Genomic DNA, 57,671 nt, shown 5'->3' with positions numbered 1-57,671 from the left:
ACTGCCTTGGTTTGCTGTTGGCTTTTTAATTCTCGCTTGCATTAACAGTACGGGATGGGTGCCTATAATCATTCAAAATGGAATCAATGATTTATCACGCTGGTTTTTAGTGATTTCAATTAGTGCTTTAGGAATGAAAACTCAGTTAAAAGAGCTGGCTTCTGTTGGTATTAAACCTATTCTGTTGATGGTAGGTGAAAGTGCCTTTTTAGTGGTATTGGTGTTGGCCCTAATGCATTGGTGGTTCTAATTTTAATAAGTTAAATAATTTAAGGAAGTTTTGGGACAAATTCACCAACGCTTCCTTTTATAACTCATACAATTTCAACTTTATTAAACTGTAGTAAGTTTGAGATCAAAACACATTAATTCAGAAGGGCTTTGTTTTGATTGCGCCACATGGTAGGTGACATGCCAAATTGACTAATAAACCAACGGGTAAAAGAACTCGGCATTGAGTAACCTAAAATATCAGACACTTGAGCGAGTGAATAATTTAGATTTTTTAAATAACGAAATACGAGGTCTTTACGTACTTCATTCATTAAGTCACTAAAACTTGTATGCGATTCTTCTAAACGACGTTGTAATGTACGCACATGAATGCCGTGTGCTTGGGCAATTTGGTCAATGCTAGCGCGACCCATTGGTAAAAGAAGATAGATACTTTTTCGAATATCAAAAAGTATGGTTGATTCATTGTCATTTTGCAAAATATCTAAATAACGTTGAGCATGGTTGGCCATGGCTAGATTGGCTTGCGGGTTTGTCGTATCGAGTTCTGCTGTGGTGCAGACAATGCCATTAAAGTCACTACCAAACTCTAATGAACAACCAAAAATACGCCGATGTAATGATAAGTCACTTGGTTCACTATGGGTGAAATGCACACTTAATGGTCGCCATTTTTGCATCAGTAGAGCTGCACAGAAACGATGTGTAATGCCCACGGCAAGTTCTGTTGCCTGACGACTATATCCCCAAGTTGTCGTTACAACTTCTTCGCGAATAATGACCGTATGACTCACTTCTTCAATATAAATTTCCAGTGAGTTATTAAATAAGTTGCGATATCGAACAATGGTTTGTAAAGCATCACGTAAAGTATGCTGATAATTGAGTAATAGACTAATTTCTCCAAAATCTGCGATTTCACGCTGTTCTGCCATATGCAGGCCAAACACATCGCAACCACTCATTTGAGCTGATTCTTCAAGCAACGAGATTGCTTTATCTACTGGAATACGTTGCTTATCATTATTTATTTGAGTTTGACTAAGACCCACACGTGATAATAAAGGGTAAGGATTAACATCTAATTGTTGGGCAACTGCCAAATAGTTTTTTAAAGAGGCCGTATGCGCAAGAGGGACCATTTTATTATCTCCTTGTTCTTAATAAGCCATATTCCTTACAGCTCCTATTTAGTTATAACCAAAATATCCACATTACAAAAGCTTTTATTTAAGTGCTGGAGCATAAAGTAATGTGGTTTTGTGAGGCTCTCTTTTCATTTATTTGTAATGACTAAAATATTTAAAAAATTTTGACAGTTCTGTCATCAAATGAAAAGTCTCTGACGCCTTATGTACATCATTCAAAGAAATGAGTCTTTATTGTGAACTTAAATTTTATACAAATTCTTATGCATTGTAGATGACTAGGTTCACAGGTGTCGAAATGGAAAAAATACAAACTAAAGCAACTATTTTAATTATTCCGGGGTTACGTGATCATGTCGAAATGCATTGGCAAACCCTCTTGGAAAAGCGCCTGGCTAAGGTATGTTCTGTAGCTCCTGTACAAACGAATAAACTCAATTGCGAAAAGCGAGTTACTGCAATCCAAAAACAACTTGAACAAATACAAGGCCCCGTCATTTTGGTTGCGCACAGTGCTGGTGTGCTAATGACCATACATTGGGCCGCGAAATATCAACGACCTATTCAAGGTGCTTTACTGGTTGCACCTCCTGATTTAAATGAGAGTTGGCCTGAAAATTATCCGAATCCAGCCACACTTAAACAAGAAGGGTGGAGCCCTTTGCCAAATCAAAGCTTACCTTTCCCAAGCATTTTGGCGGCAAGCACAAATGACCATTTAGCTCGTTACGAAGTTGTAAGTGATATGGCAGCAAAATGGGGAAGCCAACTTGTAAATTTAGGTGATGTGGGACATTTGAATCCTGCATCTGGTTTTGGGTACTGGCCAAGAGCCGAGCAATTTATTCAACAGTTAGATCAGGTTGAACAACCTGCCTAGTAGAAAAAAATACCTGCTTATGTAAATCCTTTAAAGGCCAAGGGATGGCTTTTAGTCATAAGCATAAATAATAAAAATCATATTTATAGGGAGATAATATGATGAGTCATTACATCTATTTAAATCAAATCAATAATCATCTTTTATACATTCACAAAATAGGCGTTTCATTAAGTCTGATTTTATTCATGTCTAAAGTGCATGCGGGTAGTTTTGATTTTGATAAAGACTGGCAACTAGAATCAAAAACGATATTAAGTTTAGGCACCAGTTGGAGTACACAAGATCCATCTGCTTCATTACTTTATCGACCCGATGCAAACAAAATAGGTAAACAAGGTGCTAGCATTGATGTGAATGGTGATGATGGGCGTATGAATTTTAGTAAATATGATGCCATTTCACAGATCATCAGAGGCATAACTGAAGTTAAGCTAAATGGAAAACAGCAGGGTGCGGTCATTAGTACTAAATATTGGTATGACCATGCCTATGAAACTGGACACGGAGATTTAAAAGCTTTTAATGACTCATCTTGGCCAAGGTTAGCAAAGTTCAAAGGTATCGATTTATGGAATGCCTATATATGGAAAGATTTTGAACTGGCTGGTGGAAAAAGCATAAATTTAAAATTAGGCAAACAGACATTAAATTGGGGGAAATCTCAGTTTTTCCAAAACGGTTTAAATTCGGTGAGTGCATTCGATTTTGCTGCAATTAACCGACCAGGTGGTGATACAAAAGAAAGAATCATTCCAACCGAAATGTTTTCATTCGATACAAGCATTAATAAAAATTTGAAAATAGAAGGCTTCTATCAATTTAAATTTAGACCTTCAGTTGTTGATGGCAGCGGAACTTTCTTTGAGATTTCAGACTTTGTGCCCGAAAATGCAGGTCCAGTTCTGATTGCTGGAGGTGGAGACAAATTATCAGATACCGCAATTCGTTTACGTACCTATATTCCACGTGCAGAAAGTAGAAAAGCAAAGGATAACGGTCAATATGGTATTGCTTTAAAACAGACATTACCAAGTTTAAATAATGCTGAGTTAGGTATTTACTATGCGAACTACCATAGCCGTAATGCAAACTTTGATGGAACCGCTGTAACGGCATCGGGACCAGAGCATTTTAATACCGCGAGTTATTTTTCTATCTATCCTGAAAATATCAAAATGTTTGGATTAAGTTTGACTGGGAAAGTTGGAACAACAACCGTTTTTAGTGAATTAACCCACAAACCAAATCAGCCTTTGCAATTAAATGGAACCGATATTGTCTATGCCCAAGTGCTATCGGAAGGCACACCATTTGCGCCGCCGGGAAAAACTGTTGAATTAGGTCAATATATTCAAGGATATGTACGCTTACCCGTCACACAATTTTCGGTTGGGGCAACTGACAGCATATTTAATATTTTAGGTGCAGATTCACTGAATTGGTCTACAGAGTTTGCCTTAAATCATATTGCAAATATTGGTAATCATCGTATAGGGCGTACTGGCGCTTTTGGGCGTAGTGAGCTTTCAACAGGTGCTTATAATCCTGAAACAGGAGCATTTAAATGTACGCCTTATGGTACGGCTAATCTTTCAAATGAAGAAATTGATCAGTTAAATGCGAGCTTTTGTAATAAAAAAGGATTTTTTGACGAATGGTCCTTTGGCTATCGCTTACGTGGGGCATTAAATTATCAAAATATTTTACCGTTAACTGTATTTACTCCTAGTCTTAGCTTTAGACATGATGTTTATGGCTTTAGTCAAAATTTTCAAGAAGGGCAAATGAGTGTAAGCGCGGCGTTATCTATGACCTATAAGCAAAAATATACTACAGAGATTGCTTATAATAACTTTTTTGGTTCCAATGAATTTAGCACGATAGATGATCGAGATTTTGTATCCTTAACATTTAAAGCCAATTTTTAATTTCTTAGCTCATGATAAGTTAGAATAAATGACAATTAAGTAAATTTTTGATTCATAGGGATAAAGAAGTTTTTTTTAAAGCCATAAACAAAAGACCCAATTAAAGCTTCTTGTTTAATTGCAAACATAAACTACGCTATTTCTATTACGACAAAAAATAAATGGAGATCACCCATGTCCACACGTTTTTTACTGCCAATTTTAGGCACGACGGTTTTAGTGATATTAACGGGATGTGCTTCATCTGCTCAATATTCTATTGCAGAAAGTTATGGTCCTGAACCAAAACTCCCCGATCCTAAATCAAGTTTAATACCTACGGTGAATATTGCCCCTGCGAAAGGTTGGTCTCAAGGAGAAATGCCAAAACCCGCTGAAGGTTTAAAAGTGAAGGCATTTGCACAAGGTCTAGAGCACCCAAGGTGGCTACATGTTTTACCTAATGGGGATGTATTAGTTGCTGAAACCGATGCACCACCTAAGCCAGATGACGGTAAAGGAATCAAAGGTAAAATTATGACAATGGTGATGAAGCGTGCCGGATCATCCCACCCAAGTGCAAATCGGATTAGCTTACTTCGTGACACCAATGGAGACGGAATTGCCGATCAAAAGACGGTATTCCTCAAAAACTTGAATTCACCATTTGGTATGGCATTGGTGGGTAATAACCTCTATGTCGCCAATACAGATTCACTCATGCGTTTCCCTTATCAAGACGGTGAAACTCAAATTACAGCAGCTGGAACCAAAGTGTTGGATTTACCGGGTGGGCCTTTAAATCACCACTGGACCAAAAACGTTATTGCGAATCCTGAGGGTACAAAACTATATATTACGGTGGGATCAAACAGTAATGTGGCAGAAAATGGGCTAGATAAAGAAAAAGGCCGTGCACAGATTATTGAGTTTGATATTGCAAGTGGACAAGCAAGACCATTTGCAACTGGATTGCGTAATCCTAATGGAATGGCATGGCAACCTCAAAGTGGCCAGTTATGGACAGTAGTTAATGAGCGTGATGAGATTGGCAGTGATTTAGTACCCGATTATATGACATCGGTTAAAGATGGCGCTTTTTATGGTTGGCCGTATAGTTATTATGGTCAACATGTAGATGTACGAGTAAAACCACAAAATCCAGGAATGGTTGCCCGAGCGATTAAACCCGATTATGCACTAGGTAACCACACAGCATCTTTAGGCCTTGCATTTTATGCAGCCGAACTCATGCCGCAATACCGAGGTGGGGCGTTCATTGGTCAACATGGGTCATGGAACCGTAAACCCTGTAGTGGTTATAAAGTAGTGTATGTACCATTCAGAAGTGGTCAACCTTCAGGCCCGCCACAAGATGTATTAACTGGTTTTTTAAATGAAAAAGGTGAAGCTCGTGGGCGACCTGTGGGTGTCGCAATAGATTTCTCTGGAGCAGTGTTAGTCGCCGATGATGTCGGGAATACAATCTGGCGAATATCTCCAGTTGCAGAAACAACTTATGAGGCTCCAGTGAGACGTGCTATAGGAACTCCACCGACTACAACCCCATAAAAACGTATCGAAAATATTTGATTAGCATGGGCAGCCTTTAATTTGTATAGAGGCTTGCTCATGTACCCATTATTTAATTTTTAAATAACTGAACAAAAAAAATACTAATTGGACTTTATAATCCAGCTTCTGAAGAATGAATATGTGAAAACGATTTGGTGTGGTTGGTGGAGGTATTGCTGGATTGGCTTTAGCAAATAATTTAAGTAAACATCGCTATTTAAATGTTTGAATTACCTTTTATTATGCATTCATTTAAGATGAGCTTGAGCAGGTTTAACCGGAGCGATGATATTGTCGCTAGAAAATGGTTAATTAAATCTGTTGGGGAGATATTTGAAGTTTTATAAAATAAATAATTCAATTGTTTTCTATTTTTAGAGTAGCTTTGGTTAATTAAACTTGTTTCACAATTCATTATTAAATTTTGATACGATTCGCACTATACAAAATAAGAACTGTTGATATAAATCATGACCGATCAATTAAGAGCAAAATTTGAGAATTTAGAACTGAACGCTGGTTTGGGGAAAATTAGTGCTTTCATTTCAATGTCACTAAGCTTGCTGTGTTTATTTGGGGCATTGTGTTTTTTATTTCCCAGTGTATTAACGACACCAGAACTTCGTCCTCTTTATGCAAAGCACCACCATATTTTTTATTTTAGCCTTATTGCAGGCATTATTATTAGTGCTGGTTTTGGTGCCTTCAGTGCAATTGTTCGCCAAAATCGTTACGGATTTTATGGGCTGTGTTTTTCACTTGTGGCAGCAGTTTTGGGCTGTGGGGTAATTGAAGCACCCGTTTTACCAAGTGTACCTTTTTATGCAGGTATTGATTATTTTGTACTGACCTTGTTCATCTTAGCTTTTATTTTTATTCCGCTAGAAGGTTTTTTTGCTAAAAATCCTGAACAAAAAATATTACGTGTGGGGTGGGTAACTGATATGAAGTATTTTATGGTTAGCCATGTAGGCATTCAATTATTCAGCTTTTTAACTGTCATGCCTATTCAATATTGGATTACACATTTGCCTGATAATCCGATTGTGCCTTATATCCAAGCTCAACCGATTTGGCTGCAATTTATTGAGTTACTGATTGTGGTCGATTTTACGGTGTATTGGTTACATCGTGCTATGCATGAAGTTAATTTCTTATGGCGCTTTCATGCGATTCATCATTCGACTGAATATATGGATTGGTTGGCATCTTCACGCTTACATGTCATTGAAGTGCTGATGACTCGCTTTATTGCAACATTGCCGATTTTCCTTTTAGGTTTTCATACTTCTGCCGTTTTTGCCTATTTAATCTTTATTTCATTTCACGCTATTTTTATTCATTCTAACGTCCGTTTTCGGTTTCCGTATTTACGCTGGATTATTGCGACACCAGAATTCCACCATTGGCATCACTCTTCTGAAAAACCAGCTATTGATAAAAATTACGCTGCTTTTATTCCTCTATACGATGTCATTTTTAAGAGTGTGTATATGCCCAGTCATTTGGCGAGTGTATATGGGACAGTCGGCTATAAAATTCCAAATAGTTTTGTAAAACAATTTACGTGGCCATTTAAAAAGTATGTAAAACGTTTTTTAAAACCTTGGCGTGATCAGTAAATCTTAAGTTTTAGTCCAATAAATGTAGGATGCTTAAATGACATGTTTAAGCATTTTTTTTGGCATCTGCCGCTGCAAAATGAGCCATTTGGTCAGCATAAGCTTTTTGAAAAGAAGGACGTGTAGTCGCTCTCTGAACATATGCGAGACAATGGGGAAATTCTGTTAACCCATCAAATTTATTCACCAAACGTAATACGTCAGCCATGATAATATCAGCAATAGAAAATGACTGCGTTAGCCATTCGCGTTCAGCAAGAAATGACTCCATATGCTGGAGTCGAGAGAGAAGAAAGGCATCAAATTGTTTGTGGGCGGGTGTATCTGTCTGAGCATTAGAAAATCTTAATAAAGCCCAAGGAAGGCTCGCCATTTCTACTGAATTAAGTGCGGCAAATAACCATTCTATAACTTCATTACGCTGTTTTTGATTTGTAGGTAAAAGTACATCACTACGTTCACCTAAATAAAATAGGATAGCGCCACTTTCAAAAATTGAAATATCGCCATCTGTTAGCCAAGGAACTTGTCCAAAAGGCTGGTGAGAAAAATGATCGTCTCGTCGTTCATAAAAAGATACGCTATTTATTTTATAGGGCATTTTTGCCTCTTCTAAGGCCCATCTTATCCTTATATCTCTTACAAAACCTCGTGGTAGTTCTGGAACCCAATCAAAAGTTGTTAAAATGAAATTATTCATAATAAATTTCCTTATATTTTATAATGATAACTAAAGAATACTCTCGAACCTTTCTCTTGTTTTATATTTAAACTCATCTTGCGAATGAATCTTTATATTAAAAATAGTCTAACGAATTTCAATAGATATCAATGTAGTAATCAGAAGCTAAATTATTTATTTAAGTATCATTTGTTTTAAGTTATTTAAGTCAGCTTCATTTGAGGCTGACTTTTTAACGCATCATTATTTACTTTTAATATTTTTAAAAATCATAACAAGTGCAACAAGAGCTAGGCCAATAATTAAACTCATATAAATATTAGCACTGTTCATAAGTCCGATTTTACTCACAAAATAGCCTGCAAGAATTGCCGGAATACTAAATGCTAGATAACTTTCAACAAAGAATGCAGCCATTAAGCCTGCACGTTCTTCGGGCAAAGCAAGAGGCATGACTGTACGAATAGCTCCCATAAAAGCTGTACCGAAACCGACCCCAGTAATAATAGAGCCCACGAACAAGGTAACAGCACTGGTAAAGTTGACTGCTAAAAATAAAATTGCTGCACCAATAATGATTGATAAGGTACCGGTCAGCAAAATACGAAAATTTGTAGATTTTCTAAGGGTTAAAATACCGGCAGCTCCTGAGAGAGCGAGAGCCATAAACATAATCCCGTTTAACCATGCAGAAGATGTTTGGAAAATCTTTGCGAGTAAAGAAGGCATAAGCGACAAGAAAAACCCGCTCACCATCCAAAGTGCAATGTTAATAGGACTAATACTTAATAGCGCGCTCCTTGCTTGATGGGGAATAGCCATATTGGGTTTTAAAGAGGCTAGTGCACCAGATCTTTTTTGTGCAGTTTCAGGGCTAAGAAAGCTTAAAAGGAGTTCACATAAGAAAAAGACGCATAAAAACTCGAAAACAAGCTGTAGGGGCTGAGATGAAAATTGCAAAATAACGCAAGTAATAAAAATACCTACAGCCATCCCTACCATGGGAGCAATACTATTAATTAAGGAACCCTGATGTTTACTGAAATCTAAAATTGCAGCTCCTATTGAGGAAACTGCAAGTCCTGTCGCGATACCTTGTAGACCGCGTGCAATAAATAACATAGAAACATCTGAGGCAAAAAGAAAAAAACTCATCGCAACAATTTGGAGAAAAATTGCTGAAATGATGACAGGGCGACGCCCGATGTAGTCTGAAAGAGAGCCAATAATGAGTAACGATGCAAGTAAAGTAAAAGCATAAGTGGCAAAAATTAAAGTCAACGTAACAGGCGAGAATTGCCATGCTTGCTGATATAGACGATATAGAGGTGTAGGGGCGCTAGAAGCCGCCATAAATGTCATCAATGTAATGGTATTTAAAGTTAAAGCAGCTGCTGAACCTAATTTAAAAACGGGTTTGGAATGTTTTAAACTTGAATTGTTCATAAGAGATGCATAACATAAAAGCGAATATTTAGCTTTTATACATTATTTTCACACTAAAGCAAAGAATTAGCTTTAGTGTATTTTGTATATATAAATAATGTTTTTGAATTGGTTTTAAATTTAAGTAGAGCAAATTAATGGTAAAAGTTGTTACTGGATTACGTCCGGGTGGTCGCAGTGAAAGAATTCAGACCGCTGTACACCAAGCTGTAAAAGAGCTGCAAAAAACATTTGATCAAAGCCAAATTACAATACCGTTAATTGCTAATCAAGCTGGGGTAACACCTTCAACAATTTATCGTCGTTGGGGAGATATTAGTCAATTATTTTCAGATGTTGCACTTAATGAACTTAAACCAGATATGGAACCTAAAGATTTAGGTTCATTCCAACTTGATGTGACCGCATGGATTGAACAGTACTTTGAAGAATATTCTTCTGAGGTAGGGCAGCTATTGTTACGTGATGTGCTATATGCAGCAGATTCTTCAAATGCTAGAAAATGTGAAACTTTAATTATTCAGCAACTTGATATTATCCAAGAAAGAGCTAAATCGCGTAATGAATCCACGATTGAAAATCAAGAAATTATTGAAGCAGTTATTGCGCCAATGTTATTTCGAATTTTATTTACCGATCGCGATTTATCTGTAAGCTATGTGCATAGTTTGCTAAAACAGCTGTTTAAAAAGCACACCTAAAATTGAGTTAAATGACAGAGACAGAAGGTCAAATTTAAAAACAAAGCGTGAAAAATTTAATTCTTATAGCATCAGAATTCACTTATATCAATTTTACTTATTATTTTTAAACTAAATTCTCATAATTTATAATTAATATGTTTATATTAAAATCATTTATTTTGTGAATGATGGTGTCAGGTCTGTAAAATAAGTTCTTAAGGTGAGTTTTAATACTCTTTGTGATATAAAATTTTAATATAAATAATAGGTTATTAGTAAAATTAACTATTTTTCTGATTTTTTAAATATAAAAATAAAATGGATTCTATACAAATTAATGCATGATTTTTGAATTTTACATTTTTTAAATTTATAACACAGGGTGTTTTTTATTCTTTACAATGGCTTTCCCTTGTTAAAGCAGCTTGTGGTGCTCGCTTTATATTTTATTTTTTTATCCCCACCGAAAAGGTATTTAGATAATGGATTTCAATACCCTTGACCAAGAAACGGTACAGAAAAAACAGAAGTTTCACCAAATTTTGTATGTACAGGTCATTTTTGCAATTATTTTAGGCGTTTTAATTGGTCATTTTTACCCTGAACTTGGGCAGAGCTTGAAACCGCTTGGTGATGCATTCATCAAGATCGTCAAAATGATTATTGCTCCCGTAATCTTTTTGACTGTGGTCACCGGTATTGCCAGCATGACGAACATGAGTCGGGTTGGGCGTGTGACTGGTAAAGCAATGCTGTATTTCATTACTTTCTCAAGTCTTGCACTTGTGGTTGGTATGATTGTGGCAAATATTATCCAACCGGGTAAAGGTCTAAACATTGACCCAGCGACCTTAGTCAGCGATAAGGTAAATACTTACGTTGAGAAAGCTCATGCCACTAATATTACTGACTTTTTCATGAATATTATCCCGCAAACCTTGGTCAGTCCTCTGGCAGGTGGCGAGATTTTGCAGGTATTATTTGTCGCTGTACTATTTGGTATTTCTTTGGCTGCTTTGGGTGACCGAGCACGTCCAATTACTGATTTCTTAAACAACTTAACTGCTCCAGTTTTCTACCTGGTTGGTATGTTAATGAAGCTTGCCCCAATCGGTGCTTTTGGTGCGATGGCTTTCACGATCGGTGCGTATGGTATTCAATCAATTGGTAATTTATTGCTGTTGATCATGACGTTCTATATCACGGCTATATTATTCGTTTTAATCGTTTTGGGTGCTGTGGCTCGTTACAATGGCTTTTCAATTATTGATTTAGTTCGCTATATCAAAGATGAGCTTTGGTTGGTTTTAGGTACAAGTTCTTCTGAAGCAGCTTTGCCATCTTTAATGGACAAAATGCAAAAAGCGGGTTGTGAAAAATCAGTTGTAGGCTTGGTTATTCCAACGGGTTATTCATTTAACCTTGATGGTACAAATATCTATATGACTATGGCAGCTCTGTTTATTGCGCAAGCCTGTAATGTAGATTTATCAATTAGTGAACAATTTGCTTTACTTTTAGTTGCGATGGTAAGTTCTAAAGGTGCAGCAGGGGTGACTGGTGCAGGTTTTATTACTCTAGCTGCAACTTTATCAGTTGTACCAGCTGTTCCTGTCGCAGGTATGGCTTTAATTCTTGGTATTGACCGTTTTATGTCAGAGTGCCGTGCTTTAACAAATCTAGTAGGTAATGCATGTGCAACAATTGTTGTGGCACGTTGGGATAAGGCTTTAGATAAAGATCTTCTTGATAAAGCATTAAAGAACCACAAAGCAGATTAACCTTGCAAAAAAAATCTGTAGCTAAGGGCAATTTGGGAGAGTAGCCCTGCTACAGATTTTTTTGTTTAATATCTAAAAAATATATACTAATTAAGCCATTCTAAAGTTCTGCAACACTACTTATCTTTCAAGAAAGACAATACCGTAATTCAAATCAAGTCGCGAAAAAATTATGCTTTTAAGTGATCTTCAAACTCTTCACCTAATTGCATAGCTAATGAATTGCCTGCTAAATCACAGGTCACCAAACCATATTCTTTTTTAAAACTAAAAGTAAAACCTTTCCCGTCGGCAAGGTTTTTAACCGAATATCCTAACTTTTCTAACCAAATACGAAACGCAATTAAATTTTTAGCTTTAACAACCTTTTTCACGTGAGAACTCCTTCTATCCGTGGCATTACATCTTATTTATTAATAGGGTTTTAATTAGATTTTTTAAAGGGGGAAAACTTTGTTTTATTTTGCAACTTGTAAAATAAGTAAGATAAAGAAAAGAAAGATTTCATTTTTATAAAATTGTGAATGTGTTATGTAACTAAAAAATAATAATTTTTTATTTATAGTGCTGTTTATGTGAGTATTTAAAAAAATTAAAAATTCGATAATATTATTTAAAATAATGGATAAATAAGAATCGAGTAAATGTAAAAAATAATTACAGGCAACAGGTAATAGGCAAAAAGATACAGTTCTTAAAATAAAACTGTATCTTCTTTTGAAAGCTTAATTTTAGAAATTATCTTTAAGAGCACGTAAGTGGGCGAATTCTTCAACACTTTCTGCGCGAAGAAAGGGGTTGGTTGCTAATTCAAGTTCAATAGTGCTGGGTAATGTAATTAATCTTTGTTTACGTAACTCGCGGACTTCTTCAGCTCGCTCTGACAAAGCATGGTTATGTGGTTCTACTGTTAAGGCGAATTCAGCATTTGAAAGCGTGTATTCATGTGTGCAATAAACTTTTGTGTGGGTTGGTAATGCTGCTAGACGGCTCAGGGAGTGATACATTTGTTCGGCTGTGCCTTCAAATAATCGACCACATCCCATTGCAAATAAAGTATCGCCACAAAATACAGCTTCTAATTCTTCAATAAAATATACGATGTGTCCTAAGGTATGACCTGGGGTTGCAATAATCTCTATTTTCAAATCATTAAATTTTAGATGATCGTCATGTTGTAAGGGGTTAGTAATTCCCGGAATTTTTGTGAGTTCATCACGTGGACCATACACAGTAAGATTTTGGGCAGCCGTTAAATCAGCAACACCACCTATGTGATCTTTATGCCAATGTGTAAGCCAGATTTGTTTTAAATTTAACTGATGATTCTGACAAAATTGAGTTACCAGTTCTGCTTCTGTTGGGTCGACTGCAACAGCTTCTTGAGTTTCAGTATCTTCTAAAATCCAGATATAGTTTTGGAGGGCATTCTGTACATCAATAAAATGAATTCTATAACGCATTGTTTTATCCTGAAACTAAATCCAAAAAGTAAATGAATAATGACTACTTCTGATAATACCAGAAAATGGTATTGAGCCACGCACTCAACTGTCTTTAAGAAAAGGACTCTATAAAACAAAAAAAGCCCCCTATAAAGAGAGCTTTTTTTATATGGATGACTTAACGTACCTTCGCGAGCCAGTTCCCTAGCGTCTGTACAATCTGTACCAATAGTAATAGGACAATTACTGTTAAAATTACAACGCTTGTATCAAAACGTTGATAACCATAAGAAATTGCTAAATCACCAATACCACCTGCGCCAACTGCACCCGCCATGGCAGTTGCACCAATAAGGCTGATTGTAGCTGTCGTAAGGTTTAAAATGAGTGAACTGCGTGCTTCAGGCAAAATAAAGCGGGAGATAATTTGCCAAGGTGTAGCACCCATCGCTTGAGCAGATTCAATAATTCCTTCATTTACTTCAAGCAATGAAGTTTCAATCAGACGTCCCATATAAGGGCCAACATAAATAGTCAATGGAACAATAGCTGCCCACGTACCAATTGAAGTACCTACTAATAACTTAGTAAGAGGAATCACTGCAATAAGTAAAATAATAAAAGGAAGAGAGCGTAAAGCATTTACAATTGGATTAAGTAAATGATAAATCACTTTATTGGGTAAAATGCCTTCTGGGCGGGTAACTAATAAAATAATTCCCTGAATAAACCCCCAGATACCACCAAACAAAAGTGCGAAGAAAACCATATGAAAGGTTTCTTGCAAAGCGGTAACGAACTGATCAATAGAAAGAGAACTGTGCCAGAAAGGTTGAGTAAGTTCAGTTAACCACTGTACGATAAAATCTCTCATACTTGATCTCCTGATTGAACCACACCTACTTCATTTTGCTCCAAAAACTCAATAGCCTGTTTAATTAGCTGAGGATCACCTAGAAGCTGCACAAACATTTGACCAATGACTGTGCCATTAATTTCAGTCATGTTAGCAAATAAGATATTTAAGCTAATATCGAATTGTTTAATCAGTGACTGAATTACAGGTTCTTGAGCAGAACGCCCTAAAAACTGCAAACAGTAAATACTATGATGATGCTGGTTTTCGAGCTGATTTAAAATATTCACAGGCAACTGTTGATGTAAAACAGTTTGAATGAAGTTTTTAGTTGTCGGATGTTGAGGTTTACTAAAGATATCAATCGTTGAACCTTGTTCAATGACTTTACCTGCTTCCATCACAGCCACATGATCACAGACAGTTTCAATGACATCCATTTCATGGGTCACCATCACAATCGTGATTTTTTGCTCTTGATTGATTTTCTTTAGTAGCTCTAAAACTGACTTGGTTGTTTGCGGGTCTAGGGCAGAGGTTGCTTCATCACACAAAAGAATTTTTGGATGATTTGCCAAAGCACGGGCAATACCGACACGTTGCTTTTGGCCGCCAGAAAGTTCATCTGGGTAAGCATCTTTTTTATGCTTAAGGTCAATGAACTCCAATAACTCATTCAAGCGCTTTTCACGTTCTACCTTATTGTAATTCAGTAGGCGCATTGGCATTTCAATATTTTCAGCAACCGTCTTGGTTTGTAACAAATTGAAGTGCTGAAAAATCATACCAATATTTGCACGTTCCTGACGTAATGAACGCGCATCCAAAGCAGTGAAGTCCTTTTGATTAATGATAACCTGACCTTCATTTGGTCGTTCAAGTAAGTTAATCAGGCGGATTAAAGTACTTTTACCTGCACCACTATAACCAATGATACCAAAGATACTACCTTCTGGAATTTCCAAATTAATTTGGTCCAGTGCGCGTATGGTTTGGCCTTTAAGCTGATAGTGCTTTGAAATGTTTTTAAATTGAATCATGTCGTCAAAAAACTATGCTGAAAAGAAAAAACAGGCAAAGAGACTTTGCCTGTTTCGCGTTGCGGGTATTATATTACTATTTAGCTTCTGTGAGGTAGCTGATTGGCTGATTCACGTCAACTTTTGTACCACCAAAGTGTTGTTCAACGTATTTTTTCACAGCTTCAGTGTGATATAGCTGACCAACCTTTTGAAGAGTAGGTTCATCTTTACGCGATTCTGCTGTTGCAAGAATGTTTACGTTGAGTTTTGTGCTGCTGTCTACTGGCTCATAGAAAATAGAATCTTTAAGCACATTTAAACCGCCTTCCATTGCTAAAGTATTACCTAAAACAATTGCATCAACTTCATCTTTTACGCGTACAGCTGTCGCCATTTGGATTGGTTTGATATCAATTTTTTTACTGTTGTCGATAATATCGTTTGGAGTGCCTTTAGCTGGGTCGAAATCAGCTTTAAGCTTAATTAAGCCTGCACTTTGTAATAACAATAATGCGCGAGCTTCATTTGCAGCATCGTTAGGAATAGCAATACTTGCACCTTGTGGGAGCTCATCTACTTTTTTATGTTTACTAGAGTAAATACCCATTGGTTCAAGATAGGTTGTAGAAACTGGCGCAATTTTGTCTTTGTTGGACGCATTGAAGGCAACTAAATATGCATAAGATTGGAATGCATTTAAGTCAACTTCTTTATTTGCAACAGCTGTATTCATCGACACATAATCAGTGAAATTTTTCACTTCAAGCTTAATGCCAGCTGCTTTAGTTTCCGGTAGAGTTGAAATATAACGCCAGATATCAGCATCAGAGCCAGTTGAAGCAATAACTACAGTTTGTAGTTGTGATGAATCACTACCTTTCCCGGCTTGTGGTTCACTTTGCTGTTTACCACAGGCTGCAAGTAATAGCACAGACACGCTTAAAAAAAGACTGATCAGCTTTTTCATGTAAAAAAAGTCCTGATTAAGAGAAATCAACTGTTCAAGTTGGCTCTCGACTAGAAAAGAATGAGTTTTGTTACAACATCACAAAGTTTTCAATGCTAAAAGTTATAACTTTTAGTTCTTTTCTAATTCTTCAGATACTTGTTTTAACGTTTTGATCTGCACATGATGAAACTATTTTTACAGCAGTTTGATCATGTATTATCAGTCTTTAAACGATGTTCAAAAGTATTGAATGTTAAAAAATTACTATCATCTTTAACAGAATTAGACGATATGCCATGATATTTAACAGCACATTAACTTTGTGGAATGTTCCAACGCTTTAACTAATGATATCAATAAAAACATATTCAATATAGTGGACATGTTTCGATCTTATGAATTGGAATTGAATAAAAGTTAAGATTTATATAATTTTTTGTGATAAGCAAGATTGAAATAAAAAAAGCCCTCTATTCAAGAGGGCTTTTTATAAATTGAGATTTTTTATTCAGCTTTTTCACGTGCAATTGCGCGATAGCCAATGTCACTACGATATTGCATGCCCGTAAAGTTAACTTGTCCGCATACTTCTAGCGCATTAATTTGTGCTTCAAGAACGCTATCGCCTAATGCTGTTACACAAAGAACCCGACCACCAGAAGTCACGATGTGACCATCTTCACGAGTTGCAGTGCCAGCGTGGAAAATTTTAGTATCTTCAGGTGATTGTCCGATACCTGAAATTACATCGCCTTTGCGTACACTATCAGGATAGCCTTCTGCTGCGAGAACAATACCAATTGACTTGCGGTCATCCCATTCAGCTTCTTTTGGTAAGTTACCAGCAATACCGGCTTCTACCAATTCAACAAGAGATGATTTTAAACGCATCATGATCGGTTGAGTTTCTGGGTCACCAAAACGACAGTTAAACTCGATCACACGTGGTTGACCTTGTTCATCAATCATTAGGCCAGCATATAAGAAACCAGTGTAAACATGTCCATCAGCAGCCATACCTTCAACAGTCGGACGCATGATTTCAGTCATAACGCGTTCGAAAATGTCAGAAGTTACAACCGGAGCAGGAGAGTAGGCACCCATACCGCCTGTGTTAGGGCCTTGATCGCCTTCAAAAATACGTTTGTGATCTTGTGAAGTTGCCATTGGTAAAATATTTTTACCATCAATCATACAAATGAAAGAAGCTTCTTCACCTGCAAGGAACTGTTCAATCACAACGCGTGAACCAGCATCACCAAATTTGTTGCCTGCAAGCATGTCATCAATTGCTGCAAAAGCTTCTTCGTTGGTCATTGCAACGATTACGCCTTTACCAGCAGCAAGACCATCAGCTTTAATTACAATTGGCGCACCATTTTTTTCAACATAAGCTTTAGCTGTATCTACTTCAGTGAAAACGTCATAGAAAGCAGTTGGAATGTTGTGGCGCTTTAAAAAGTGTTTAGCAAATGCTTTTGAGCCTTCAAGCTGTGCTGCATATTGAGTAGGTCCCCAAATTTTTAAACCTGCTTCACGTGCAGCATCCACCACACCATTAACTAATGGTGCTTCTGGACCAACAATAATAAGATCAACATTATTTTCTTTAGCAAAAGCAATAATTGCAGCGTTGTCTAAAATATCAAGTTGAACATTAATGCATTTGTCTTCTGTTGCAGTTCCAGCATTACCTGGTGCGACAAAAACTTGATTAACATTAATATCTTGCGCGATTTTCCATGCTAAAGCATGCTCACGACCACCACTACCTAAAACTAAAATATTCATTTTTAATTTGTTCCTTAACTTTAATCCTTTTCATCCCCCTCTATCCCTCAAGGTGGAGAGTTAGCTCCATTGTTGTGGAAAACCCTCCTGAATGAAAGGAGGGTTAGGGAGGACTAAATTTAAATTAGTGGCGGAAATGGCGCATACCAGTGAAGACCATTGCAATACCAGCTTCATTAGCTGCTGCGATTACTTCTTCATCACGCATAGAACCGCCTGGTTGAATAATGCATTTAATGCCAGCTTTAGCAGCATTATCAATACCGTCACGGAATGGGAAGAATGCATCAGATGCCATTACAGCGCCTTCAACAACCAAACCAGCATGTTCAGCTTTAATGGCAGCAATACGAGCTGAGTTAACACGGCTCATTTGACCTGCACCTACACCAATAGTTTGGCGGTTTTTTGCATAAACAATTGCATTTGATTTTACATATTTCGCAACTTTCCAAGCAAAGATGAGGTCATCAATTTCTTGTTCAGTTGGTGCAATTTTGGTAACTACTTTAAGATCATCTTTAGTGACCATGCCCAAGTCTTGATCTTGAACAAGTAAGCCACCATTAACGCGTTTATAGTCAAGTTGTGGGGCACGTGCGTCAATCGCAGGTAATTCGCCACATACTAAAACACGGACATTTTTCTTAGCGCCAGTCACTTCAAGCACGCCATCAGCAATACTTGGAGCAATAATGACTTCAACGAATTGACGTTCTACAATTGCTTGAGCAGTTGCCACATCTAACTCACGGTTAAATGCAATAATACCGCCGAAAGCAGATTCTGGGTCTGTTGCATAAGCTAAATCATAAGCAGCTTTAATGCCGTCTAAAGAAACAGCTACGCCGCAAGGGTTAGCATGTTTTACAATTACACAAGCAGGTTTTGCAAATGATTTAACACATTCAAGTGCGGCATCTGTATCTGCAATGTTGTTATAAGACAATTCTTTGCCTTGTAACTGTTTAGCAGTAGAAACAGAAGCTTCTTTTGCATTTGCCTCTACATAAAATGCAGCAGATTGGTGTGGGTTTTCACCGTAACGTAGATCTTGTGCTTTGTTCAATTGAGTATTGAACGTGCGAGGGAATAAATCAGCTTCGCCTTCGGTCTTGCCAACGCGAGCGCCTAAGTAAGAAGCGATCATGCCATCATATTGAGCAGTGTGTTCAAATGCTTTAACAGCTAAATCAAAACGTGTTTCATAAGAAAGTGAACCAGCAGTTTTTAATTCATTGATTACAGTGTCGTAATCTGAAGCATTTACTACAATACCTACTGAAGCATGGTTTTTAGCAGCAGCACGAACCATTGTAGGACCGCCGATGTCGATATTTTCGATTGCATCAGGAAGAGTACAGTCAGGGTTTGCAACTGTTGCAGCAAATGGATAAAGGTTTACAACAACAAGATCAATCGGATCGATGTTGTGTTCTTTCATTACTGCTTCGTCTAAACCGCGACGAGCAAGGATACCGCCATGAATTTTTGGATGTAATGTCTTAACACGACCATCCATCATTTCAGGGAAGCCAGTATGTTCAGATACTTCAACAACTGCGATATTATTATCTTTAAGCAACTTGTATGTGCCGCCTGTAGATAATAGTTCTACCCCTAAAGCTGCAAGGTTTTGAGCAAATTCGACAATTCCTGTCTTATCAGATACAGAAATCAAAGCACGTTTAATAGTCATGATGTTTAATTCAACAATTTCAAGTCTACGGATTAAAACCAATAAGCATAAAAAAATGCCCACGAAGTCGTGAGCATTTTATCATTTATTCACTCATTAAACCGTGAGCTTTTAACTTTTTGCGTAAAGTGCCACGGTTGAGTCCAAGAATCTCTGCAGCACGGGTTTGATTACCACGTGTATATTCAAGAACTACAGATAAAAGAGGTTTCTCCATTTCTGCTAGCACCATGTCATATACCTGAGATGGTTGCTCACCTTGCAATTGTGCAAAATAATGGCGAACTGCGCGATCAACATGGATGCGAAGAGCAACATCAGATTGTGCAGTAAAAATAGGAGATTTGCTATTCATGCGAGTTAATCCGAAAATCAAATACTAGCTTGGGTAAAGTAGTATATAAATGTGGTCTAAAAATACGGAGTCCTGTTTTAGATCCTAAAACAGTGACTCTAAAACATAAGAACAATTAGCTTGCCATAAATCTTCGTATTGAGTAAAAAATAAGCGTAACAATAATTAAATATTTGTTACAGCCCCCTCAAAAACAAAAAAAGTTAGGCTATGTGCTTAAGTAGAAAAGCACACATGCTTAACAGTATTTTTTTTGGATTGAGAGCGAGGAGTATATGAGTCAAAGCTTTCGTGGCGCGTATCATACCATTGTCTAGGAAAAAGTGAGCAAATTAACTGCATTTTTTTTTATTTTTTTTTCACTTTTTTTACATTTTAGGGGTGGACAATTTCTAATCGATAATTTACTAGGCTTTTTTTGCTTTTGTTTAGCTCAAATTGGAATCGGAATGGAGTGTTAGAGGGGATGCGCTGAATACCTTGTAAGTTTTCAACGAGATATTGTTGAGGAGTTAATATCATTTCCTCTGTTTTGTTGGACTCTATTGCAAAGCTCAACTTTAGATTGGGAAGCTCAATACTTTTATCATTCTGATTAATCAATATGCCTGAGAATTGTGTATGACTTGTGTCCACTTTGCGGAGTTTTAACTTTTCTATATAAATAAGTTGATATTGTTCTGTTGACTTATTGCAGTGCAGTATTTGGCAAACATAATTAAATGCATGGCTTACGGTTGGGCTAGCATGCATGAGTTTAGGATTAAACCAGAGAATTTGAAAAGTAAAAACTAAAATCAAAATAAGGTTAGCAGAGCTCCAGAGCGTATAGTACAGCCAACTATGTTTTTTATTATTGTCTTGTTCCTGTGAGGATGTTTGTTCAGCTAAATTAAGATTTGGTAGAGCGTTAATAGCTTCGTTATGAAAATAATTTAAGTTGTTGAGGTAGGTTAAAAGATCAATATTTGAATTCTCAACTTTTTGATCAAAGATATCTAACACGTGAGAATGTGTCATATATCTCGTTTGCATTGAACCGTTGACTAATGTAGATGAGTTGGCCATAACAGGCTGTTCAATATTAATCAGATGGGTGAGTGCATTAAAGTTCGAATCACATTTAGGGCAACAAACCATACCCTGAGCAACAGTTAATTGAGTAAGAGATACTTTATAGACTGTTAAACACTTAGGGCAGCGGGTTTGTTTTTCATTCATGAGTTAAGAAATCTCAATTTATTGTTTTACGTTTTCCTGAAATGCGACACCAATTTTCTTCGCGTTTTTCGACATCTAATATATCAAAAAATTCAGAATAAACACGTGAAACATCAGTAACTTGCTCTTCAATTACACCTGCAAGTGCGAACTCTCCCTCAGATTTAAGCAAATTTGCAAACTCTGGCGCAAGTGCCATTAGTGGACCCGCTAAGATATTTGCAACTAAAACATCAGCCTGTTGAGGTTTAAATTCTTGATCAAATTCTTCAGGAAGACCTACATATAGTCGATCTAATACGCCATTAAGCTCAGCATTTTGTTTTGTTGCTAAAACAGCCTGAGGGTCAATATCAGTGGCATATACTTTTTTAGCACCTAATAATAAAGCTGCTACACCTAAAATGCCTGAACCACAACCATAATCAATGACGATCTTATCTTTAACGTTAGTTTTACCTAGCCATTGTAAACATAAGAATGTACTGGCATGGTTACCTGTGCCAAACGCAAGACCTGGGTCTAACTTAATATTAGTTGCATCAGCTTCTGGTGGCTCTAGCCATTCAGGCACGATCCAGAACTTTTCCCCAATTTGAATTGGCTCGTAATAATCCATCCATGCGCGTTCCCATACCTGATCTTCAAGTTCTTCATGGCGTATAGGGGCGTCTGGAAGTTGAGCTTTTAAGAAAGCTTCTAAAGTGTCAACATCAATTGGTTCTTGTTCGTCTTGTTGATAGATACCTGTCACAATTACTTTATTCCATAAAGGTGTTTCACCTGGTAATGGTTCAAGTAAAGCCTGATCTTCAGCATCATCCAGAGTTACGCTTACCGCACCTAGAGACATTAAAAGTGTTTCTGTGAACTCAACTTGTTGTTGATCAACGGTAATGTGTATTTGTAACCACTTCACGAAAAGGACCTAAAAATTTTATTTAAAGGTCTATTGTAGCGGACTAAAGAGTTTTAAAAAAGAAAGCGGCCCATCTTTAATGGACCGTCTCTTAAAAATTATGATGTAGTATAGGAAAAAGAAATGGATTTCTTTTTCCTTAAGCTAGAGTTTTATTAAGGAGCAGGAGCTTTAAATTGTAGTTTACCATTTTCGTTTGGTTGGCAAGTACCATTAAAGGTTGCGCCATTATGACTGTAAGAAACCCATTCACCCTGACGTTTTTTAGCACAAGCTCTTAGCTGTTTTTGCATCTCTGATTTGCTTGACTCAGCAGCATGATGAGCTGTTTTGCTTGATTTAGCCATATGAGTCGATTTAGCAGTATGATTAGTCGCAGCGTGGGTCAACGTTACGCCTGAAAAACAAAGGAGAGAAGCGGTTAAGATTTTTAACATGGTCGTTTTCATTTTGTGTTCCTTCTTGTTGCGTTAATTCTAAAGTGATAGAAGTACTGTACGTTTTTTATTCTAAAATGAAAAAAATTAAAAAACATTCACTTTGTATTGAATTCATGAAACAAATTGTCAAAACATGTGGCGTAGCGTAAATCATGTGTCGACAATTTTGTAATTATGTACATCAATAAGCAGATAATTTTGCTATAATGTTCTGTCTTTTTTTTCTGGTGTTTTTGTACTCATGCACTACCCTAAAGTTTATGATGTTATCGTTATTGGTGGCGGTCACGCAGGTACGGAAGCGGCTCTCGCTGCTGCGCGTATGGGACGACAGACTTTGCTTTTGACCCATAACATTGAGACTTTGGGCCAAATGAGTTGTAACCCAGCAATCGGTGGTATTGGTAAGTCACATTTAGTACGTGAAATTGATGCGCTTGGCGGTGCAATGGCTTTAGCTGCCGATAAAGGTGGTATTCAGTTCCGTATTCTAAATTCACGTAAAGGTGCTGCAGTGCGTGCAACACGTGCTCAGGCTGACCGTGTTCGTTATAAAGCTGCTATTCGCGATACTTTAGAAAATCAAGCAAACCTTGATATTTTCCAGCAAGCGGCTGATGACCTGATTGTTGAAGGCGATACCGTTAAAGGTGTTGTTACTCAAATGGGTATCCGTTTTGACGCTAAAACAGTTGTGTTGACTACGGGTACATTCCTAGGTGGTGTTATCCACGTTGGTTTAGAAAAATCGAGTGGTGGTCGTGCAGGCGATCCTCCTTCAATTGCACTTGCTCAGCGTTTACGCGAATTGAAATTACCGGTAGGTCGTTTAAAAACGGGTACACCACCACGTATTGATGCGCGTTCGGTTGACTTTTCGGTGATGATTCCGCAGCCTGGTGATTTCCCGTCTCCGGTCATGTCATTTATGGGTGATGCCTCTATGCACCCTGAACAAGTAAATTGTTATATCACGCATACAAATGAAAAAACCCATGACATTATTCGTGGTGGTTTAGACCGTTCACCAATGTATACCGGTGTTATTGAGGGTGTAGGTCCACGTTATTGCCCATCAATTGAAGATAAAATTCACCGTTTCGCTGATAAAGATTCACATCAAGTATTCTTGGAACCAGAAGGTTTAGATACACACGAGCTTTATCCAAATGGTATTTCGACTTCTTTACCGTTTGATGTGCAGTTTGAACTTGTACGCTCAATTCGTGGTATGGAAAATGCTCATATCTTGCGTCCAGGTTATGCAATTGAATATGACTATTTCAACCCGCAAGCTTTGAAATTCACGCTTGAAACCAAAGCGATTAATGGCCTGTATTTCGCAGGACAAATTAATGGTACAACCGGTTATGAAGAAGCTGGTGCCCAAGGTTTACTTGCAGGTTTAAATGCTGCACGCCGTGCGTGGGAGCAAGAAGAGTGGACACCTAAGCGTGACCAAGCTTACATGGGTGTATTGGTTGATGACCTCATCACTTTAGGTACTAAAGAACCATACCGTATGTTTACGTCACGTGCGGAATATCGTTTGATGTTACGTGAAGATAACGCAGATCAACGATTAACAACTGTTGGTCGTGAACTTGGTTTGGTTGATGATGTACGTTGGGCCGCTTATTGTGAAAAAATGGAAGCGGTTGAGCGTGAAACTTCTCGTCTACAGCATTTATGGGCCGCACCGAATAACCCTATGGGCAAAAAGTTCGTTGAGATGACGGGTGCTGACTTAAGTAAAGAATGTAGTGCGATTGATTTGCTTAAACGCCCTAATATTAACTTTGGTCAAATTGCGGAACTTACGGGTTCTGAAGTTTCTGAACAAGTTGGTGAGCAAATCGAGATTGCTGTGAAATATGAAGGTTATATTAACCGTCAGCATGAAGATGTGGCACAGTTAAAACGTCTTGAAGAAACCAAAATCCCTACTGATTTTAATTATGATGTAGTGTCGGGTTTATCACGTGAAATTACTCAAAAGTTAAAAACAGTTCTTCCGGAAACATTAGCTCAAGCGAGCCGTATTCCTGGTGTTACACCAGCAGCTGTACAGCTTGTAATGATCACAATTCGTAAAAACAATATGATTAAGAAAACAGCTTAATCTCTTAAATGTGAAAAAGCCCAGTTAATACTGGGCTTTTTTATTTTCTGTTCAAAAAATATATGGAAACTTCCTAAGGAAGAAAATAGATTTTGCTTCCTTTTTTTCTTATTTCACATATTTTGAGTAGCTAGTTATATTGAATTCACGTTCAAACAAAGAGGGCTTTAACTATGACAATGAAATCAATTCTCTACAATAGAGATGCAATGGCATGCCAGTGCTCATGTTTAAAATAGCGCAAAAGAAAGAGCAGATCAGTTTTGGGGGGAGAACACATTGATCTGAAGGTAAGTATAAATATAAGAGCCAATATAAAATTAAGAAAATTATAATTCAAAATCTAAAGAGAACCTTATGGTTCTCTTTTTTATATCTATTTACTCTCAGATTCAATTTCTCGTACAGCATTGTGTACTTGAATGGGCTCGATATGCAGTAATTTCTTACCAAAACTACGTAGCCACCATACTAATTGAGATGTAAAAGGTACGGTTGCTGTAACTTCGACGATATTTTCTTCAAGTGGAACTATAGTTTGGTCCTTGCTTAACTGACTTTCATAGAAAGTTCTAGCAGTTTGCTCTGTCATAGTTAATGTGAGTTGGATTGATTCAGTTGGCTGTTTGTAGTCCACTCTAAAGCCTAAAGCACCTGAATCGATATAATGATCAATATCAAAGTTGACAGGGTGTAGGGCTCGACTATCGAGTACTTTTGCTGATTTAAAACGGTGCAAGGCAAATGTTTGAACTTCGGTTTTGTCATGTCGTGTGCAAATTAAATAAATTACTGCACCTTTTTGTACCAAAGCCAATGGATTTAAAATATAAGTTTTATCTTCACCTTGATTAACTCGCGCTCGATAAATACATTCTATTTGTTTGTCTTGGAGTAGACCTTCATAAATTGCTTGTTGAGCATTTCGATCAACTACAGGCGGAATAAGCGGTTGGCTTGCCGGTACGATGCGTACTCGATTAATCCATTGTCTTACGTTGTTTTGTGTAGATAGGCTGCGTTTAGCTAAATCAAACCAAGGACCCATCTCATCAAGCAGGCTTGGGGGAAGCAAGTGTTTAAGATGCTCTTCAACCATCATAAATGTTACTGCTTGAGAGCTCGTCATGTGAGGTAAGCTCTGGATGGGTGCATCGGATTGCCACCGCCAGCCCTGAGGTACGGCTTTATTACTTTCAATTGGAAAGCGCTGAGCAATTTGATTTAAATCACGCTGAATTGTCCTTAAACTGATATCAATACCTTCACGTTCAAGCATTTCTTGTAATTCGCGTGTCCCGATCCATTTACCGGTCGGTAGGCGAGACAAGATCTGCCATTGGCGATATAAACTATTCGAAGTTTCTTTTTCTATTACAGACATAAGCGTAATACATCTATATCCAATTGCTTTGGTGTCAACACAATAAAAAATCTTTACACATTTAGCAAGTTTGTCAGATTCGGTTTACAGATCCTTTTGCAATCGATGTTAAGATTTGGAAGAAGAAAGTTATAACAAAACACCGTAAAAATATTAAAGATATATAAATGGCACTGAAATTGCTTATTTGAAAATGAAATATAGATAAATGATAAGACGAGGTGGTTATGTCAGAACAAGAGCATGAATTACATATAGATAATGATTTTTTTATACAAGAGCAGACGGCTAAAGCATTCATTAACCCAACCTCTTTTTTAGAACATATTTCCGTAAAAACTAATCTATTTGAGCAGCTAAAATCACAGTTTTTTAATGAGATGCTAGATGATGTAACATCAAATGGCGCGGCTTCAAAAAAAATTGAACAATGGTTGAGTATCCGTACTCTAGATGAGCTAAAACAATTGAATGCTCAAGCAAAGCAGCATTTTCTTTATCATGGGATTACTTTTAACGTATACGGTGATAAAGAAGGTACAGAGCGAACAATTCCTTTTGATTTAATTCCAAGGGTGATTGAAAAAAAACAATGGGAGAAAATAGCTTCGGGCTGTGCACAGCGTGTTAAAGCATTAAATTACTTCCTAGATGATATTTATCATGGGCAACATATTTTAAAAGAACAACTCATTCCCGAAGAGCAAATAATGGGGAATGAGGCTTTTCAGCCACATATGCTTAAACATTCTCTGAAAGGTAAAATTTATTCACAAATTAGCGGAATTGATATTATCCGTGATGGTGAGGGAGAGTTTTTTGTACTAGAGGATAATTTAAGAACGCCTTCTGGCGTGTCTTATATGATTGAAAGCCGAAATATTAGCCAACAATTGATGCCTGAGTTATGTGCAGCCAATAATTTACAGGGAATTGAACATTATCCAAGACTTTTAAAAGAAATATTGCAGGAGAATTCACCTGCGGATAAACCTTTTGTCGTGATACTCACACCGGGACGTTTTAACAGTGCTTATTATGAGCATGCTTTTCTAGCGCGTGAAATGGATGTGCCACTGGTTACAAATCGGGATTTATTTGTAGAAAATGATCAAGTCTTTATCAAAACTATTCGTGGGCGTCAAAAAGTAGACGTAATTTACCGCCGTTTAGATGATGATTTTCTAGATCCTTTGGCATTTCGACCAGACAGTGCTTTAGGGGTAGCAGGTCTTATGTCTGCTTATTTGCAAAAAAATGTTGTGATTGCAAATGCGCCTGGAACAGGTGTGGCTGATGATAAGTCTATTTATCCTTATGTAGACCAAATGATCCAATATTATTTAAATGAAACCCCAATTCTAAAAAATGTACCTACTTATCAGTGCCGTAAAGATGAACACCTAGATTATGTACTTTCTAATCTGGATCAATTAGTCGTTAAAGAAGCACAGGGCTCGGGTGGCTACGGCATGCTAATTGGGCCTAAAGCCAGTTCGTGTGAAATTGATGATTTTAGAAAAAAATTGATCGCCACACCTCATATGTACATTGCACAACCTACCTTGGCCCTATCTGTTGTTCCAACTTTAACTACTGCAGGGGTGGCTGAACGTCATATTGATTTACGTCCATTTGTATTAAGTTCGCCTTATCGTACAGAGATTGTACCGGGTGGCCTAACACGAGTGGCCATGCAAGCTGGCTCTTTAGTCGTAAATTCGTCTCAAGGTGGCGGCATAAAAGATACATGGGTTGTTGAAACATTACATTCCTGATTGTGGGTTAACGAGGAACTTTATGGTTTTACTCAATTCGAGTGCGCATCAAATCTATTGGTTGGGTCGATATTTAATGCGAGTTAAATTTGCTGCCTCTCATTTACCTTTTACAGAAGATGAGAAAGCAACAAAATTTGCAGCAGCATTTGGTTTGGTCATAGAAAATGCTGAATTACTAAATCACTATATGTTAGACAAGAAGCAAACATTTTCATTACTGAACCAGTTGGTTATTGCTAAAGATAATATTCAGGAACTAAGAGGCATATTGTCGTCAAATGCTTATGCAGAATTAAATAATGTTATCAACACGCTTCAAGCTCAACCTGATGCATTGAGGAAAGGTGTTGAAAGATGTATTCAAATACTGGAAGCGGAGAGTGAAGACATTTGTTTGTTTCTGCATTTAGGTCAAAAAATAGAGCAATTTGATATAGAACTACGTTTTGGGCAGGATTTATCAGCCCTCGTGTCGGAGTTAAATGTGGTGGTGCAGCGGCTTACTGGCTTAGGTTGGGAGAACGTAGATGAAAATTGGCAAGTACTAAAGCATCAGCTAACGTGGGATGCTTATTATACTTTTACACAGCAGTTGGAATATATGTTTGAGGTCTGATTATGAAATTGATGGTTAATCATCAAACGCATTATAGCTATACTGAAACTGCTCAAAACAGTATTCAGTATATTAAAATGATGCCTCAAACATCGCCGCATCAACATGTTATGAATTGGGCAATTAGTGTGCCGGGTGACAAAACGATAAAAAGGGACATATTTGACAATGTATGGATGACGGCTAGTCAGCGCTATCAATACCAACATCTTACATTTATGGCTCAAGGAATCGTTGAACTTCAAAATGTAGAGCTGGGTTGTGTAAATCTATCTACACCTACAAATTTGTTTTTGCAGATGACTAGTGCAACCCGATGCGATTTAGAAATGTTGGACTTTGCCAAAAATATTGTAGTCGTCAAAGACCGACAACATATTGCGTTATTAAGCGAATATATTTTGCAGAAAATACTTTATCAGCCTGAAAGTACATCAGTTCAGACAACTGCAACAGAAGCATTTCATGCTGGACAGGGTGTATGCCAAGATCATGCTCATGTTTTAATTGCGATGTGTCGTGCGCTACAATTACCAGCACGTTATGTCTCTGGTTATCTATTTGATCAAAACTATCCGCACCTAGCCAGTCACGCTTGGGCTGAAGTATTTTTAGAAAATCAGTGGTATTGTTTTGATGTAAGCAATCAGTTGTTTACACCCAAACATCATATTTACCTTGCAGTTGGACGTGATTATCTTGATGTTGCACCTATTCGTGGTGTAAGAGAGCAAGGTGGAGTTGAAAACATGATGTCTGTGGTTCAAGTGTTGGCATGTTGAATGTAAAGAGAATGAAATGACCTATTGTTGTGCGCTAAGATTGGAACAAGGTTTAGTGTTTATTAGTGACACGAGAACTAATGCAGGAGTTGATCATATTTCTGTGTTCCGAAAATTGCATACTTTCGGTGTTACCGGAGAACGTTTTATTGCTTTGCAAACAGCAGGTAATTTAGCAACAACACAAGCCGTGATTGGTCATTTACAAAATGCGCTTACTTTACATCAGGAACCTAATTTATATAGTGTTAATACGATGTTTGAGGCGGCTGAACTGATTGGTAAAACCTTGAAAACGGTTCTAGAGGATATTAGTTCGGATACTCAAGAACAAATGAATTATGCCTGTAGTATTTTGGTGGGTGGACAAATTAAAGGTGGCGACATGCAGCTTTATAATGTCTATCCACAAGGCAATTTCATTTGTGCAACAACAGATACGCCTTACTTTCAAATTGGTGAGAGTAAATACGGGAAACCTATTCTGGACCGTGCTTTATATTATGCAATGCCACTAGATGATGCATTGCGTTGTAGTCTAATTTCTTTTGATTCAACTTTACGTTCAAATGTTTCAGTTGGCTTGCCACTTGATGCATTGATTTACAATAAAGATAGCTTCGTTATTCCGATGGGAAAACGAATTACAGAAGATGACCCTTATTTTTCACAGATTAGTAAACAATGGTCGGATACTTTGCGTCGAGGCTTACAAGAAATGCCAAAACCGACCGATGATTACTGGCGATAAAATTGTAAAAATCTGATAAAAAAATCCAAGCAAGCTTGGATTTTTTTTATATTTTATTATTTAAATGCTTTTACGAGAGGGGCGATTACTTAAGCGACAGAGCAATTCATATCCTATTGTTCCATTTGCATCAGCAACATCATCCACTAAGCGGTGCTCACCCCAAAGTTCTACTTTGGTGCCTAATTTTACTTGCATACCCGTAACATCAATTGCAAGCATATCCATACTCACTCGGCCTACAACTGCACAGAGTTGTTGATCAATAGCGACATAATTTTGTTTAATATAAGCTCTTGGGTATCCATCACCATAACCAATAGAAACAATAGCGATATCCATTGCTTGCTTAGCACAGAAAGTAGAGCCATAACCAACATGTTCATCCGTTTGGATATGATTTAGTGCAATGACTTCTGCTGAAAAAGTCATGACTGGCTTTAGGCCAAGATCATGGACTGTTTTATCTGCAAAAGGTGAAGCGCCATAAAGCATAATGCCTGGGCGAACATAGTCAAAATGTAATTCTGGCCATTTATAAATAGCGGCCGAATTACAGCAAGATGCTAAAACTGGATCACAAGCTTGTTTAACCTGTAAAAATTGTTGTTTTTGTTGCTCATTGAGTGGATGGTCTACATCTGCATTTGCGAAATGCATCGCTAGTACACAGATAAAACCTTCAGATTTTAAAGTTTTAATGACTTCAATAATTTCAGGAACTTTAAAACCTAAACGATTCATACCGCTATTAAGCTTAACCCATACTTTTAGACCTTGGGCAATATATGCTTGTTTGTGTTTAATTAACCATTCGAATTGCTGTTGATGGTGAATTACACATTCAAATTTTTGCTCAATTGCAATGGGCATTTCATCTTCAGAAAATACACCTTCAATTAAAGTAACAGGTTGCTGAAATCCGAGTTCACGAATTTCTAAACCTTCTTGTAGGCAGGCGACGCCAAAGGCATCTGAGGCATTTAAGGCTGCTAAACAGTCTTTGATTCCATGTCCATAAGCATTAGCTTTCACCATACTTACAATTTTTGAATTTACTGCGAGTTGTTTGACACGGTTTAAATTATATTGAAGCGCATCGCGATCAATATAAACTGTTGCTTGGCGCACCCTCATTTACTCCTTTGGGCTAGGGATAGAGATAGAGTTTATTCTTCATCATCATATTGGCTGTAATACTCAGGAGAGAGATTACTAAATCGAGTATATTGACCTTCAAAAGCAAGGCGAACTGAACCAATTGGACCGTTACGCTGTTTACCAATAATAATCTCTGCGGTCCCAGCTTCTTTCGACTCTTTGTTATAAACCTCATCACGGTAAATAAACATAATTAAGTCGGCATCCTGCTCGATCGCACCAGATTCACGCAAGTCTGACATTACTGGGCGTTTATTAGGTCGGTTTTCCAGACTTCGGTTAAGCTGAGAAAGTGCGATAACAGGGCAGTGCATTTCTTTTGCTAATGCTTTTAAGCTACGTGAAATTTCTGAAATCTCACCCACACGGTTATCACCCATGCCAGGAACTTTCATGAGCTGTAAATAATCGACCATGATACAGCCGATTTTACCATCATGCATTTTGGCAATGCGTCGAGCACGGGCACGAAGTTCCGTTGGAGGTAGGGCAGATGAGTCATCAATATACAAATGCATTTGTTGAAGCTGTAAAATTGTGCCAGTCACCTTGGTCCATTCATCAGCATCTAAGTTACCCGAACGTAAATGTCCTTGGTGAACTTTACCCATTGCAGAAATAAGACGCATCGCAATTGAGTCTGCTGGCATCTCCATTGAAAACACTAGAGCAGGTAGCTTGTTGTATTGTAAAACGCTTTCAACCAAATTCATGGCGAAAGTGGTTTTACCCATAGATGGACGCGCAGCAACAATAATTAAGTCACCAGCTTGCATACCAGATGTTTTGTTATCAAGCTCTAAGAAGCCAGTAGTTAAACCTGTAATATTGCCATCTAGTTTTGAAAGTTCATCGAGTTTACTAATTACATCGGCAGTAACAGAACTAATAGACTTAGGGCCGGCATCTTTTTTATTGTTATTGTGCTGTTCGGCTAAAGAGAAAATACTGGTTTCTGCTAAATCTAAGATTTCACTAACACCTCGACCTTTTGTGTCATAAGCATTTTGTAAAATTTCAGTACTGACTTTAATCATGCTACGAAGCGTAGAGAACTCTTTAATTTTGGTGGCATAAGTTTCTAAGTTGTAAAAACTTGATGGTGAATCAGCCATAAGCTGCATTAAATATTCTTCGCCACCAATGGCATCAAGTAAATTTTGTTTTAAAAGCCAGTCATTCACTAAGACCGCATCATAAGGTGAATTTTCTTGTGCGAGTTTTTCGATTGCACGGTAAATATATTTATGGCGAGTCGCATAGAAATCATTTTCTTTTAACATATCGCTGACTTGCTCGAAAGATTCGGCAACTGTCATGAGTGCAGCAAGTACAGCTTGCTCAATGGCTAAGTTGTGTGGGGGAGTGCGAAACTCTTTAAGTTGGCCTGATTCACTCGTCTTATTTTCTGTTGGAGATGAAAGAGTTAAAGAAGTGGCATTCGCCTGAGACATAATTAGACCTGATGATAAGAAAGGTGTACGCAAATAGCCTGTGAGGCCGAGAACTATCTTAAAACAAAATTAAATAAACTACCTAATTAAAAAACCAATTAAACTAAAGAACTGATCAGGAATTAATATATCTTATTTTAAAAAATGACCCATAAAAAAAGAGCATGCAAAAGCATGCTCTTTTTTTGATGAGAAATTACTCAGATACGATAGTAACGAGAACTTCTGCAACAACATCATGATGCAATTGGATTGCGATGTTGAATTCACCAGTGTGACGAAGAGCGCCATTCGGTAAACGAACTTCTGCACGGTCAACTGTAAGACCAGCATTCGTTAAAGCGTCAGCGATATCACGAGTACCGATAGAACCGAAGAGTTTACCTTCGTCACCAGCTTTAGCAGTGATAACGATGTTAACTTCATTCAATTGTTCAGCACGTGCTTGAGCAGCAGCTAAAATTTCAGCTTCTTGCTTCTCAAGTTCAGCGCGACGAGCTTCGAAAGCAGCAGTGTTAGCTTCAGTAGCTGCAACTGCTTTACCTTGAGGGATAAGGAAGTTACGGCCGTAACCAGCTTTAACTGATACTTTATCGCCTAATTTACCAAGGTTTTTAATGCGTTGTAATAAGATAACGTCCACAGATCACCTCACTTATGGTTGTCAGTGTACGGAATCAAAGACAAATAGCGAGCTTGTTTGATAGCAAGTGCTAATTGACGTTGATAACGAGCTTTAGTACCTGTGATACGGCTAGGAACAATCTTGCCGTTTTCAGTGATGTACTGTTTTAAAGTGTCGATATCTTTGTAGTCGATGTACACAACATTCTCAGCTGTAAAGCGGCAGAACTTGCGACGACGGTAAAAACGTGCCATTGATGTTCTCCTTATTCAGCTTCGTGAGTAACTTGCTGTGCTTCTTCGCGTTGAGCTTTACGCGCACGCTTTTCTTCAGCACTTTTAGCAAGCAATGACTCTTCAGTGATTGCGTGTTCACGACGGATGATAAGGTTACGAATGATCGCGTCGTTATAACGGAATAATTCTTCTAGCTCATCAAGCGTAGTTTGACCACATTCAACATTCATAAGAATGTAGTGTGCTTTGTGAATTTTGTTAATTGGGTAAGCCAATTGACGACGGCCCCAATCTTCTAAACGGTGAATTTGACCTTCAGCTTCTTTGATCTGAGAGATATAGCGTTCAACCATACCTACAACTTGATCGCTTTGATCTGGGTGTACTAAAAGTACGATTTCGTAATGACGCATTGTCAGCTCCTTACGGTTTAAACAGCCCCTAATAAATAAAATATTAGAAGCAAGGAGTCATAACTTAATAAGTTATGTCGCAAAATTTGCGAAGGCTGAATTATAGGTAAAAATGCGACCAAAAACAAATCTTTTGATGAGAAAAATAAAACTTCTTTACTATAAGAGAAAATCCTCCCTTATTTAAAAGAGAGGAAGATTTGGAGCAGGGGATTGATAGGTAAAGCTAAAGCTCAAACTTAACAGGGTAATTAGTATGACCGAGTAAAGGAAAAAACGTTTAGCCCAAAGTTGGTCATTTTCAGCTTTAAATCCAATAATTGATAAATATAACCAATACGCTGTTAATGCATTAAAGGTTATTAGAAAAAATATATTGGTATAGCCAAAACAATATAAACCATTCAATACAGCTGCAAACAATAGAATATAAATGACACATTCTATTTTCGTACGATAAATAGAGCGTGCAACTGGCAGAATCGGGATTCCCGCTTTTTTGTAATCGTCAAAACGATAAATAGCAATTGCCCATGAATGTGGCATTTGCCATAGCGCATAAGCCAAAAACAAAAGTAAGGCCGCTACATCAAAATGATGAGTTACTGCTGTATAACCAATAACAGGAGGACTCGCCCCGGAAATACTACCAATTACGGTTTGATGGATTGAGGTACGTTTTGTCCACAAACTATAAAAACCGACATAGACAATAAAACCAATTATTGCAAACAAAAAAGCGTAAGCATTTACACCGAACCACAAAATACTAAAACCAATAAGTCCAAGAACAAATGCGTATATAAGTGCAACAGTAGGAGAGATGGTTTTTTTGACCAGTGCACGATTTTGCGTACGCTGCATTTTGGTATCGATGTCTTGGTCTATAACATTATTTACAACACAACCAGAAGCCACAACTAAAGTTGTTCCAACTAAGGTGAGTAGTAATAATAAGATGTCTATAGAGCCTTGGGCGGCTAAGAAAAAGCCGCCCAAGGTGGTAATGAAATTACCGAAGAGAATTCCTGGTTTAGTCAGGAATAGATATTTTTTCAACATGTCAATCAGTTTAGATCATCATGTTGTAGTGAAGGTAATTCATAATCCACACAGAACCGATTAAAAGTACCGCGATACATAAGATTGTGTAGATGAATGCAATCATATTCCAGCGTTGTTCAGATGATGTATTCATGTGTAAGAAGTACACAAGTTGTACAAGAACCTGAGCAACGGCAGCGATAGCAATTACTGTAACTAAGATGCCACGACTGAAACCACCCGCCATCACCATCCCGAACGGGATGATGGTGAGGATAACAGAAAGGATAAATCCAACAGTGTATTGCTTAAAGTTACCGTGTGACGCACCTGCAGCATTATGGTCATGACTACTCATTAGAGAACTCCCAGTAAGTAAACGACGCTGAATACACAGATCCAAACGATGTCAAGGAAGTGCCAGAACAAGCTTAAGCAAGCTAGACGACGTGTATTCGGTAATGTCAAACCTTTAGTTTTGATTTGATACATCAATACCAACATCCACACTAAACCTGAAGTTACGTGGATACCGTGTGTACCAACCAAAGTAAAGAACGATGATAAGAATGCACTGTGAGTTGGACCATGACCTTCTTCTACAAGGTGATGGAACTCATAAAGTTCCATTCCAATGAACGTTGCACCAAAAAGGAATGTAATAAATAACCAAGTGATTACTTGATTCACATTCTTTTTATAAGATGCAAGTACAGCAAAACCGAAAGTTACCGATGAAATCAATAAGGCAAATGTTTCAGTTAACACGTAGCCTAATGAGTCATGGAATAGGTCATATGCACTTGGAGTTCCTGGTGGAATATGACTGCTTAATACAGCGAACGCAATGAAGAGTGATCCGAAAAGAATCAAGTCACTCATCAAGTATGTCCAGAAACCAAAGACCGTTAAGTCAGTATCATCATGTTCATGATGACCATCGTGGCCGTGGTTGTCGTGATGAAGTACTTCAGCCATTTCCTTAGTCCTTCTTCAAGTGTTTTTCAAGTAAAGCATAGCGTTCGTTTTCAATACGCTCAACTTCAGCAGCCGGAACATAGTAATCAACATTCTTAGTGAATGAGCTTACGATCAAGCTAACAACAGCTGAAACGAATGAAACAACAACGAGCCACCAAATATGCCAGATGAGTGCAAAGCCAAGAATTGTAATGAACATTGCAATGACAAAACCAGCAGCACGATCGGTCGGCATGTGGATGTCTTCATATTTAGTGTTACGTGCGTATGCTACACCATTTTCTTTGTCAGTCCAGAAACGGTCGATACCGCTTGCATCTGGTTCATGCGCAAAGTTATAGAACGGAGCAGGGGAAGAAGTCGCCCATTCAAGCGTACGTGCATCCCATGGATCGCCTGTAAGGTCCATGTTGTCTTTGCGCTGTAAGAAACCAACAATGATTTGCATTAAGAAACATGCAATACCAATCGCAACGAGAACAGCACCAAATAATGCAATTGCAAGGTAAGGATCCCATTCAGGGTTGTCATATGTATTCAAACGACGAGTCATACCCATGAAACCAAGGATATAAAGTGGCATGAATGCAAAGTAGAAACCGAAGAACCAGAACCAGAACGCAGCTTTACCCCATGCTTCATTGAGCTTCCAACCAAACATTTTTGGCCAGTAGTAAATGATGCCGGCAAACATACCAAACACCACACCACCGATAATTACGTTATGGAAGTGAGCGATCAAGAATAATGAGTTGTGTACAAGGAAGTCCGCAGGTGGAACAGCCATAAGTACACCAGTTAAACCACCAATACCAAATGTGATAAGGAAGCCAAGCGTCCATAACATTGGAGTAGTAAAGGTGATGCGACCTTTGTACATTGTGAATAACCAAGAGAAGATTTTCACACCAGTAGGAATCGCAATAACCATGGTCATGATACCGAAGAACGCGTTAACGTTCGCACCAGCACCCATGGTAAAGAAGTGGTGAAGCCATACAACGAACGCAAGAACTGTAATCGCGATAGTTGCATACACCATAGACTTATAACCGAACAACGCTTTACGAGAGAAGGTTGCAACGATTTCTGAGTATAGACCAAATGCAGGTAATACCAAGATATATACTTCTGGGTGACCCCATGTCCAGATCAAGTTCACATAAAGCATTGGGCTACCGCCAAGCTCATTTGTGAAGAAATGGAAGCCGAAGTAACGGTCTAGAGTTAACATTGCAAGCGTACCTGTTAATACAGGGAACGATGCGATGATTAATACAGCCGTACAAAGTGAAGTCCACGTAAAAATAGGCATATCCATTAATTTCATGCCAGGTGCACGCATTTTAATGATGGTAACAAAGAAGTTAACACCAGATAAAAGCGTACCTAGACCAGAAACCTGAAGTGCCCAGATATAGTAGTCAACACCTACACCAGGAGAATATTGAATGCCAGACAGAGGAGGGTAAGCCATCCAACCAGTCGCAGCAAATTCACCTAATACAAGTGAAAGCATCATCAAACCAGCAGCACCAGCGAATAACCAGAAGCTTAAAGAGTTTAATAATGGGAATGCAACGTCACGAGCACCAATCTGTAAAGGTACAGAGATGTTCATCATACCAACAACGAGACCCATTGCTACGAAGAAGATCATGATTACACCGTGCGCGGTGAAGATCTGGTCGTAATGGTCTGGATGTAGATAACCTTCGCCGCCGCCTTTAGCGAGGAAAAGTTGTAGACGCATCATAATTGCATCGGCGAAACCACGCAAAAGCATGACTACAGATACAAGAATGTACATGATACCAATTTTTTTATGGTCTACCGTAATAAACCACTCATTCCACAAATATCCCCATTTTTTGAAATAGGTGATACCGCCAAGCACAACAATTGCACCAAGTGCCATAAGGACCATGGTGACAAGCACGATTGGCTCTGTCGGGATAGAGTCCCAACCCAGTTTACCAAAAATCATATCCATGTCTTATTCCCCTTGAGCAGCGTGTTCAGCTGTTGCATGCGCAGCAGAGTGGTCAACACCATGATAGTTACTCATATAGTGGTTGATAATTGTTTCAAACAATTTTGGTTCAACTGAAGAGTAATAAGTCACAGGGTGTGGCTTAGTCGGGAACGGTTTCATAGCTTCAGCTTTAGCAAGCGCTTCTTGATCACCAGCAGCTTTAGCACGATTTACTAAATGCTCGATCTGATGCTTAGAACGGTCACCATCACGTAAGGTTGCCAATTCAGCTTGGTCAAGCGTAGTTTTTTGAACTGCTTCTGGGTTAATGGTAGAACCATTACCTGCTTTAACAGCTGCTACCCATTCGTTGAATTGTTGCTCTGTAACACTATGCGCCTTGAAACGCATTTGAGAGAAACCGTAACCTGAGTAGTTAGAAGAGAAACCACGATATACACCAGATTCATTTGCTAACAAATGAAGGTGAGTTTGCATACCTGCCATTGCATAAATCTGGCCGCCTAACTGTGGAATGAAGAATGAGTTCATTGTAAAGTTAGAAGTGATTTTAAAGCTTAACGGAGTTTTTTCAGGGAAACGTACTTCGTTAACTGTTGCAATGTTTTGTTCAGGATAAATAAAGATCCACTTAAACTGCTCAGCAACAACTTGAATAGTTAAAGGTGCTTTATCTGATTCTAAAGGACGGTATGGGTCATACTTGTGGGAACCCCACCAAGTTAACCAAGCTAAAATACCAATAATAATGACAGGAATACCCCATACTACAACTTCAATTGTAGTTGAGTGTGCCCATGTAGGTTTATAGTCTGCATCTTTATTTGACGCGCGATATTTCCAACCAAACCATAATGCCATGATGATTGAAGGAATCACCACAAGTAACATTAAATAGATCGCAGTCATCATAAGGTCACTTTGACCTTGACCAACTGGACCTTTAGAGTTTAGAAGTACCATATCACCACCACACCCAGTCAAAAGTGCGGCAAGCGTTGATAAAGACAATACAGCTAAAATCGTTTGTCTCATTTTACAACCTCGGTGAAGAGTCCCATTCCCTAATTAAATATGGGATAGCGATTAAAGTGTCGCATGATTGAGAACGCTAATCCTTAAATTTAGACTTCTCAATTATATGACACCGCTACGTTGTAGGGCATTATGCCTCATATCGACAAACTAAGCTATACATAAAGCCGTCTGAAATAATTGTTTTAAAACCCGATTTTTTTTGTAGGGTATTTAATCAGTATGGAGCTTTTATTTAAATATCAACTCTCTATAGAAAAAATGGAGGCAAGGTGCCTCCATTTTTTTAGACTTTAAAACAATGAGTCATTTGCTATCATTTGATCACTTTTGTTCTTGCAATTTTGTCATGTAGAGCTTGACGTTTTTGCCCTAATGCAAATGCATAGTCAATAATTGTACTAATAGGCATAAACAGTAAATTTAAAATGATAAAAACAACGCTTCTTAATAAGAAGATGCGAGTTAAATTAACTTTGCCATTACTTTCAAAATCTACAATTTTAATGCCAACAATTTTCTTACCTATACTTTGTCCAAACTTTGTTAAAAGAATGGCTTGAATTGCAAGCATGATTACCACGTAAAGAAGCATCGAGTGCCAAGCTTCTATAGGAATTAAAGTAAAAAGTTGCTGTTGTAATTCTGCTGCTTTAGTTGATGCAACTTCAGCTGATTGCATTTGTTTTTGCAATTCAAATAATTGCTTATATTCAGATTCATTAAAGAAAAAAGAAGGAATTGCAGCTATTGGCAACCAAAGCAATAAATCAATAATTTTTGCCAAAGCTCGAGATTGAATAGAGGCAAGTTCGTGAATTTTAGGCTCTACACGAATTTGACGAATAGTTTCATTAGGTGAGCTGTTTGCATTTATGACAGGTGCAGAATAACCGATAGGTTGATATACAAGTTTACCTTGGGTTAATTCTCCTAAAGCTTTCCACTCTGTCATGCCTTCATGCCAAGCTAAATCAGTTAACAAAATTTGTTGGCTAGCCAACATTTGATTTACTTGCTCTAAGGTGTAAGGCCCAGCTTGTTGATTATTACGTGCCAAGTAAATTTGCATAAATAAAAATTCTCTGTTCTAAAGATGAAAAAAGACCCACGGATGGGCCTTTTTTTATAACATATTAGATTTGCTTGATTTTTTCTTCAGCAAGGAAGAACCATGTATCTAAAACTGAGTCAGGGTTAAGAGAAACAGACTCAATACCTTGTTCCATTAACCATTTTGCAAGATCTGGATGGTCTGAAGGACCCTGACCACAGATACCTACATATTTGCCCGCTTTACGGCAGGCATGAATTGCCATTGAAAGAAGTGCTTTAACTGCTGCATCACGCTCATCAAATAGGTGTGAAACAATACCTGAGTCACGGTCAAGACCTAGGGTTAACTGAGTTAAGTCATTTGAACCAATAGAGAAACCATCGAAATGCTCTAGGAATTGTTCAGCTAATAGGGCATTCGTTGGTAATTCACACATCATGATTACTTTTAAGCCGTTCTCACCACGTCTCAAACCATTTTGTGCTAGTAACTCAATAACGCGTTTTGCTTCAGATACAGTACGTACAAAAGGAATCATGATTTGAATATTGGTTAGACCCATTTCATCACGAGCTTTCTTAAGTGCACGGCATTCTAATTCAAAGCAGTCACGGAAGTTGTCAGATACATAACGGCTTGCACCACGGAAACCCAACATTGGGTTTTCTTCTTCAGGCTCGTATAACTTACCGCCAATCAAGTTTGCATATTCATTTGATTTGAAGTCAGACATACGAACAATAACTGGCTTGTCACCAAATGCAGCAGCAAGAGTCGCAATACCTTCAACCAATTTTTCAACATAGAAATCTACAGGTGACGCATAACCAGCAGTACGAGTTAGAACTGCAGCACGAGTTTCACGAGGTAGGCTATCAATGTTGAGTAGGGCTTTAGGGTGCACGCCGATCATACGGTTAATAATGAACTCAAGACGAGCAAGACCAATACCTTCATTTGGAATTTGAGCAAAGTCAAATGCACGGTCAGGGTTACCTACGTTCATCATAATTTTGAACGAAAGCTTAGGCATAGATTCAATTGAGTTACGTTGAACTTCGAAATCTAAAGCACCTTCGTAAATGAAGCCAGTGTCACCTTCAGCACAAGAAACAGTTACTTCTTGACCATCAGTCAATACTTCTGTTGCATTACCACAGCCTACAATCGCAGGTACACCAAGCTCACGTGCAATAATTGCTGCGTGACATGTACGACCGCCACGGTTAGTAATAATTGCTGCGGCACGCTTCATTACCGGTTCCCAATCAGGATCGGTCATATCTGATACAAGAACGTCGCCTTCTTGAACTTTGTCCATTTCTTTAATTGAGCTAATAATGCGGACTTTACCAGAACCAATACGTTGACCAATTGAACGACCTTCACAAAGAACAGTACCTCTTTGTTTTAGAAGATAGCGTTCCATTGTGCCAACATTTTGACGGCTTTTTACTGTTTCAGGGCGAGCTTGAACAATATAAATTTGGCCATCATCGCCATCTTTTGCCCATTCGATATCCATTGGAGCACCATAGTGCTGCTCAATAATAAGCGCTTGTTTAGCTAGCTCTTGTAACTCATGGTCATTTAAAGCAAATTGTTGGCGCTCTTGTTTCTCAACATCAACAACGACAACTGATTTACCAGCAGAACCTTCTTCACCATAAATCATTTTCTGGTGTTTTGAACCAAGGTTACGGCGTAAAACTGAGTGTCTACCAGCATTTAATAATGGTTTAGATAAGTAAAACTCATCTGGGTTAACGGCACCCTGTACAACCATCTCGCCTAAACCATAAGAGGCTGTAATAAATACGACTTCACGGAAACCAGATTCAGTATCAAGTGTAAACATTACACCCGCAGCGCCAGTTTCAGAGCGAACCATACGCTGAACGCCTGCAGAAAGTGCAACGACATCATGGTCAAAACCTTGATGTACACGGTAAGAAATTGCACGGTCATTATATAGAGAAGCAAATACTTCTTTAATCGCAATAAGAACGTTATCAATACCGCGAATATTCAGGAAAGTTTCTTGTTGACCTGCGAATGAAGCATCTGGTAAATCTTCAGCAGTTGCAGATGAACGAACGGCAACCGCGATTTCTGGGTTACCGTTAGAAAGTGTTGTAAAAGCAGCGCGAATTTCTTGTTCTAAGGTTGCAGTGAGTGGAGTCTCTACAATCCATTGACGAATTTTAGCACCTGTTTCTGCAAGAGCATTTACATCATCGACGTTGAGTTGAGCAAGTTCTGCTTGAATTCGAGCGTTAAGACCGCTTTGATCTAAGAACTCACGATAGGCATCAGCAGTAGTGGCAAAACCACCAGGTACCGATACACCAGCATTTGATAAATGGCTGATCATTTCACCCAAAGATGAGTTTTTCCCACCTACGAGTTCGACATCGTGTTTCCCTAATTTTTCTAGACCGATTACGCGCGCTTCCAAAGTTTTCACTCCACTTTTGCAGTATTAATGTCTATCTTGGCATGAAATTATAAAAATAAAGTGCTTAGTTGAGAATTATACTAAGCGACAGTCATGTAAGATCAGTTTACTATAAAGATTATATAGCACTAAGACAAATGTTTAAGGAGAATTTTAATGTCAGAAAGTAAACAGTTTAGACGGAGCGTTTTTTTTATTTCTGATGGAACTGCAATTACTGCCGAGACCCTTGGACATTCGTTATTAGCACAATTCCCCAATGTAGATTTTGATATTCATATCATGCCGTATATTACAACTGAAGAGGCGGCAATGGATGTTGTGATTGAAATTAATAGATGCCAAACCAAAGATGGTTGTCTACCTTTAGTATTTGATACTTTAGTTGATCCAAACGCGCGAGAAATTATTAATACTGCTAAAGCAGTTAATTTAGATGTGTTTGAAGGTTTAATCAGTAAATTAGAACAAGAATTAGGTACACCGCCTACCACATTAGTTGGACAAACACATGCAGTGACTGATTCTGAGTCTTATAAAGCCCGTATTGATGCTGTTCATTTTGCGCTTGATAATGATGATGGAGCACGTACGCGTCATTATGATAAAGCGGATTTAATCTTAATTGGTGTTTCTCGTTCGGGTAAAACGCCGACCTCTATTTACTTATCGCTTCAATTTGGTATCCGTGTTGCAAACTATCCATTAACTGAAGAAGATTTGGATGATAACCGTTTGCCAGCAGTTCTAAGACCACATCGCAGTAAATTATTTGGTTTAATGATTGATGCAGAGCGGTTAGTTGCGATTCGTAGTGAGCGTAAGGCTAATAGTCGTTATGCAAGCTTTAGCCAATGCCAAATGGAACTTAGAGCAATTGAAGGAATCTATATTTCAGAAGGCATTAAATATTTAAACGTGACTGAAATGTCGATTGAAGAAATTTCAACGCGTGTTTTACAAATGACAGGATTAAAACGTCGTATTGGTTAAGTTAATCAATCGTTTATTTAAACCATTCAATTTATATATTTATTTGTGATTAAATTGAATGGTTTTAAATATAAAACACGAGAAAAATAAAAGTTTTGAATATAAAACAAATGGTTGTTAAAACGTTTTTATTGGTTATCAACCTGTGGGGTTTTTACACTCTAATTGTGAAATAAAATAAGAATATTGAAAAGAAATGTATATATTTTAGTAGATTGAAAAAATCTAATTATTTAATTTTACTAAATATTTTAAAAATCCATGGGAAAAAACATTAAATATTTAAAAAATGATAAATAGATCACACTATTTTTGCATTATGTGATTAATTGCAAATTTTAATTATACTTTCCCACCTCGATATGGAACTATCCGATTATCAAAATGCTAAAAAAATGTGTTTTTTCATTGGTATACATATTACCTCTCAATTTATATGCTGCTCAAGTGGATGAGTTGCGAGAGCAGGCTATTCACACTTACAAAACTGGACAAACTCACCAAGCAATATTCCAACTGGATCAATTGCTAAAAACTTATCCGCATGATCAAAAATTGCTAGCTGATTATTTAGTTGTAATGTCAAATGAAAAAAGGGATCTTTTGACTTTTCCACAGCATTTAACAAATATTAATTTGGTTAATTTTCCAGAATATGGACAGTTACCTTTAATACGTAATTTCCGTGATTTTAAACACTTTAAAAATGCGATTGATTGGTCGAATAAATTTAATATTCAAAAAACGCTTGATGGGCAGATTTTGTTAGCAGTTTTATATGCAGAAGCGCAAGATGTTGTAAATGCCAAAGCACAATTAACAAAAATTAATAGTAAAAGTCTGAAGACTGATCAGCTTGTACAAATAGCCTATGCATATCGTCTTATCAATTTACCAGTAGATGCTTTACCTGTAATTGAACAAGCATATAAGCAACAACCAAAGTCTTTTGCAGTTTTGCAAGAGTACAGTTATGACTTAGCGGCTGTAGGGGCTTATAACAAGGCTCAGCAGTTATTGCTTGCCAGTGATAAAAATGCACAAACAGAATCGTTACAACACTGGCTACAAGTCAGTGAGTTTTCTCAACGCGTAAATAATGCGATTGCTCGTTATAAATATTTGAATAGGGAGGGCTTGTCGGATAGTGAGGCCTTTGCTGAGCTTGATGCTGTGTTGAAGCAAGGGGAACAAATGCAGCCTTTGATTCAACCGTCAGATCCTAATTATTTAAGATTCCATTATGACTATATATATGCGTTAGATTTCCGTGGGCGTACACGTACAGTACTGGATCAATTTACTAAATTAAATGTACCTCTAGAAAAACTACCTGCCTATATTCGTCATGCAATAGCTGATAGTTATTTGGCTGAAAGACAACCACGACAAGCTGAACTTGCTTTTAAAACCTTACTTACTGAAAAAAACTACCCAGATATGACGGTATATACTGGACTTTACTATTCGTATATTGAACAAGAAAAGTATAAACAAGCTGAACAACTTTTGAGTGAGGTTGATCGTCTTGTTCCGATGTATAAATATAGTCAGGCAAAAGGGGTGGACAAGACAAGTCATCCAGATCGTGATGACTATATTAGTTTACAAGGTATGCATTTAGCGTATGCAAATCATCTTGATCAAGCAGAAAAGCATTTTCAGAAACAAGTAGATCTTGCCCCTGCTAATGAAGGCTTAATTAATAATCTAGCTCGTGTTGAGCGTTGGAGAGATAAACCTCTACAGTCTAAGCAAACTATTTCTCGTTTAAATGCTTTAACACCGGTTGCCAAAGATACTCGAATTAACCAGATGCAAAATGCTCAAGCTTTAGGAGATATTCCTGAATGGCGTAAAAATACTGAAAGTCTTTTGGAATATTACCCTGAAGATGGTGGAGTAATTAAAAGTCGAAAAGAGCTAGATGATCGTAATAGACCGACAATTTCTCACTCAACCACTTGGGGCCAAAGTAAGGCAGATAGTAGCGACGCTGTGAGTGGGCAGAATGGTTTAAAAGACCGTGAAATGGAAACCCGTCTTAATAGCCCTTGGATAAAAGATAATTATCGGTTATTTGCTTGGCATCAAGATCGTTACGGTGAATACCGTTTTGGTGATGTGCAGGACCAACGCTATGGCGTCGGGGCTGAATGGCAAGCGAACCGTAAGGCATTGTCCGCGATTTTGTCGCAAAGTACAGATGGCGGGCAAGCAGGTATTCGTGTTGATTGGTCGCAATGGTTAAATGACCACTGGCAATATCAATTGCAGTATGACAGTCAAGCCAATATTCCTCTGCAAGCAATTGATGCTGGTGAGGATGGAAAAGCTTACCGGGCTGCTTTGACATGGCAAAAAGATGAGTCACGCCAAATTGGGGCAAGTTACGGCCTAACTGATATTAGTGATGGTAATAAACAACAAGAGTTTTCGACTTTTTGGCGTGAACGATTGTTTGACGCGCCGCACCACATCACCTATGGAACCGTTCGTGGATTTTATGGCAGTAATAGTCAAGATCAGACCGCATATTTTAGTCCCAGCAATCATTACAGTGCTGAGTTAAATTTAAGTCATGACTGGGTAACTTGGCGTGAATATGAACGTTCCTTTAAACAGCATTTTGAGGCTGGAGTAGGGCTTTATAAACAAGCAGATTACTCAGCTAGACCGACCTATTCTTTGCAATATCAACATCAATGGCAGCTGTCACGAACTTGGCAACTTAATTATGGAATTGGTTGGCAATACCATCCATACGATGGTCATGATGAACAGCATACCTACGGTATTTTTGGATTTGAAGGGCGCTTTTAATGAATAATATGATGTCAAAAATGTTGGGCTGTGTAGTTGCTTCAATATTATTACCCGTACAATTTGCTTATGCCCGTATTGAAACAGAACTACCAAAAAATCATATGGTTTCTTTAACTTTTCATGATGTACGAGATGACGTGCTAAAGGAGGGTGACCGTGATGTTTATGCGATTCAGACAAAGAATCTGGCTCAGTTCTTCGATTGGTTAAGTCACTCTAACTGGAAGCCGATTCGCCTAAAGGATATTGAGGAAGCCCGTCAGCAAGGTAAGGAATTACCACATAATTCTATTTTATTGACCTTTGATGATGGCGCTTTAAGTAGCTACAGCCGTGTATTCCCGTTACTCAAACAATATCAAATTCCCGCTGTTTTTGCCATTCCAACGAGTTGGATGAACGGTAATACTAAAGCAGGTTATGAGGCCTATGGTCAAGGGAATCTAGTAAATTGGGTTCAACTTCGCGAAATGCAGGCATCTGGCTTAGCTGAATTTGCAAGTCATAGTGATGACCTCCATCACGGCGTATTAGCAAATCCCCAAGGCAACGAGCAACCTACTGCGATTTCTTATGCATATTTAAAATCACAGTCTCGTTACGAGACTGACGGAGAATATCAAAAACGTATTTTGCAGGATTTAAGAAAATCTTATGCAGTTTTAAAGAAAGAAGTGGGTGTTTATCCTAAAGCAATTATCTGGCCTTATGGCGCCGTGAATGAGCAATTAGAAAAATTGGCACAGCAAGCTGGGTTTACGCTTTCTTTCAGCTTGGGACGTGATGGGATGAACCGAGTTGATGATTCAACTTTTAACCGAAGCCTAATTGTAAATAATCCAACTGCTGAGCAGTTAACTGAAGCGATGTTAAATATTCTGAATTTTGAAGAATTAGATTTATTTAAGCAACCTCGTCACTTTGTGAGTATGAATTTAAACCAACTAGCGGCTCAAACAAATTCCCAAACAGATGAAAAATTAGGGCAGTTATTGTCAAAACTATATAGCCTGAAAAACAATGCTTTAATATTAAAGGTATTAGATGATCAAGATGGAGATGGGCAATATGATGTTGCCTATTTTCCTACAGATAAAATGTCAGTTAAACAGGACATTTTAAACAGGAGCTTATGGCAGGCTCAAACACGTGCGGGTCAGGCGGTAATATTAGAGTTGCCAGCTTATCCACAAAAAAATAAGCCCTTTCTAACTGTAGATTTGGCTAAAGATATTGCGCGCTTAAATAGTAATTTAAGTGGTATTCAGCTTAATGCTGGAACATCCTTAAATTGTGCAATGCAAAAAATAACCGTGCGAGAAAAGAGCTGTATTGAACAATCGGAACAACTTAAACAACTGAGCCAACTGACTAAAAAAGCTGTGAAACCTTATTTAAATATGAGTAATCAGGGACAATTTATTTTGTTGCTTACTCCTGATTTAGAGCACGTAGAAAATCTACCAGAGCTTTTAACAACAATTTTATCACAACATGACTTAGTCAATCTTAAGTTCGATATTGTTGGAAAGAAAAAACAATTTGATCAGGTATTAGCACTTTTAAATACACTTGATAAAAAATATAAGCAAAGAGTTATGTTGACTTTAGTATTGCCAGAAAGCTCTCAAAAAGCTGCTTGGAAAGAAGTACAGCAAGCACTTTTTTCAATTCAGCGTACAGGAATTCAGAAATTCGGTATCGATGGTTATAGTTTTGAGAAATCTGGTGATGTACATCAGTATTTATATAATCCAGTCAGTTTGAACTCTAGTCCAGTAATGTATCAACCTTTTGCGGGCTTGACTGTAGAGGGGAAAAAGTAATGAGGGTATTACTCGATATTCTATTTGCTTTCGCTTTTTTATACCCTTTACTTATGGCTTGGACATGGATGGTCGGGGGGCTATGGTTCTTTTTTAAAAGAGAATATGGTGAACAAAAGCTTCCTGAACCGACCAATGAAGGGTGCAGTATTATTATCCCTTGCTTTAATGAAGAAGCTCAAGTACGCCAAACGATTCGTTATGCGCTGCAAACTAAATACCCTAATTTTGAAGTAATTGCAGTGAATGACGGAAGTAGTGATCGGACAGCGGAAATTCTTGATGAACTGGCATTACAAGATTCACGCCTACGAGTTGTGCACTTAGCAGAAAACCAAGGAAAAGCAGTTGCTTTAAGATCGGGCGTATTAGTGAGTCGATATGAATATTTGGTTTGTATTGACGGGGATGCTTTGCTACATCCACATGCTGTTCTTTGGTTAATGCAACCATTTCTAAACTTTCCACGGATTGGCGCTGTCACAGGTAATCCTAGAATTTTAAATCGCTCAAGTATTTTAGGGAAATTACAGGTTGGTGAGTTTTCTTCAATTATTGGATTAATTAAGCGAGCGCAGCGGACGTATGGCCGTATTTTTACGGTATCGGGTGTAATTGTAGCATTTAGAAAAACTGCCTTAGTGCGTGTTGGTTTTTGGTCTGATGATAAAATTACTGAAGATATTGATATCTCTTGGAAGCTTCAAATGGACCATTGGGATATTCAATATATTCCTCAAGCACTTTGTTATATCTATATGCCTGAAACGTTTAAAGGCCTTTGGAAGCAGCGTTTACGTTGGGCACAAGGTGGGGTGGAAGTCTTATTAGAATACATTCCTAAAATGTTCAAAATCCGTCTGCGTCGTATGTGGCCTGTCATGCTTGAGGCTTTAGTCAGCATTGTGTGGTCATATGTCATGATTTTGATCTTTATTCTATTTTTTGTAGGATTATTCATCGATTTACCCCAACAATTTCAAATTAATTCACTCATGCCTCAGTGGTATGGGGTGATATTAGGTGGAACATGTCTTGTTCAATTTTTAGTAAGTTTATGGATAGATCATCGTTATGACCGCGGCCGATTTTTTAGGAATTATTTCTGGGTAATTTGGTATCCATTATTTTTCTGGTTACTTACTTTGTTCACTAGTGTTGTTGCAGTACCTAAAACTATATTTAACACGAAAAAGCGTGCTCGTTGGGTCAGCCCGGATCGAGGCTTCCGTGGAGATAATTCATGAAAAATGAAAAAAGTACTGAAATAGAAGTCTTAGATATACCTGAATATATTGATCAACCTGAATATGTGAAAAATAAAGTTGCAAACTATACTTTGCAGACAATTGGTTGGTTCTGCTTGATGTGGTTCCTTTTTCCACTTGTCTCACTATTCTTGTGGTTTTTCGAAGGGCATCTCATTTATGACTATGTATGGGTAGATAATATTTCAGAAGTAAAAACTTTACTGCATTTACTACTTTTAATATGTCTAAGTGCTTTGGTTTTAATTTTATGGGCAAGCTATAACTGGCTTAGATTTCATGGTGATGATCGCCGTAGCAAGGCACCTAATAGTTCTACTGAGTTGTTAGCAACCCAATTTTCGGTGACTCCCGAAACATTAAATGAACTGCAAAAATCCCAGCGTATTATTTTGCATTATGATGATCATGGTAATTTACGAAAATATGAACTGAAATAAAAAAAAAGCATGGTCTCAAAACCATGCTTTTTTATTTTCATGCTGATGTTCTAACAATTACATCGATAGGGTGGTCGGTACCATCCATACTGTGAATTGATGTATTGGTTACCTTAACAATGGGCCAAGTTTGTAATTTACAGTTAGATTTTTGAAGTGCTGCATAATAACTATCAGACTTAAAAAATACTTTTTTAGTTGTGGCAATATTGGGTGTTAAAAGGCGCTTCAGCCATGTTTCGCTGACTTGAGTATCAAGAAAACGTAATGCTAAAAGGCTTTTAATACGATTGTTGAATAATCTACGGTTTTTAATAATGAGTGGATGAGTAATTAATTTATTTGTGCTCATTTGACTATGAGGCAAAATAAAGTGAGGGGTAATTTGAAATACGGTGATAAATTTTGCCTGCTGGCAAATTTTTTCTAAATGAGTAACAGTGTCTTGGTTTGTTCCAATTATTGCGACAGATGAATGTGAAAAATCAAATTCCTTAATTGAGGTTGATGAAATAATTTGACCAGTAAAATTTTCAAAATCTTGAGGTGTATTTTTGAAAATTACTGATTTTGAAGCATTATTTTTAGTATAAATACTCATTTTCCAAAAGTCCTTTTGGTTTTCAATCATAGTGTTTTTTTATCGTTTTAATATAAATAACCAAGCTGAAAGTTCGGGTAAAGTCTTTTCAGATAGGTGGTTACCTCATGCCTGATACAGGCTCAAGCATGAGACTTGATATGTTAGTTAGTTTGCTGATTTCACTTGCATTAATTGAGCGAAGCTGTCTAAACGTTTATTTGTATCATATACATCACAAGTAAAAATAAACTCGTCAACATTGTAAGTCGCTAAAAGCTTTTCTAAACCAGTGCGAACCGTATCTACAGAACCAATTTGGGCTATCTTATAGAAATTTTCAACAGAAAGCTGTTCTGCTGTATTCCATAAACCACTCATTGATTCAACTGGTGGTTTAAGTTTTAAGCTTTCTCCACGAATTAAACCTAATACGCGTTGGTAAGCACTTGTTGCTAAAAACTGTGCTTCTTCATCAGTAGTTGCGACCACAACTGGAACACCCATTGAAACATAAGGTTTATCTAAATATTCAGAAGGCTCAAAGTTTTCACGATAAAGCTGAATGGCTTGACCTAACATACGAGGTGCGAAATGAGAGGCAAAGGAGTAAGGTAAGCCAAGTTTTGCAGCCAATTGGGCGCTAAAAAGACTAGAACCAAGTAACCAAACAGGAACATGTGTATTTTGTCCTGGAGTTGCAATAATTTTTTGTCCAGCTTGAGGTGCATCAAAATATTTGAGAATCTCAACGACATCTCTTGGAAATTGATCTTCTGTTTCTTGATGTCCACGGCGTAAAGCACGCATAGTGACCTGATCTGTCCCGGGAGCACGGCCTAAGCCTAGCTCAATACGATTTGGGTATAAGGTGGCTAATGTCCCGAATTGTTCTGCAACCACTAAAGGAGCATGGTTTGGAAGCATAATTCCGCCTGAACCTAAACGGATATGCTGGGTATGAGCCGCGATAAAACCTAGTAATACAGCCGTAGCAGAGCTTGCGATTCCATCCATGTTGTGATGTTCTGCAAGCCAGAAACGTTCATAGCCTAGCTTTTCTGCATGTTGAGCGAGCTCTAAAGCATGACGCAATGAAAACTCAATGGTTTTATCATTACGAATGGGAGCAAGCTCCAAAATTGAAAATTTGGTGTCTTGAAGTGATCGCATGCGATATTCTCAAAAAACGTTATATCGAAATAATACGATATAAAGAGGCTCATGTATATCGTTTTATTTCGATATAAATTTAATACCCAAATAAAAAAGCACCACTAGGGTGCTTTTTGATGTCTATATACCAATTAGTGGTGTTTATACCAACCACGGTGCAAGCCATTATCATGACGATAATAAGCACGATCATCGCGGTCATAACGACGGTCATCACGATCATAACGACGATCGTAACGGCGGTCATCGCGATCATAACGACGGTCATAACGGTCATCATAGTTACGGTCTTGACCAACTTTACGGCCTAAAGCAGAACCACCAGCAGCACCTATAGCAGAACCAATGTAACCACCGTTAGTACCGCCCATGTTTTTACCAACTGTATAACCAGCACCGCCACCTAAAGCGCCACCAAGGGCAGCTTCTGTACGATTGCGACGGTCACTCGCTGCTGCGGCACCCCCAGCACCACCTAAAGCAGCACCAATTGTTGCACCTGTCGTACCGCCCATACTTTTACCAATTGCTGTACCAAGAACGCTACCTAGAGCTGAAGTTGCAGCAACACGCGTACCATTATCTGCATGTGCAACTGTCACCATAGATGATGTTGCAATTAATGCACTAGCTAACCAAATATTCATTTTCATCTTGCAGCTCCATGTCCTTTTTACTGAGAAGGACAGTATTTTTATCTTGAGATAAATGTAATGAAAAATTTCGTGATAATTATGGAGAAGCCTAAAGGCGATACGATAGTTTTGTGTCTGTTTGTATTGTTTGTATTAATCTGTGGATGAATCATGAGCAGGAGAAAGATGATGAATATTCATCGTCCTAACAAAAAAGCACCCGAAGGTGCTTAGAATTGTTTCATCAAATTTGATTAGTGATGACGATGGTGTCTTTTCTTCCAGTGCTTATTAGAATATCTATCAGCATCGCGGTCTTTAGAAAGTTTATTACCTAAAGCACCACCACCAGCAGCACCTAAAGCAGCGCCAACATAACCACCATTTGTACCACCCATGCTTCTACCAACGGTATAACCAGCACCGCCACCTAAACCACCGCCAATTGCAGATTCTGTACGGTGACGACGGTCACTTGCAACTGCTGCACCACCAGCACCACCTAAAGCAGCACCAATTGTTGCGCCAGATGTACCACCCATGCTTTTACCAATTGCAGTACCAGCGACACTGCCTAAAGCAGAAGCAGCTGCTACATGTGTTGTATTGTCAGCATGTGCAACCGTTACCATAGACGTTGCTAAAACAGCGCTACATAACCAAGCATTTAATTTCATTTTCTACTCCGTGTCCTTAGCAGCAGGACCATATATCTTTTGTTACGGCAAATGTAACAAAACACGTTTCATAAAATATGGAGAACCATCAATTCATTATTGTAGTTTAGTGTCTGGTTTGTATGTTTTCTATTAAAATAGAATATTTAATACTCATCTAGATAAACATGAGTCTCATTTAATTTTAATGAGTTTATTACTGGTGATCTGAACATAGAAAATTGATTAAGGCTCTCGTGGCAGAAGACACATGTTTGTGTTGCGCGTACAGTAAAAGAAGGGATGTATGTGAGTTGCCTTGATCTCATCTGAAATCATTATATTTATAAGTTACTACTTAACGTGAAAGTTAATGAATTGGCTGATTATATATGTCATTTAATGGGCATAATCTGTAAACTATGCGCTATTTTTACGATTTCGCTTATCTTCTAATACTTACATAGCATTAGATAAGCTTTTTGGACTTTTGAGATATTTCCTTTTATGAAAGCGTCACTCCGTTTACGACTTGATCAACTCTGTGATCGACATGAAGAACTTACCGCATTGCTTGCAGATGTGGAAGTGATCTCCGATAACAAACGTTTCCGTAAATTGTCTCGTGAACATAGTGATTTATCTGAAATTACCGAAGTTTGGGGTAAATACCGTCAAGCAGAAGAAGATATTGAAACTGCTGAGATGATGAAGTCGGACCCAGACTTTAAAGATATGGCAGAAGAAGAAATACAAGCGAATAAAGATTTGCTTGTAGAATTAGAAAGCCAGCTCAATATTTTGATGATTCCAAAAGATCCGAATGATTCTAATGCAGCTTATTTAGAAATTCGTGCCGGAACAGGTGGTGATGAGGCTGCAATTTTCTCTGGTGACTTATTCCGCATGTACAGTAAATATGCCGAGACACAAAAGTGGCGTATAGAAGTACTTTCTGAAAATGAAGGTGAGCATGGTGGTTTCAAAGAAGTCATTTGCCGTGTAGACGGTGATGGCGTATATGGTCGCTTAAAATTTGAAAGTGGTGCGCATCGTGTGCAACGTGTTCCTGCAACTGAATCACAGGGGCGTGTGCATACTTCGGCTTGTACAGTTGCGATTTTGCCTGAAATTGATGTGGATACAAATGTCGAGATTAATCCGGCAGATTTACGTATTGATACTTACCGTGCTTCGGGCGCGGGTGGTCAGCACATTAACAAAACTGATTCGGCGGTACGTATTACTCACCTTCCAACAGGTACAGTTGTTGAATGTCAGGAAGAACGTTCACAGCATAAAAACAAAGCCAAAGCGATGGCATTGTTAGTTTCACGTTTAGAAAATGCGAAACGTGCAGCGGCTGATGCAGCAACGTCTGAAATGCGCCGTGATTTAGTAGGTTCTGGTGACCGTTCTGAACGTATTCGTACTTATAATTACCCGCAAGGTCGTATGACTGACCATCGTATTAACCTGACCCTATATAAATTAGATGCCATTATGGAAGGTGATTTAACTGAATTGCTTGATAGCTTACATCGTGAATATCAAGCCGATCAGCTGGCAATGCTTGCACAGGAAAATGGCGGCTAATGAACATTGCTCAAGCGCTTGCAATTCGTGGTGAGCCTGACAGTTATGAACGTCAGGAAAATGCTTGGTTACTTGAGCATTTTCTAAAAATCAATTCGCTTGAATTAAAGTTTAAACTTGAGCAAGAGTTAACTGTCCAGCAAGAGCAAGACTACTTGGCTGGGCTTGAGCGTATTCAAAATGGTGAACCTTTAGCTTATGTAACAGGTTCACAGCCATTTTGGACGCTCGATTTAAAAGTAACATCTGATACCTTAGTACCACGACCTGATACTGAGGTTTTGGTTGAAACCGTTTTAAATCTAAATTTGCCAAAGAATGCAAATATTGTGGATTTGGGAACGGGGACAGGGGCGATTGCACTTGCATTAGCGAGTGAGCGTCCAGATTGGCAAGTAACGGCAACTGATATTTATGCACCTACTTTAGAAGTTGCAAAAGAAAATGCACAAACCCATGGATTACAACAAGTGAAATTTGCTTGTGGTGCTTGGTTTGATGCTTTAGAGAAACAGCAATTTGATTTAATTGTTTCTAATCCGCCTTACATTGACCCTGAAGATGAACACATGCAGGCATTGGCAACAGAACCACGCCGTGCATTGGTAGCAGACCATAAGGGTTTGGCTGATATTGAAATTATTATTACTCAAGGAAAAAACTGGTTAAAACCACAAGGCTGGATTGTTCTTGAACATGGTTATGATCAGGGACAGGCTGTTCGAAATATATTTGCTGAGCATGGTTTTAGTGAAATTAAAACCATTCAAGATTACGGCCAAAATGATCGAGTCACTTTGGCGTGCTGGATTTAAAGTTATTTTTGTAGTGTATCTCGCCAACGTAATAACCAGTTTTCTATAAGTTTCATTAAGCTATCGGTCACTTTACCCAATAGGGCCAATAAAATAATTGCAATAATGACAATATCTGGGCGGGATGTTTCTCGACCATCACTTAATAAATAACCGATTCCTTGAGTGGCTGCAATCAGTTCAGCAGCAATCATAAACATCCACGATAAGCTTAAGCTGTTACGTAAACCCGTTAAAATTCCCGGAGATGCTGCTGGTAAAATAATAGATATAATCCGCTGAAAAGCATTGAGCCGATAAACTTTTCCAACCTCAATGAGCTTTCTATCTACATTATGAATTGCTGCAACCGTATTGGTATAAGTTGGAAAGAAAGCTCCGATAGCAATAAGCGTAATTTTCGAAGCTTCATCAATTCCTAGCCAAAGCAATAACAATGGAATCCATGCAAGGCTTGGAATTGATTTAATTGCAGAAAAAGTCGGCTCTAAATAAGCTTCTGCTTCTTTACTTAATCCAACCAAAATCGCAAAAATTAACCCTAGACTGCTTCCGACAATGAAACCTATTAAAACCCGCCATGTACTAATATAAATATGTGCAAACAAATTGCTATGCGCCAGATCCAACAAAGACTGCCATAAGCTGCTTGGTGCAGGCAGTAAATAAGCATCGATATAGCCATTTCTGACTAAAAACTCACAGCCAACTAAAAAGATTACTGGAATGAGTAATGCTTTAAACCAGCGAATAAATTTTTTATTTAAATGCTTGTTTTTAGCTTTTAAAGTTTGCTGAGCTAAGAAGTGTTTTAGCTCAGCTTTATTGATTGAATCACCCATATATTATTTCACAACTTTTTGAGCAAAACGAGGGTCTAACAACTGGTCAACGACTTGATTCACATTGGTGCTTTTTCTTACCAAGTCTTCTTCCGTCAAAATTCTCCCAGAACGTTTCAATGCCTGTGCTTGGGATGCAGATGGAATATTTTGATCAAAGTTGGTTCGGCTTAGTTGTAGCTTAGCTACAGGCAGAGGTAACTTAGATTCTTGTGCTAACAGTGCTGCTACTTTATCTGGGTTGGCTTTTGCCCATTTTCGAGCTTGTTCATAGGCTTTAATGACTGCTTCAACAGCTTCGGGGCTTTGCTTTGCAAAGTCTTCTTTAACGCTAAGTACGCTAAAACTGTTAAATCCAATATTACGATAAAGTAATTTAGCACCTGACTGAATTTGAGCTGAAGCCATTAAAGGATCAAGTCCAGCCCAAGCATCTACTTGTCCACGTTCCAACGCCGTTTTGCCATCAGGATGTTGTAAGTGAACAAGCTGCACATCACGCTTACTTAGGCCTACCGTATCTAATGCTTGCAAGGTAAATAAGAACGGATCTGTTCCTTTGGTCGCGGCAATTTTCTTACCTTTTAAGTCTTTTAAACTTTTAATTGGTGAGTTTTTTGGCACAACAAGGGCTGTCCATTCAGGCTGACTTTGCACATAGACAGTTTTAATTGGACTTCCATTCGCTTTACTTAGTACAGCTGCTAGTCCCGCTGTAGATGCAAAATCGATGCTATTACTGTTGAGATATTCTAATGATCGGTTACTCCCTTGACTAAAAACCCATTTAATTTGAGTGTTGGGAAGTGCTTTCTCTAGAAGTTTTTGATCTCTTACCACTAAACTTGTTGGAGCATAATAAGCATAATCAAGTTTAAGGGTGGTTGGAACTGCCGCAAAAGCAGATGAAGCAAATACAAACCCCAGTGTTGATGCCAACAAAGCCTTTGGTAAAGCAAATTTTGATTTTAAAGACATACTAAAAATATAACCAAGTCAAATAATAGAGCATCCTTACATGGGTTTGATAAGTTCCAAACTTAGTTATTTTGATTTAGAAATCAGGCTGAAAGATAAAAGTGTAGATGAAATTATAAGTAACTGTTTTTATAATGGTTATTAAAATATAAATAATGTGCTTATCTAAAGTATTGAATTAAAAAGACATAAATATAATAAGCTTAAGTGTTAATTCCATAAGCTTATGTTCGATAGTATGCTATTGCTGGTGTGCTATTAAATTATCTCGATATGCACCTGGACTAACGCCAGTCCATTTCTTAAAGGCACGGTGAAATGCGCTTGGATCATGAAAGCTTAAATCTTCACTAATATCTTGAATTGAATCACTGGTTTTGCTTAAACGTTCAACAGCAATATCACAGCGGATCTCATTTTTAATTTGCTGATAACTTACTCCTTCATGTTTTAGTCTGCGTTGAACGGTAGCCTCAGAAATATTAA

At 38.0% G+C, this 57,671-nt stretch carries 53 protein-coding genes and 3 pseudogenes (2 of these 56 only partly in view); 21 read left to right on the top strand and 35 right to left on the bottom strand.

The features are described 5' to 3' along the window. Positions 1-250: the end of a YeiH family protein gene (locus tag I5515_RS01635; RefSeq protein WP_199964449.1), read on the top strand. The gene continues 761 nt to the left of window position 1, outside the view; only the last 250 of its 1,011 coding nucleotides appear in the window; its start codon lies off the left edge, out of view; it ends in the stop codon at positions 248-250. Positions 251-365: 115 nt separating this feature from the next. Here the strand turns inward: I5515_RS01635 and I5515_RS01630 are convergent, their stop codons facing one another. Next, on the bottom strand, positions 366-1,376 hold the full coding sequence (locus I5515_RS01630) for an AraC family transcriptional regulator (RefSeq protein WP_199964448.1): 1,011 nt from the start codon (positions 1,374-1,376) through the stop codon (positions 366-368). 280 nt (positions 1,377-1,656) lie between these two features. On the opposite strand from I5515_RS01630, the gene I5515_RS01625 reads away from it, so the two are divergent. From I5515_RS01625 to I5515_RS01605, 6 genes and pseudogenes are all read left to right on the top strand, one after another. Next, positions 1,657-2,262 carry an RBBP9/YdeN family alpha/beta hydrolase gene (locus I5515_RS01625; RefSeq protein WP_199964447.1) on the top strand — a complete coding sequence of 202 codons (606 nt, stop codon included), beginning with the start codon at positions 1,657-1,659 and terminating at the stop codon, positions 2,260-2,262. Between the two features lie 101 nt (positions 2,263-2,363). Continuing rightward, positions 2,364-4,193: a DUF1302 domain-containing protein gene (locus tag I5515_RS01620; protein ID WP_199964446.1), complete on the top strand. Its 1,830-nt coding sequence runs from the start codon at positions 2,364-2,366 to the stop codon at positions 4,191-4,193. Positions 4,194-4,367: 174 nt separating this feature from the next. Beyond that, on the top strand, positions 4,368-5,744 hold the full coding sequence (locus I5515_RS01615; protein ID WP_199964445.1) for a PQQ-dependent sugar dehydrogenase: 1,377 nt from the start codon (positions 4,368-4,370) through the stop codon (positions 5,742-5,744). A gap of 160 nt (positions 5,745-5,904) precedes the next feature. Next, positions 5,905-5,973: pseudogene (locus tag I5515_RS17650) on the top strand (hypothetical protein); the annotation flags it as partial. Beyond that, positions 5,969-6,094: pseudogene (locus I5515_RS17460) on the top strand (LysR family transcriptional regulator); the annotation flags it as partial. The pseudogenes I5515_RS17650 and I5515_RS17460, both read left to right, overlap by 5 nt. A gap of 123 nt (positions 6,095-6,217) precedes the next feature. Then, a complete protein-coding gene (locus tag I5515_RS01605) occupies positions 6,218-7,369 on the top strand; it encodes a sterol desaturase family protein (RefSeq protein ID WP_199964444.1) in 1,152 nt (383 codons plus the stop codon). 46 nt (positions 7,370-7,415) lie between these two features. On the opposite strand, the gene I5515_RS01600 is transcribed toward I5515_RS01605, so the two are convergent. Together I5515_RS01600 and I5515_RS01595 are read right to left on the bottom strand one after the other, a co-directional pair. Then, a complete protein-coding gene (locus I5515_RS01600) occupies positions 7,416-8,069 on the bottom strand; it encodes a glutathione S-transferase family protein (RefSeq protein WP_199964443.1) in 654 nt (217 codons plus the stop codon). Between the two features lie 225 nt (positions 8,070-8,294). After that, positions 8,295-9,497 (bottom strand): MFS transporter, encoded by a 1,203-nt coding sequence (locus I5515_RS01595; RefSeq protein WP_199964442.1) that lies wholly within the window; start codon positions 9,495-9,497, stop codon positions 8,295-8,297. A gap of 137 nt (positions 9,498-9,634) precedes the next feature. Here I5515_RS01595 and I5515_RS01590 point away from each other — a divergent pair, with 137 nt between their 5' ends. Together I5515_RS01590 and I5515_RS01585 are read left to right on the top strand one after the other, a co-directional pair. After that, entirely contained in the window at positions 9,635-10,198 is a 564-nt protein-coding gene (locus I5515_RS01590; RefSeq protein WP_199964441.1) for a TetR/AcrR family transcriptional regulator, read from the top strand. 464 nt (positions 10,199-10,662) lie between these two features. Then, complete coding sequence (locus I5515_RS01585) at positions 10,663-11,961, top strand: dicarboxylate/amino acid:cation symporter (protein WP_199964440.1); 1,299 nt, start codon at positions 10,663-10,665, stop codon at positions 11,959-11,961. A gap of 170 nt (positions 11,962-12,131) precedes the next feature. Here I5515_RS01585 and I5515_RS01580 read toward each other — a convergent pair whose 3' ends face one another. From I5515_RS01580 to I5515_RS01530, 11 genes are all read right to left on the bottom strand, one after another. Beyond that, positions 12,132-12,335: a hypothetical protein gene (locus I5515_RS01580; protein WP_002119766.1), complete on the bottom strand. Its 204-nt coding sequence runs from the start codon at positions 12,333-12,335 to the stop codon at positions 12,132-12,134. 357 nt (positions 12,336-12,692) lie between these two features. Beyond that, positions 12,693-13,424 (bottom strand): hydroxyacylglutathione hydrolase, encoded by a 732-nt coding sequence (gene gloB / locus I5515_RS01575; RefSeq protein ID WP_199964439.1) that lies wholly within the window; start codon positions 13,422-13,424, stop codon positions 12,693-12,695. A gap of 160 nt (positions 13,425-13,584) precedes the next feature. Then, positions 13,585-14,280 (bottom strand): methionine ABC transporter permease, encoded by a 696-nt coding sequence (locus I5515_RS01570; protein WP_199964438.1) that lies wholly within the window; start codon positions 14,278-14,280, stop codon positions 13,585-13,587. After that, on the bottom strand, positions 14,277-15,302 hold the full coding sequence (locus I5515_RS01565; RefSeq protein ID WP_199964437.1) for a methionine ABC transporter ATP-binding protein: 1,026 nt from the start codon (positions 15,300-15,302) through the stop codon (positions 14,277-14,279). The genes I5515_RS01570 and I5515_RS01565 overlap by 4 nt, the downstream gene beginning before the upstream one ends. A gap of 76 nt (positions 15,303-15,378) precedes the next feature. Next, on the bottom strand, positions 15,379-16,251 hold the full coding sequence (locus I5515_RS01560) for a MetQ/NlpA family ABC transporter substrate-binding protein (protein WP_199964436.1): 873 nt from the start codon (positions 16,249-16,251) through the stop codon (positions 15,379-15,381). A 486-nt stretch (positions 16,252-16,737) separates the two neighbouring features. Further along, positions 16,738-18,024 carry a phosphoribosylamine--glycine ligase gene (purD, locus tag I5515_RS01555; RefSeq protein ID WP_199964435.1) on the bottom strand — a complete coding sequence of 429 codons (1,287 nt, stop codon included), beginning with the start codon at positions 18,022-18,024 and terminating at the stop codon, positions 16,738-16,740. A 124-nt stretch (positions 18,025-18,148) separates the two neighbouring features. Beyond that, entirely contained in the window at positions 18,149-19,723 is a 1,575-nt protein-coding gene (purH, locus tag I5515_RS01550) for a bifunctional phosphoribosylaminoimidazolecarboxamide formyltransferase/IMP cyclohydrolase (RefSeq protein ID WP_199964434.1), read from the bottom strand. A gap of 85 nt (positions 19,724-19,808) precedes the next feature. After that, complete coding sequence (gene fis / locus I5515_RS01545; RefSeq protein ID WP_001086304.1) at positions 19,809-20,078, bottom strand: DNA-binding transcriptional regulator Fis; 270 nt, start codon at positions 20,076-20,078, stop codon at positions 19,809-19,811. Between the two features lie 375 nt (positions 20,079-20,453). Next, positions 20,454-21,299 carry a zinc-ribbon and DUF3426 domain-containing protein gene (locus I5515_RS01540; RefSeq protein ID WP_199964433.1) on the bottom strand — a complete coding sequence of 282 codons (846 nt, stop codon included), beginning with the start codon at positions 21,297-21,299 and terminating at the stop codon, positions 20,454-20,456. Positions 21,300-21,312: 13 nt separating this feature from the next. Further along, positions 21,313-22,218, bottom strand: coding sequence for a 50S ribosomal protein L11 methyltransferase (gene prmA, locus I5515_RS01535; protein WP_199964432.1), 906 nt, complete (start codon positions 22,216-22,218; stop codon positions 21,313-21,315). Positions 22,219-22,373: 155 nt separating this feature from the next. Next, entirely contained in the window at positions 22,374-22,667 is a 294-nt protein-coding gene (locus tag I5515_RS01530; protein WP_199964431.1) for a hypothetical protein, read from the bottom strand. Between the two features lie 232 nt (positions 22,668-22,899). On the opposite strand from I5515_RS01530, the gene mnmG reads away from it, so the two are divergent. Then, complete coding sequence (mnmG, locus tag I5515_RS01525; protein ID WP_017392063.1) at positions 22,900-24,780, top strand: tRNA uridine-5-carboxymethylaminomethyl(34) synthesis enzyme MnmG; 1,881 nt, start codon at positions 22,900-22,902, stop codon at positions 24,778-24,780. Between the two features lie 376 nt (positions 24,781-25,156). On the opposite strand, the gene I5515_RS01520 is transcribed toward mnmG, so the two are convergent. Further along, positions 25,157-26,164, bottom strand: a complete 1,008-nt coding sequence (locus tag I5515_RS01520) for a helix-turn-helix transcriptional regulator (RefSeq protein ID WP_199964430.1) — start codon at positions 26,162-26,164, stop codon at positions 25,157-25,159. Positions 26,165-26,391: 227 nt separating this feature from the next. Here I5515_RS01520 and I5515_RS01515 point away from each other — a divergent pair, with 227 nt between their 5' ends. Genes I5515_RS01515 through I5515_RS01500 form a run of 4 tightly spaced genes read left to right on the top strand, consistent with a single transcriptional unit; the run spans position 26,392 to position 30,094 of the window. Beyond that, positions 26,392-27,942: a circularly permuted type 2 ATP-grasp protein gene (locus tag I5515_RS01515; protein WP_199964429.1), complete on the top strand. Its 1,551-nt coding sequence runs from the start codon at positions 26,392-26,394 to the stop codon at positions 27,940-27,942. A gap of 22 nt (positions 27,943-27,964) precedes the next feature. Further along, positions 27,965-28,561, top strand: coding sequence for an alpha-E domain-containing protein (locus I5515_RS01510; protein WP_199964428.1), 597 nt, complete (start codon positions 27,965-27,967; stop codon positions 28,559-28,561). 2 nt (positions 28,562-28,563) lie between these two features. After that, positions 28,564-29,343, top strand: coding sequence for a transglutaminase family protein (locus I5515_RS01505; protein WP_199964427.1), 780 nt, complete (start codon positions 28,564-28,566; stop codon positions 29,341-29,343). Positions 29,344-29,359: 16 nt separating this feature from the next. After that, entirely contained in the window at positions 29,360-30,094 is a 735-nt protein-coding gene (locus I5515_RS01500) for a proteasome-type protease (RefSeq protein ID WP_151963140.1), read from the top strand. Positions 30,095-30,154: 60 nt separating this feature from the next. Here the strand turns inward: I5515_RS01500 and alr are convergent, their stop codons facing one another. The 12 genes from alr to ppsA all read right to left on the bottom strand — a co-directional run bounded on the left by alr (position 30,155) and on the right by ppsA (position 42,563). Further along, complete coding sequence (alr, locus tag I5515_RS01495; protein WP_199964426.1) at positions 30,155-31,225, bottom strand: alanine racemase; 1,071 nt, start codon at positions 31,223-31,225, stop codon at positions 30,155-30,157. Between the two features lie 38 nt (positions 31,226-31,263). After that, positions 31,264-32,709, bottom strand: a complete 1,446-nt coding sequence (dnaB, locus tag I5515_RS01490; RefSeq protein WP_199964425.1) for a replicative DNA helicase — start codon at positions 32,707-32,709, stop codon at positions 31,264-31,266. Between the two features lie 196 nt (positions 32,710-32,905). Then, positions 32,906-33,352: a 50S ribosomal protein L9 gene (gene rplI / locus I5515_RS01485; protein WP_004700828.1), complete on the bottom strand. Its 447-nt coding sequence runs from the start codon at positions 33,350-33,352 to the stop codon at positions 32,906-32,908. Between the two features lie 8 nt (positions 33,353-33,360). Then, positions 33,361-33,588 (bottom strand): 30S ribosomal protein S18, encoded by a 228-nt coding sequence (gene rpsR / locus I5515_RS01480; protein WP_004791454.1) that lies wholly within the window; start codon positions 33,586-33,588, stop codon positions 33,361-33,363. Positions 33,589-33,599: 11 nt separating this feature from the next. Next, positions 33,600-33,983, bottom strand: coding sequence for a 30S ribosomal protein S6 (gene rpsF, locus I5515_RS01475; protein WP_003652481.1), 384 nt, complete (start codon positions 33,981-33,983; stop codon positions 33,600-33,602). A gap of 183 nt (positions 33,984-34,166) precedes the next feature. Continuing rightward, on the bottom strand, positions 34,167-35,045 hold the full coding sequence (gene cyoE, locus I5515_RS01470; RefSeq protein ID WP_199964424.1) for a heme o synthase: 879 nt from the start codon (positions 35,043-35,045) through the stop codon (positions 34,167-34,169). Positions 35,046-35,055: 10 nt separating this feature from the next. Beyond that, positions 35,056-35,385, bottom strand: a complete 330-nt coding sequence (locus I5515_RS01465) for a cytochrome o ubiquinol oxidase subunit IV (protein WP_004643325.1) — start codon at positions 35,383-35,385, stop codon at positions 35,056-35,058. Then, positions 35,385-36,005, bottom strand: a complete 621-nt coding sequence (cyoC, locus tag I5515_RS01460) for a cytochrome o ubiquinol oxidase subunit III (RefSeq protein ID WP_005306751.1) — start codon at positions 36,003-36,005, stop codon at positions 35,385-35,387. The genes I5515_RS01465 and cyoC overlap by 1 nt, the downstream gene beginning before the upstream one ends. Before the next feature lie 4 nt (positions 36,006-36,009). Further along, positions 36,010-38,001 (bottom strand): cytochrome o ubiquinol oxidase subunit I, encoded by a 1,992-nt coding sequence (gene cyoB, locus I5515_RS01455; RefSeq protein ID WP_003652474.1) that lies wholly within the window; start codon positions 37,999-38,001, stop codon positions 36,010-36,012. A 3-nt stretch (positions 38,002-38,004) separates the two neighbouring features. Next, entirely contained in the window at positions 38,005-39,039 is a 1,035-nt protein-coding gene (cyoA, locus tag I5515_RS01450; protein WP_199964423.1) for a ubiquinol oxidase subunit II, read from the bottom strand. 316 nt (positions 39,040-39,355) lie between these two features. Further along, positions 39,356-40,111 (bottom strand): RDD family protein, encoded by a 756-nt coding sequence (locus tag I5515_RS01445; RefSeq protein WP_199964422.1) that lies wholly within the window; start codon positions 40,109-40,111, stop codon positions 39,356-39,358. A gap of 64 nt (positions 40,112-40,175) precedes the next feature. Then, positions 40,176-42,563 (bottom strand): phosphoenolpyruvate synthase, encoded by a 2,388-nt coding sequence (gene ppsA / locus I5515_RS01440; protein WP_199964421.1) that lies wholly within the window; start codon positions 42,561-42,563, stop codon positions 40,176-40,178. Between the two features lie 147 nt (positions 42,564-42,710). Here ppsA and I5515_RS01435 point away from each other — a divergent pair, with 147 nt between their 5' ends. The 5 genes from I5515_RS01435 (at position 42,711) to pgaD (ending at position 49,907) form a co-directional block, all read left to right on the top strand. Then, on the top strand, positions 42,711-43,547 hold the full coding sequence (locus tag I5515_RS01435) for a pyruvate, water dikinase regulatory protein (RefSeq protein WP_075431463.1): 837 nt from the start codon (positions 42,711-42,713) through the stop codon (positions 43,545-43,547). Positions 43,548-43,931: 384 nt separating this feature from the next. Then, the gene (gene pgaA, locus I5515_RS01430) at positions 43,932-46,370 is read left to right on the top strand and encodes a poly-beta-1,6 N-acetyl-D-glucosamine export porin PgaA (protein ID WP_199964420.1); all 2,439 of its coding nucleotides are present in this window, start codon (positions 43,932-43,934) and stop codon (positions 46,368-46,370) included. Beyond that, on the top strand, positions 46,370-48,199 hold the full coding sequence (gene pgaB / locus I5515_RS01425) for a poly-beta-1,6-N-acetyl-D-glucosamine N-deacetylase PgaB (protein WP_199964419.1): 1,830 nt from the start codon (positions 46,370-46,372) through the stop codon (positions 48,197-48,199). Before pgaA ends, pgaB begins: the two co-directional genes overlap by 1 nt. Then, a complete protein-coding gene (gene pgaC / locus I5515_RS01420) occupies positions 48,199-49,446 on the top strand; it encodes a poly-beta-1,6-N-acetyl-D-glucosamine synthase (protein WP_199964418.1) in 1,248 nt (415 codons plus the stop codon). Before pgaB ends, pgaC begins: the two co-directional genes overlap by 1 nt. Continuing rightward, a complete protein-coding gene (gene pgaD, locus I5515_RS01415) occupies positions 49,443-49,907 on the top strand; it encodes a poly-beta-1,6-N-acetyl-D-glucosamine biosynthesis protein PgaD (RefSeq protein WP_199964417.1) in 465 nt (154 codons plus the stop codon). The genes pgaC and pgaD overlap by 4 nt, the downstream gene beginning before the upstream one ends. 37 nt (positions 49,908-49,944) lie before the next feature. On the opposite strand, the gene I5515_RS01410 is transcribed toward pgaD, so the two are convergent. The 5 genes and pseudogenes from I5515_RS01410 to I5515_RS17645 form a co-directional block, all read right to left on the bottom strand. Further along, positions 49,945-50,508, bottom strand: coding sequence for a flavoprotein (locus tag I5515_RS01410; RefSeq protein WP_199964849.1), 564 nt, complete (start codon positions 50,506-50,508; stop codon positions 49,945-49,947). Between the two features lie 147 nt (positions 50,509-50,655). Beyond that, complete coding sequence (locus I5515_RS01405) at positions 50,656-51,660, bottom strand: LLM class flavin-dependent oxidoreductase (RefSeq protein ID WP_199964416.1); 1,005 nt, start codon at positions 51,658-51,660, stop codon at positions 50,656-50,658. Positions 51,661-51,794: 134 nt separating this feature from the next. Continuing rightward, entirely contained in the window at positions 51,795-52,316 is a 522-nt protein-coding gene (locus I5515_RS01400) for a hypothetical protein (RefSeq protein ID WP_199964415.1), read from the bottom strand. Positions 52,317-52,552: 236 nt separating this feature from the next. Beyond that, on the bottom strand, positions 52,553-52,975 hold the full coding sequence (locus I5515_RS01395) for a glycine zipper domain-containing protein (protein ID WP_199964414.1): 423 nt from the start codon (positions 52,973-52,975) through the stop codon (positions 52,553-52,555). Between the two features lie 196 nt (positions 52,976-53,171). Then, positions 53,172-53,266: pseudogene (locus I5515_RS17645) on the bottom strand (LysR family transcriptional regulator); the annotation flags it as partial. Positions 53,267-53,461: 195 nt separating this feature from the next. Here I5515_RS17645 and prfA point away from each other — a divergent pair. Next, the gene (gene prfA / locus I5515_RS01390) at positions 53,462-54,550 is read left to right on the top strand and encodes a peptide chain release factor 1 (protein ID WP_199964413.1); all 1,089 of its coding nucleotides are present in this window, start codon (positions 53,462-53,464) and stop codon (positions 54,548-54,550) included. Continuing rightward, positions 54,550-55,365 carry a peptide chain release factor N(5)-glutamine methyltransferase gene (prmC, locus tag I5515_RS01385; RefSeq protein ID WP_199964412.1) on the top strand — a complete coding sequence of 272 codons (816 nt, stop codon included), beginning with the start codon at positions 54,550-54,552 and terminating at the stop codon, positions 55,363-55,365. Before prfA ends, prmC begins: the two co-directional genes overlap by 1 nt. Positions 55,366-55,367: 2 nt before the next feature. On the opposite strand, the gene I5515_RS01380 is transcribed toward prmC, so the two are convergent. The 3 genes from I5515_RS01380 to I5515_RS01370 form a co-directional block, all read right to left on the bottom strand. Next, complete coding sequence (locus I5515_RS01380; protein WP_199964411.1) at positions 55,368-56,207, bottom strand: ABC transporter permease; 840 nt, start codon at positions 56,205-56,207, stop codon at positions 55,368-55,370. A 3-nt stretch (positions 56,208-56,210) separates the two neighbouring features. Continuing rightward, positions 56,211-57,185, bottom strand: a complete 975-nt coding sequence (locus I5515_RS01375; protein ID WP_199964410.1) for an aliphatic sulfonate ABC transporter substrate-binding protein — start codon at positions 57,183-57,185, stop codon at positions 56,211-56,213. Between the two features lie 241 nt (positions 57,186-57,426). Then, positions 57,427-57,671: the end of an AraC family transcriptional regulator gene (locus I5515_RS01370; protein WP_199964409.1), read on the bottom strand. It continues 784 nt past the right edge of the window; only the last 245 of its 1,029 coding nucleotides appear in the window; the start codon falls outside the window, past its right edge — the gene reads right to left on this strand; its stop codon occupies positions 57,427-57,429.

Origin of the sequence: Acinetobacter calcoaceticus, assembly GCF_016508255.1 — a bacterium.
In the GTDB taxonomy this organism is placed as follows: Bacteria; Pseudomonadota; Gammaproteobacteria; order Pseudomonadales; family Moraxellaceae; genus Acinetobacter; species Acinetobacter calcoaceticus_E.
The sequence above is the reverse complement of the archived record's forward strand: the minus strand, read 5'-3'. Positions and strand labels throughout refer to the sequence as shown.

What these genes read in the sequence shown, in the direction of transcription:
- I5515_RS01595 (WP_199964442.1), bottom strand. Translation starts at nt 9,497, where the DNA reads ATGAACAATTCAAGTTTAAAACATTCCAAACCCGTTTTTAAATTAGGT.
- I5515_RS01405 (WP_199964416.1), bottom strand. Translation starts at nt 51,660, where the DNA reads ATGCGATCACTTCAAGACACCAAATTTTCAATTTTGGAGCTTGCTCCC.
- I5515_RS01465 (WP_004643325.1), bottom strand. Translation starts at nt 35,385, where the DNA reads ATGAGTAGTCATGACCATAATGCTGCAGGTGCGTCACACGGTAACTTT.
- I5515_RS01540 (WP_199964433.1), bottom strand. Translation starts at nt 21,299, where the DNA reads ATGAATGAAAAACAAACCCGCTGCCCTAAGTGTTTAACAGTCTATAAA.
- prmC (WP_199964412.1), top strand. Translation starts at nt 54,550, where the DNA reads ATGAACATTGCTCAAGCGCTTGCAATTCGTGGTGAGCCTGACAGTTAT.
- dnaB (WP_199964425.1), bottom strand. Translation starts at nt 32,709, where the DNA reads ATGTCTCAGGCGAATGCCACTTCTTTAACTCTTTCATCTCCAACAGAA.
- I5515_RS01600 (WP_199964443.1), bottom strand. Translation starts at nt 8,069, where the DNA reads ATGAATAATTTCATTTTAACAACTTTTGATTGGGTTCCAGAACTACCA.
- I5515_RS01605 (WP_199964444.1), top strand. Translation starts at nt 6,218, where the DNA reads ATGACCGATCAATTAAGAGCAAAATTTGAGAATTTAGAACTGAACGCT.
- pgaA (WP_199964420.1), top strand. Translation starts at nt 43,932, where the DNA reads ATGCTAAAAAAATGTGTTTTTTCATTGGTATACATATTACCTCTCAAT.
- I5515_RS01410 (WP_199964849.1), bottom strand. Translation starts at nt 50,508, where the DNA reads ATGAGTATTTATACTAAAAATAATGCTTCAAAATCAGTAATTTTCAAA.
- I5515_RS01630 (WP_199964448.1), bottom strand. Translation starts at nt 1,376, where the DNA reads ATGGTCCCTCTTGCGCATACGGCCTCTTTAAAAAACTATTTGGCAGTT.
- cyoB (WP_003652474.1), bottom strand. Translation starts at nt 38,001, where the DNA reads ATGGATATGATTTTTGGTAAACTGGGTTGGGACTCTATCCCGACAGAG.
- I5515_RS01500 (WP_151963140.1), top strand. Translation starts at nt 29,360, where the DNA reads ATGACCTATTGTTGTGCGCTAAGATTGGAACAAGGTTTAGTGTTTATT.
- I5515_RS01505 (WP_199964427.1), top strand. Translation starts at nt 28,564, where the DNA reads ATGAAATTGATGGTTAATCATCAAACGCATTATAGCTATACTGAAACT.
- I5515_RS01585 (WP_199964440.1), top strand. Translation starts at nt 10,663, where the DNA reads ATGGATTTCAATACCCTTGACCAAGAAACGGTACAGAAAAAACAGAAG.
- cyoE (WP_199964424.1), bottom strand. Translation starts at nt 35,045, where the DNA reads ATGTTGAAAAAATATCTATTCCTGACTAAACCAGGAATTCTCTTCGGT.
- purH (WP_199964434.1), bottom strand. Translation starts at nt 19,723, where the DNA reads ATGACTATTAAACGTGCTTTGATTTCTGTATCTGATAAGACAGGAATT.
- I5515_RS01560 (WP_199964436.1), bottom strand. Translation starts at nt 16,251, where the DNA reads ATGAAAAAGCTGATCAGTCTTTTTTTAAGCGTGTCTGTGCTATTACTT.
- I5515_RS01375 (WP_199964410.1), bottom strand. Translation starts at nt 57,185, where the DNA reads ATGTCTTTAAAATCAAAATTTGCTTTACCAAAGGCTTTGTTGGCATCA.
- I5515_RS01435 (WP_075431463.1), top strand. Translation starts at nt 42,711, where the DNA reads ATGTCAGAAAGTAAACAGTTTAGACGGAGCGTTTTTTTTATTTCTGAT.
- I5515_RS01590 (WP_199964441.1), top strand. Translation starts at nt 9,635, where the DNA reads ATGGTAAAAGTTGTTACTGGATTACGTCCGGGTGGTCGCAGTGAAAGA.
- I5515_RS01515 (WP_199964429.1), top strand. Translation starts at nt 26,392, where the DNA reads ATGTCAGAACAAGAGCATGAATTACATATAGATAATGATTTTTTTATA.
- mnmG (WP_017392063.1), top strand. Translation starts at nt 22,900, where the DNA reads ATGCACTACCCTAAAGTTTATGATGTTATCGTTATTGGTGGCGGTCAC.
- I5515_RS01400 (WP_199964415.1), bottom strand. Translation starts at nt 52,316, where the DNA reads ATGAAAATGAATATTTGGTTAGCTAGTGCATTAATTGCAACATCATCT.
- cyoA (WP_199964423.1), bottom strand. Translation starts at nt 39,039, where the DNA reads ATGAGACAAACGATTTTAGCTGTATTGTCTTTATCAACGCTTGCCGCA.
- gloB (WP_199964439.1), bottom strand. Translation starts at nt 13,424, where the DNA reads ATGCGTTATAGAATTCATTTTATTGATGTACAGAATGCCCTCCAAAAC.
- pgaD (WP_199964417.1), top strand. Translation starts at nt 49,443, where the DNA reads ATGAAAAATGAAAAAAGTACTGAAATAGAAGTCTTAGATATACCTGAA.
- I5515_RS01530 (WP_199964431.1), bottom strand. Translation starts at nt 22,667, where the DNA reads ATGAAAACGACCATGTTAAAAATCTTAACCGCTTCTCTCCTTTGTTTT.
- I5515_RS01625 (WP_199964447.1), top strand. Translation starts at nt 1,657, where the DNA reads ATGACTAGGTTCACAGGTGTCGAAATGGAAAAAATACAAACTAAAGCA.
- I5515_RS01620 (WP_199964446.1), top strand. Translation starts at nt 2,364, where the DNA reads ATGAGTCATTACATCTATTTAAATCAAATCAATAATCATCTTTTATAC.
- I5515_RS01615 (WP_199964445.1), top strand. Translation starts at nt 4,368, where the DNA reads ATGTCCACACGTTTTTTACTGCCAATTTTAGGCACGACGGTTTTAGTG.
- pgaC (WP_199964418.1), top strand. Translation starts at nt 48,199, where the DNA reads ATGAGGGTATTACTCGATATTCTATTTGCTTTCGCTTTTTTATACCCT.
- I5515_RS01395 (WP_199964414.1), bottom strand. Translation starts at nt 52,975, where the DNA reads ATGAAATTAAATGCTTGGTTATGTAGCGCTGTTTTAGCAACGTCTATG.
- I5515_RS01510 (WP_199964428.1), top strand. Translation starts at nt 27,965, where the DNA reads ATGGTTTTACTCAATTCGAGTGCGCATCAAATCTATTGGTTGGGTCGA.
- rpsF (WP_003652481.1), bottom strand. Translation starts at nt 33,983, where the DNA reads ATGCGTCATTACGAAATCGTACTTTTAGTACACCCAGATCAAAGCGAT.
- purD (WP_199964435.1), bottom strand. Translation starts at nt 18,024, where the DNA reads ATGAATATTTTAGTTTTAGGTAGTGGTGGTCGTGAGCATGCTTTAGCA.
- prfA (WP_199964413.1), top strand. Translation starts at nt 53,462, where the DNA reads ATGAAAGCGTCACTCCGTTTACGACTTGATCAACTCTGTGATCGACAT.
- I5515_RS01570 (WP_199964438.1), bottom strand. Translation starts at nt 14,280, where the DNA reads ATGAGAGATTTTATCGTACAGTGGTTAACTGAACTTACTCAACCTTTC.
- fis (WP_001086304.1), bottom strand. Translation starts at nt 20,078, where the DNA reads ATGAATAGCAAATCTCCTATTTTTACTGCACAATCTGATGTTGCTCTT.
- cyoC (WP_005306751.1), bottom strand. Translation starts at nt 36,005, where the DNA reads ATGGCTGAAGTACTTCATCACGACAACCACGGCCACGATGGTCATCAT.
- I5515_RS01380 (WP_199964411.1), bottom strand. Translation starts at nt 56,207, where the DNA reads ATGGGTGATTCAATCAATAAAGCTGAGCTAAAACACTTCTTAGCTCAG.
- I5515_RS01520 (WP_199964430.1), bottom strand. Translation starts at nt 26,164, where the DNA reads ATGTCTGTAATAGAAAAAGAAACTTCGAATAGTTTATATCGCCAATGG.
- rpsR (WP_004791454.1), bottom strand. Translation starts at nt 33,588, where the DNA reads ATGGCACGTTTTTACCGTCGTCGCAAGTTCTGCCGCTTTACAGCTGAG.
- pgaB (WP_199964419.1), top strand. Translation starts at nt 46,370, where the DNA reads ATGAATAATATGATGTCAAAAATGTTGGGCTGTGTAGTTGCTTCAATA.
- I5515_RS01445 (WP_199964422.1), bottom strand. Translation starts at nt 40,111, where the DNA reads ATGCAAATTTACTTGGCACGTAATAATCAACAAGCTGGGCCTTACACC.
- I5515_RS01565 (WP_199964437.1), bottom strand. Translation starts at nt 15,302, where the DNA reads ATGATTCAATTTAAAAACATTTCAAAGCACTATCAGCTTAAAGGCCAA.